Raw genomic sequence first — 57671 nt, 5'->3', positions numbered from 1 at the left:
ACGCTCTTCCTTTTTCTGAGGATGACTATTTAATGCTAAGTTGTATGCTGCAAGTGTCTTGTAATATAATGCCTCTTCTTTATATATAGTTCCTGGATTATCTAAAATAAAGTTTTCTAATGCCTTGATAGCTGAAATAGAGTACTCTAAATCGTAAAATTCACCTAATTTAGTGAACTGCTTTGCGATCTCTAAAGATTTCTTTTCTTTTTTCTGAGTTAAATTAGCTGCAATTACATTTGCATCAGGTAAATATTCTGAATCAGGATATGCATTAATAAAATTCTGTAATTTTAACAAAGCCTTATCTGTATCTGTCTGATCTAAAGAAAATTTGCGAGATAAGTGATAGTAACTTTTAGCACTCATAAACGATGCCTGTTGTACTTTTTCACTTTTAGGATACGCCTTTACAAAACGCTCAAACTGATATCCTGCATCATTATATTGCCCTATCTCATAATAAGTATTAGCATAGAAAAACATAACACGCTCTCCTTGGGCTTTTCCTATATACTTAGGAGCTATTTGATCAAATAAACGGTTCGCTCTTTTAAAATCGCCTTCTTCGTAAAACTTTTCAGCCATTTCATATTTAGGCTTTATCTCTTGGTTTTTTAGCACCTTCTGGTATTCACTACAAGACGCTAACACCAATACTAACGATAAAAGGGGTAATAATTTCCTCATTCTTAAAAACATTTTGCAAAATTAGTCATTCTATACGGATATAAAAAACATTTTTTATACTGCTAAAGTAGGAATGTGAAAATTCTTTAGCGTAGTTTTTGGCTAAGTTTTAACTTTAATTACTAATAATAAACAAATTGTTAGACTAGTTCTTTCTTAAAATCACGCATAAAATCATTAATTATTGCTTTTAATTCAGGAGTAGCCTCTATTAATGGTAGCCTAACCTTAGCTGTAGAAAGGCCTAAATTTTCAAAGATAGTTTTAATCCCTGCTGGGTTACCCTCTCTAAATATATAGTCTATACTATTATGCAACCCGTTGTATAACAAGTGCGCTTCTACCGCATTATTATTTAAACCTAAAGAAATTATTTTAGAGAACTCGGCGGGCAAACCCTGACCAATAACAGATATTACTCCAGATCCGCCTGCTAAAACAGTAGACAAAGCTGTAAAATCGTCCCCAGAGATGACCATAAAGTCTTCTGGCTTGTCTTTTATAATAGATAAGATTTGCACCATATCTCCACAAGCTTCTTTTATTGCAACAATGTTAGCAAAGTCTTTTGCCAACCTAACTGTTGTAGACGCTAGCATATTACTACCCGTTCTACCAGGTACATTATATACTATTATAGGTTTTGGAGATGCTAATGATATCGCTTTAAAATGCTGGTATATTCCTTCTTGAGTTGGCTTATTGTAGTATGGCGAAACTGATAGTACAGCTACAAAATGACTTAAATCTCTTTCTTTTAATTCTGCAACAACAGCCATTGTATTATTACCGCCTACACCTAACACTAAAGGCAACCTACCGGCATTTACCGCAACAACTGTATCTATAACCAATTGTTTTTCTTCTGCCGTTAGCGTAGCCGGTTCTCCTGTAGTTCCTAAAACCACTAGATAAGTAACACCGTTAGCTATATTATACTCAACAATATTCTGTAATGCTGTAATATCTACAGACAAATCTTCTTTAAAGGGTGTAACTAGCGCAACACCAGTACCAACTAATTCTTTCACACGTATAAATTTTAATAATCAAAATTTAAGAACGCGCTTTCTGGTACGTTCTTATTTTATTTCATTTAAAACCGAGAGATATTTACCCAGTTCCTTTTTAAAAATGCTAAAATCCTTAATAGGTACATTAAGAATTAAATCATTTAATTTTTCATCTACTTCACCAAAACCAACTTTTAACCTCGCCTTAGCTTGTACTGTCATTAGTTGTAGCAATAAATTATCTTCCGCATAATAGTTTATAAGCAAATCGTACTCATTATCTAAAAACTCCAATGCATAACTATTCTCTATTTTTGCTCCCCAACCTAAATCTTCTTCAGAAAAAACTGGAGTAGAATAAGGTGAGTTTTTATCTTGCTCTTTCTTGTACCCTATAATCTTTAACGCGTTTGGCTGCAAAGAAAACTCTTTAATAAACTCATTAAAAACAGTACCATCTGCAAAGCTGTCTAAATCTACAATGCACCCTATTTTACTTATTCCTTTAGTAACTCTAGAACAAGCAACAACCTTGTTTTTGTTTACGTTTAAAAACTTTAGAGCTGCCTTACGTTTTAATTTATTTTTTATGCCTTTTAACATGCAATTTTACATTTACACAAATGTAATTATTATCTAGCACAATTTAAGGCAAAGATACAAAGCTAGTTTATTTTTTAAATAAAACATTTTGTTACAAATGTAACAATCTGAATTCAAAAAACCCTAAACAACTTTCATATAGCTATTTAGGGAATATTTATTTTATAACACTTTACTTAAAAATTCTTCTTCTGTTATAATAGGCACATCTAAACTCTCTGCTTTTGTACGCTTACTTGGGCCCATTTTATCTCCTGCAACTAAAAAAGTTGTTTTAGAAGAGATAGAAGAACCTACTTTACCTCCATTATCTTCGATAAGTTTTTTAAGGTCATTTCTACTCATTTCAAAAACGCCAGAAACAACATATGTTTCTCCTTTTAATTTTTCTGTCTGATTTAGCAATTTATCGGCAGAAAGTTCAAACTGAAGTCCATAACTTTTTAACCTATTTATATTATCTAAATTAATTTCGTTCTCAAAAAATGCAACAACACTAGATGCTATACGTTCACCAATTTCATCTACTGTAGCCAATTCTAATGCAGAAGCATACATTAATGCGTCTATATTTTTATAAGCCTTAGCTAATTTTTTAGCTACAGTTTCACCTACAAAACGTATTCCTAATGCAAATAAAACACGCTCAAAAGGAATCACAACAGAAGCTGCTACACCCATAACTAGATTCTCTGCAGATTTCTTTGCCATACGTTCTAACGGCAATAATTGATCTACAGTCAACGTATATAAATCTGCATAGTCTTTAATTAATCCCTCTTTAAAAAGTAGCTCAACCGTCTCACTACCCAAACCATCTATATCCATTGCTTTTCTAGATATAAAATGCTGAATTCTGCCTGTTATCTGTGGTGGACAACCATATTCATTAGGACAAAAATGTTTAGCATCACCCTCAGTTCTTACCAGCCTGGTACTACACTCCGGACATTCTTCTATATAATGAGTAGGCAAAGAATCTCCTGGTCTTACAGTTAAATCTACTCCAACAATTTTAGGGATTATCTCTCCTCCTTTTTCTACAAAAACAGTATCTCCTACTCTAACATCTAATTTCTCTATCTGATCTGCATTATGCAAAGAAGCTCTTTTAACCGTTGTACCAGCTAATAAAACCGGAGTTAAATTAGCAACTGGAGTAATTGCTCCTGTGCGTCCTACCTGATACGTTATTTCATTTAAAACAGTAGAAACTTGCTCCGCCTTAAACTTATAAGCCATAGCCCAGCGTGGCGACTTAGACGTATAACCTAACTCTTCTTGATGACGTAACATATTAACCTTAACTACTACTCCATCTGTCTCATAAGGCAACTCGTGTCTATGCACATCCCAATGTTCCACAAACGCCATTACTTCGTCCACACTTTTACAAAGTTTAGCAACTGTTGGGACTTTAAAACCCCAAGAACGTGTTTTCTCTAAAGCTCCAAACTGAGTTTCCAAACCTAAATTAGTACCCACAACACTATACAACAAACACTCTAAAGGGCGTTGGGCCACTAAAGAACTGTCTTGCAGCTTTAAACTACCAGAAGCTGTGTTTCTTGGATTCATATAAGGATCCTCACCATTAGCAACGCGTTCCTCGTTCATTTTATAAAACCCTTCAAAAGGCAATACAATTTCTCCTCTTATATCAAATTTAGCAGGATAATCTCCTTTTAGCTGCAAGGGTACAGACTTTATTGTTTTTATATTGGTTGTAACTTCATCCCCTTGAAAACCGTCTCCACGAGTAACCGCACGTACCAGTTTACCATCTTCGTAAGTTAAACTAATAGAAGCCCCATCATACTTTAGCTCGCACGTAAATTCTATATTTGAATCTCCTAATATTTTCTCTACACGCTTTTCCCAATCTAATAAATCTTCTTTTGAGTACGAGTTATCTAAAGAATACATTCTGTGCTCATGCACAACAGTATTAAAGTTTTTAGTAATCTCACCCCCCACTCTTAATGTTGGTGAATTAGCATCATAAAACTCAGGGTGCTTACTCTCTAATACGTGTAGTTCTTTCAACTTTATATCAAAATCATAATCTGATATCGTTGGTGTGTCTAAAACGTAATAATTATAATTGTGCTCGCGCAACTCTTGGCGTAATGCTTCTATTTGTTCTTTTACTAACATTCTTATTCTTTATTTTTCATCGCACTAAAAAATTATTTTTCTTTAGTTTGATGTCATTTTATCTATTACTACTTTGTTAATTGCCCTTTTAACATTCTATCGTTACCATACATATCTTTACGCAATTCAATCGCCACAAAATCTTGTTGTTCTAAAAGATCTTGGGTTTCAGCTCCTAAATATTGGTTAATTTCAAAATACAACTTACCAGTATCTTTTAAGTGCTTAGCTGAAAAATTGGTAATTGCATTGTAAAAAGTTAAGGGTTCTTTGTCTGACACAAAAAGGGCTAAACTAGGCTCGTGCTCTAAAACATTCGCGGTCATTTCTTTTTTCTCTAACTCTCTAACATAAGGCGGATTAGAAACTATAATATCAAATTTTTGCTGAAGACTTGGTTCTTGTAATATATTATTCTCTAAAAAAGTAATAAGCACACTGTTGTTTTCTGCATTTTTATTTGCAACTACCAGAGCTTCTTTAGAAACATCTAATGCAAAAACATTAGCGCTGGGTAAGTTTTTAGCCAATGAAATAGCAATACAACCACTACCAGTACCAATATCTAGTATATTTACTTCCCTATCTAGTGGTGTTTCACTTAAAATCCAACTTACCAACTCCTCTGTTTCTGGCCTAGGAATTAACACATTAGGACTTACATTAAAATCCAACCCCATAAAATGCGCTGTACCTAAAATATACTGTATGGGAATGTGCTTTTTTAACAGGTTTATAGTCAAAAACAAAGAAGTTTCTTCTTCTTTAGCTACTACATAATCTGGCTGTAATGCCAATATAAATCGCTCTAAATCAAGATAATGCTCAATTGTCATATAAAAAAAACTATTTACCTCCTCTACAGGGTAAATAGCATCTAATTCTGTATGGTAAATTTTCTTTATTTCTCTTAACAACATACTAAAAACCAGTATTTTAAATTAGTTTATTAAAAACAGTACATGAAACATACTTACAAATCTAACAGCATATAAACCGGACAAGAATAGTGGCCCGTATCTCCCATTGGAGCATCTATATATTTAAACCCTGTTTTTTTATATAATTTCTGAGCACCATCCATATACGGCATAGTCTCTAAGTAGCATTTATCAAAGCCATATTCGCGTGCTTTAGCAATACAAACATCTATCATTTTACTACCCAAACCTTTACCTCTAGCCTCTTCTAAAAAGTACATTTTTTGTAGCTCGCAGACATTACCTTCATAATTATCTAATTGCGCAACTCCTGCGCAACCAATAATTTTACCTTCTTTTTCTGCTACAAAATAAGTTGCTTTAGGGATATTATAGTTTTCATACATACTATATAATGCCTTATCTGCATAAGCAGTACCCACTTTAGGCGCTCCAAGATCCATTAAAACACTTCTAATAACCTCTGCAACAGCAACATTATCCTTTTCTAAAATAGGTCTAATAACTACATTCTCCATGAAACAAATACTATATCTTTTTATTATTCTATTTTTGCGAAGTGAAGATACATGAAAAATACATTTTACGCTGTATACAAATAGCCAAAAACGGATTAGGATCTACTTTCCCAAACCCTATGGTTGGCGCCATAATTGTACACAACAGCACTATTATTGGCGAAGGTTTTACTTCCCCCTATGGAGGTTCTCATGCAGAAGTAAACGCAATTAATAGTGTAAAAGACAAAACACTGCTAAACAAAGCTTCCTTGTACGTTACCCTAGAGCCATGCTCTCATTACGGAAAAACACCACCTTGTGCAGACTTAATTGTAAAACATAAAATACCAAATGTAATTATTGGCCTTACGGATCCGCATGAAAAAGTTGCTGGTGCCGGAATTAAAAAGTTAAAAAATGCAGGCTGTAACGTTATTACTGGTATTCTAGAAAAAGAATGTCGCGAACACCACAAACGCTTTTTGTGTTTTTACGAAAAAAAGAGACCCTATATTATTTTAAAATGGGCAGAAACAAATGATGGCTTCATTGCTCCTCTAAAAAACAAAAGAAGCACAAATCCAGAGCCTTTTTGGATAACAACAAAGGCATCTAGACAACTTGTTCATCAATGGAGAAGTCAAGAACAAGCTATTTTAGTTGGCACAAATACAGTTTTAGAAGACAACCCAAAGTTAGATGTTAGAAATTGGTACGGAAAAGCACCTACAAGAATTCTTATAGATCGCAACTTAAAAATTGACACTACTAAAAACACCTTAGATTTATCCGTAAAAACCATTGTTATTACAAGTAAACTAGACAAAGAAAAACAAGTAGATGGAGTTTTTTACCAACTAATTGATTTTGATAAACCCATAGCAAAAGAAATAAGTAACATACTTTACAAACACAACATACTTAGTGTTATAATTGAAGGTGGCTCCAAAACACTGCAAACCTTTATAGACGAAAATCTTTGGGATGAAGCTCGTGTATTTACAGGAACAAACACCTTTACAGAAGGTACAAAGGCACCTGCTTTTAAAGGTAATCTTAAAACTACTACAACAATTAAAGTCGACATTTTAAAGCTTTATTATAATGATTAAGAATATAATTTTTGATTTTGGTGATATTTTTATAAACCTAGACAAAACTGCAACAGCTTTAGAATTAAGTAAGTTTGGTTTTAAAGAAATTACAGACGAGTTAGACAAACTAATGAAAGATTATGAAAAAGGATTAATTTCTTCTACTGATTTTATTAGCACAACAAATCTAATTTTACCAAAAGCTACTCCAAAAGAACTACGCGCTGCATGGAACAAAATTATTTTAGATTTTCCTGAAGAACGTTTATTATTTATAGAATCACTTGCTAACGAAAACAACTATCGCTTGTTTTTATTAAGTAATACCAATGAATTACACATAGAGCAGGTTATAAAAAACATGGGGATTAAAAGATACACTAGATTCCAGAACTGTTTTGAAAAATTCTATTTATCGCACGAGATAAACCTAAGAAAACCAGACGCATCTATTTATCAGTTTGTTCTAAAAGAAAATAACTTAAAAGCAGAAGAAAGCTTTTTTATAGACGACACAAAAGAAAATACAGATGCTGCTGAGCTGCTAGGCATCAAAAACTGGAATTTACAGGTAGGCAAAGAAGACATCATCAACCTAAAAAGTAAATTATAAATATGATTAATTTAGTGTTAAGCATCTTATTCTCTAGTTTAATCTTTATCGTCTTTAAGCTTTTTCATACTTACAAAATACAGACACTTTATGCTATTATTAGCAATTACTTTGTGGCGTGCTTGGTTGGTTTGTTTTTTTACAAAAGTCCCGTAACAATTAGCGAGATACCGGGAAAGCCTTGGTTTATTGGCGCTATTTTTCTTGGTTTTCTTTTTATAGTTGTCTTTTATGTAATGGCAAAAACCTCTCAGCAATTAGGTGTTTCTGTGGCCTCTGTAGCAACCAAAATGTCATTAGTAGTCCCTGTAGTTGGTGGAATTTACTTATACAACGAGCACTTAACTCCTTTAAAGGCACTAGGCATACTACTAGCATTATGCGCGGTATACTTTGCTTCTGTAAAAAATAGAAAAGAAAATTTTCAACCAAAAACTCTAGTTCTACCGTTTCTTGTATTTACAGGTTCTGGAACTATAGACATAAGTCTTAAATACTTAAAAGAAGCCTATGTTAGCGAGGTAGAAATTCCCCTATTCTCTTCATTTACATTTTTAATTGCTGGTATATTGGGTATACTATTTATTCTAATCAAGACAAAGAAACAACCGATAAAAGTAGATTTAAAAAATGTAGTTGCAGGAATATTCCTTGGCATACCTAACTTTTTTTCAATTTACTACCTAATAAAGGCATTAGGAGAGTCTAATTTTACAAATGCATCTATTTTTACAATAAACAATGTTGCCATAGTTCTATTAACTACAGTAATTGGTATACTATTTTTTAAAGAAAAACTAAGTTCTAAAAATTGGATTGGTATTGGACTTGCAATATGCAGCATAATTTTAATGGCAATGTAGTATGAGTAAAGAGAAAGACACTTATTTAACTGTAGACGCACCTGGACCTGAGATTTTATATAAAGATAGAAAAAGTAAATTTTTTGGTTACGTATTCCCTATTACAAGTGAAGATGATGTAAAACCAATAATTGAAGATCTAAAAAAGAAACACCACACAGCAAACCACGTTTGCTATGCATGGCAATTAGGTACAGATACCGTACGGTACCGAGCAAACGACGATGGGGAACCAAATAACTCCGCCGGACTCCCTATTTACGGGCAAATACAAGCTTTTGATGTCACCAATGTACTAATTGCTGTTGCACGTATCTTTGGAGGTACAAAACTTGGTGTTGGAGGTTTAATTAGCGCATACAAAACAGCTGCGCAAATTGCACTAGAAGAAGCTACAATTAAAAAGAAAATTATAACACAACATTATAAAATTACTTTTGAGTATAAGGATATGAACAGTGTAATGCGTGTAATAAAACAAAAAAACTTAGATATTTTATCTCAAAAATTGGAAGCAAGTTGTAGCTATATTATCTCCGTAAGAAAAACAAAAGCAGATGAAATTTTTAACATCTTTAATACCATGCAGTATATTAAAATTGAATCTTAAAAATCATAATAATCTTTTATCTTTTCTAAAACATAATCTGGACACTTAATTGGTCTTTTTGTCTCCTTATTTAAAAAAGCCAATACGGTATTTGCAGTTACTAAAAGTTCTTTCTTTTCATTATAAATTTCGTAATCAAATTCTATCTTAACAGAAGGTGTTTTTTTTAGTTTTGTAACCACCGTAAGAAGGTCGTCATACAAAGCAGATTTCTTAAAATTAATTTGTAAAGAAATTACTGGCAAAATAATACCACTCTCTTCCATTTTTTTGTAAGAAACATCTAAATCCCTTAACCAGCTTAACCTCCCAAGCTCTAGGTATTGTGCATAATTACCGTGATATACAACTCCCATCTGGTCTGTTTCACTATATCTTACTGTAAAAGAAATTTCATTTTTATGCATAATATTGAATCAAAAATTATATATTTAAAGGATGTAAATATTGAGTATGCAACATGCGAAAAAAAAACTTCAAATTCAATAGTAATTGATTTTTTTTTTAGGAATTTTGTTCACATATTTGCCTCCCCTGATAAGAGAGTCAATATTTCCCATTTTCTTACAGCGAGAACAAAAATACTAACCAAAAAAAAGATTATCAAATAATGAGTGTTACTGCAGAATCAGTATGGAATAATTGTTTGTCTTTCATCAAAGACAACATTCAACCCCAAGCATTCAAAACATGGTTTGAACCTATAAAACCCGTTAAATTATCCGATAATTCTTTAAGCGTTCAAGTGCCTAGTAAATTCTTTTACGAATGGCTTGAAGAGCACTATGTTAAACTACTAAAAGTATCTCTTACAAAAGAATTAGGAGAAAATGCTAAGTTGGTTTACATTATTAGAATGGAAAACACATACGGTAATAGAGAACCATTTACTGAAAAAATACCTAGTTCTAACAGAAGCACCGTTTCTGCACAAGAATTAGATGTTCCTATAAAATCTAAAAATCCAGAATTAAGAAATCCGTTTGTTATTCCTGGTATTAGAAATATAAAAATTGAATCTCAACTAAACCCTAACTATAATTTTGATAACTTTTTAGAAGGTGACTCTAATAGATTAGCTAGATCTGCTGGTATGGCAGTAGCTAATAAACCTGGAGGAACTTCTTTTAATCCACTATTAATATTTGGTGGTGTAGGTTTAGGTAAAACGCATTTAGCACATGCTATTGGCGTAGAAATAAAAGACAAATACCCAGAAAGAACTGTTTTATATATTTCTGCTGAAAAATTTACACAACAATATATAGAATCTGTTAAAAAGAATACAAGAAATGATTTTATTCATTTCTATCAATTAATAGATATCTTAATTATTGATGATGTACAATTCCTTTCTGGTAAGTCTGGTACACAGGATGTTTTCTTTCATATTTTTAACCATTTACACCAAAATGGAAAACAGGTAATCTTAACATCTGATAAGGCTCCTGTAGATATGCAGGATATAGAACAACGTTTGTTATCAAGATTTAAATGGGGGTTATCTGCTGAGTTACAAACACCAGATTACGAAACTAGAGTTTCTATTTTAAAGAATAAGCTTTACAGAGATGGTGTAGAAATGCCTGAAGAAATTATAGATTATGTTGCTAAAAACATCAAATCTAACATCAGGGAATTAGAAGGCGCTGTTATTTCTTTAATAGCTCAATCTTCTTTTAATAAAAAAGAAATTACAATTGAACTTGCACAACAGATTGTAGAAAAATTTGTAAAAAACACAAAAAGAGAAGTATCTATAGACTACATACAAAAAGTAGTTTCAGATTATTTTGAAATGGATGTTTCTACATTACAATCTAAAACAAGGAAAAGACATATTGTACAAGCTAGACAATTAGCAATGTTCTTTGCAAAGAGGTTTACAAAAGCATCTTTAGCTAGTATTGGTTCTCAAATAGGAAAAAGAGACCACGCTACGGTATTACACGCTTGTAAAACTGTAGATAATTTAGCAGAAACAGATAAACAGTTTCGTAAATATATAGAAGATCTTACTAAAAAATTCTCTTAACTTTTTAAGATGAAAACAAAAATACTAATGGTTTGCCTTGGAAATATCTGTAGGTCACCATTGGCTGAAGGGATCCTTAAAAATAAGGTTAACCCCAATGCAACTTTTGTAGATTCTGCCGGTACTGCTGGCTACCACATAGGTAACGCCCCTGATCCTAGATCTATTGCTGTGGCTAAAAAATACAACATAGACATAAGCAGACAAGTTTGTAGAAAATTTACAAATGCAGATTTTGAAGAGTTTACCACTATCTATGTTATGGACAAAAGTAATTACGACAATGTAATTGCCCAAGCCCACAACAAAGAACAAATAGCCAAAGTAAAACTTTTACTTAACCACATAGACACAAAAATTACTGAAGTTCCAGATCCTTATTATGGAGGAGACAGTGGTTTTGAAGATGTTTACAAACTAATAGACCAAGCCTGTAGCAATATAGCTAAAACGATTAAAGAACAGCAAACTAATGGATAATACAACCAAAATAGGAAAAGTATACTTAATACCTACAACCTTAGGTGACAACGAACCATTAGAAGTATTGCCAATTTCTATTAAACGAGCTATAGAAAACATAGACTACTATATAGTAGAGAATGAGAAAACAGCCAGAAGATTTATAAAAAAGATAAGCTCCGGAAAATCTCAACCAAGTTTACACATAGAATTAATAAACAAGTTTACAGATCCATTAAGTATTCCTAGTTTTTTAAACCCTTGCTTAGAAGGCTATAATATTGGAATAATATCAGAAGCGGGCTGCCCTGGTATTGCAGATCCAGGAGCAGAAGTTGTTAAAATTGCACATCAGAAAAAAATACAAGTAGTCCCTTTAGTAGGACCTTCTTCTATCTTTCTTGCTTTAATGGCTAGCGGATTAAATGGCCAAAGTTTTGCCTTTAATGGCTACTTACCAATAGATGATGGCGAAAGAAAGTCTACCATAAAAAAAATGGAGCGTATTTCTAAAGAATTAAATCAATCACAGATTTTTATAGAGACACCTTACAGAAATGATAAGCTACTCGCCGAGTTCTTAAAAACACTAAGCAGCCAAACGCTTTTATGTATTGCAACAGACATAACACTCCCTACAGAGCAAATAGCAACAAATACGGTAGCAGAGTGGAAAAAAATAAACATCGATCTAAATAAAAGACCAACAATTTTTATTTTTCATTCATAAAAAAAAGCCTAACAAATAAAATTGTTAGGCTTTTTAAATTATGTAGTACTTTTAAATTCTTGGGTTTCTTACTGGTTTTACAACAGATACATCGTAACCTGCAAAAATTTTCATGTAATAACTAATACTAGAACCGTATGCATCTTGCACTGTACGTGTACCTCTAGAACGTAAAAATTTCTTTACGTTTCCTGGACCCGCCAAATGGGCTGCTGCCAAAATTCCAGATTCGGTAATATCTAATCCAGCTATTTTACGACCTGCAAATCGCTTAATATCTCTACGCAAAATCCATTTATTTCTAGACAAGTTGGTATAAAATACCTTCTCTTGCAAGATTGGATTTCTTAAAAAGGACGTCACATTTGTAACTCCTAGTAACTGCAGTGTCTCTGCTCCAAACTGATACTTTCCTAAGTACCCTAACGTGTTTATTACAAAATAATCTCCCTGAGACTCTTTAAATGCAAGAGCTTCTTTAAATGCCGTGTAAGAATCTCCTAAAAAAGGTGGATTAACACTCAGCATTTCATCATCATCTATAGTAGTTTTGTATTTGGGGTACAAAACCTCAGTAGGTTCATTTATCTTAAGTGTCTTAGGTAACGTTACTTTAGCCGTACTAGGAACCATTATATTGTAACTAAAACTCGTTAAAATAAAAATCATGATTAGGGGGATTAATTTACTAATCCACTTTCTCATATAGTTTTATTTCTTAAGACTAACGGTTTAATATTAAATTAATATTAAGGCTGCTTAAATTTCTCGGGTGCAAATTTACTCCTCATATTGTTCTAAGAATGTTAAAAAAGCATAAAAGATGAGATTTTTAAGATATTCGACACCAATTAACGGATAAAGTGACTATCTGTTAATTTTTTGCTTGTTTATCCATCGGATATACTGCTCTTTATTTCGGTTATGTTGCGATAAATTCTTCGCAAACTTGTGATACCCAAAGTTTTCTACGTTAGCAACAAAATAATAATAGTCGTGTTTTTCCGAATTTAGCACCGCATCTATAGCAGAAATATCTGGCATTGCAATTGGTCCTGGTGGCAAACCCGTAAACATATATGTATTGTATGGCGACTTTAATTCCAAGTCTTTATATAGTACTCGTTTTATAATTTGCTGAAAGTTATTCTGATGTAATTTTAATGCATAAATAACAGTAGGATCTGCCTGCAATAACATTCCTTTTCTTAATCTATTTAAATACACACCAGCAACTCTAGGCCTTTCATCTACTTTTACAGTCTCTTTATGTACAATGGCAGCAAGAGTTACAACTTCATCCTCAGTTAACCCTAAAGCCTTTGCTTTTGCTTTACGATTGGCATTCCAAAATGTTTGGTATTCTTTTAACATTTTATCTCTAAACCCTTCTGCAGATGTATTCCAATAAAACTCATAACTATTAGGTATATACATAGCCAGTCTGCTATCTTTAGTAAAGTTATTTGCTTTTAAAAATTCAGCATCATTAAATGCATTTAACAAAGACAAGCTATCTGCCTCTATCTGTACAGAAATTCTACCCGCCAAATCCTCTATTCTTTCTTGGTTGTTAAAAGAAACCTTTACTGGAATATTACCTCTACGCAAAGCACCAATAATCTGGTTATTGTTCATTCCCTTTTTAATACCGTATTTTCCAGACTTAATATTAGAAGTATAGCCCTTACGTTGCGCTGCAGATTCAAAATCTTTGATATTCTTAAGTAAAGGAGTTAATTGCTCCTTTACATCTGCATATTTATCTGTAGACTTAATATAAACATAAGCCTCATTATTATTAAAATTGGTGTTGGGTGTAAAAAACACACCATAAACCATATAAGCAAATACACTGCAACCAACTAAGCCTATTAGTAAAACTGCTATTAAAATCTTTTTTATATACATTAGTTATTTATCTTTTGATACAATATTTCATTCTTAAAATTTCCGTTGGTAAAAATCCAATCTTTTTTTATTCCAACAGCATCAAAACCTAATTTTTTAAATAAATGTTTACTTGCTTCATTATCATCTAAAACATTAGCATAAATTTGATGCACATGCAAAGCACTAAAAGCATAAGAGCAAACCAAGTCTAAAGCCTCTGCACCAATACCTTTATTTCTTTTCTTTTTTTCAGATACAATTATACCTAAACCTACTTTTCTGTTTGCCGGATCAAAATCAAATAAATCTACAAGACCTATTACATTATCTTCTATGTCACAAATACACAAACGCAATTGCTTGGCTTCGTAAATATCTTTATATGCGTTTTCTAAATATAACTCTAGTATATGTTTAGCATACGGCGCTATTGTACCACTAATTTCCCAAATTCCGGTATCATTCTCTAGTTGATATAAGAAATCTAAATCGTTAGGTTCTATTGCTCGTAAATAAATACGCTCTCCTTTTAAGTTTAGCATTCAATTTCACCTTTAAAAACCAGCGTTGCCAGCCCTGTTAAAAAGATACTTTTATAACCTTCGTTAGTGGGCTCAAAACTTATTTCTAGATCGCCACCCATAGCTTTAATTGGTATAACAGTATCTGTTGTACTTCCTGTTTTATGCATTGCCAAAGCAACAGCAGTAACACCAGTACCACAAGATAGAGTTTCGTCTTCTACTCCCCTTTCGTATGTACGCACCGTAAAACCTTTATCATTTTTAGCAACAAAATTTATATTGCTACCTGCTGCACCATACAATCCATATCTTAATTTTTTCCCTTCAGCAAAAACATTAAAGTCGGCCACATTAGAAACCAATTGCACATGATGTGGAGAGCCTGTATCTAAAAAAGAATAACTATCTTTTTGCTTTATCTCTGCAACATCTATCATCTGTAGACTTACAATACCGTCCTTTATAGTCGCATTATGCAAACCATCTACAGCATTAAACGTAGCTTTATCTTTTACAACACCTAAGAAATTAGCAAAAGCCACAAGACATCTTCCGCCATTACCACACATAGTACTCTCGTTACCATCTGCATTGTAATAGACCATTTTAAAATCTAAGTTTTCATCATTCTCTAATAAAATTAAGCCATCTGCACCTATACCAAATCTACGGTCGCATAATTTATTTATTAGCTCTATATTTTGTTTAGGAAAGGTCAATAATCTGTTATCAATCATTACAAAATCGTTTCCTGTACCCTGATATTTATAAAATGTAATTTGCATAGTCACAAATATATAATTTGTTAAGGTTTTTTTAGCAGTTAAAAAGACGTTAAATTCAATCTTTTAAAATATAAAATTGATAATTTTACTTTCGAAAATGTTAATATATTGAATGATTATGAAAAAGATAACAGGTTTACTAGTCGTTTCTATACTTGCAGGAGCAATTACATTAGGAGCATATAAATTATTTTTAGAAAAGCAGAATTATCATATTATAGCACAAGATTCTAGCGCGTCTACTTTTACAACTAGTAATATGCCAGTTTCTTATAAAGGTGCAGGTATAAACGAAGTAGATTTTACAACCGCAGCAGAGAATACTGTAAACGCCGTTGTACACGTTAAAAATGTATCTATAAACGAAGAACAGAATCGCGTTCTTAAATTCTTTTACGGACAAAATGTGACCGCAAAACCAGAAGTTGGTACGGGTTCTGGTGTTATAATTTCTGAAGATGGCTACATAGTAACTAATAACCACGTCATAGATAACGCTACACAATTACAAGTTACCTTAAATAATAACAAAACTTACGTTGCAGAATTAATAGGTACAGACCCTAATACAGATATTGCTCTTATAAAGATTGATGCAAAAAAGAAATTACCTTATTTGGCTTTTGGCGATAGTAACAATGCTAAAGTTGGCGAGTGGGTTTTAGCCGTAGGTAATCCTTTTAATTTGACTTCTACAGTCACAGCTGGTATTGTAAGTGCAAAAGCTCGTAATTTGGATATGAATAATAAGTCGCAATCTTTTATACAGACTGATGCTGCTGTTAACCCAGGTAATAGTGGTGGCGCACTAGTAAACACAAACGGAGATCTTATAGGTATAAACACTGCTATTACATCTAGAACAGGTTCTTATGTAGGCTATTCTTTTGCTGTACCTAGTAATATAGCTAAGAAAGTTGTAGACGATATTATTGAATACGGTAATGTCTTAGACGGTATTTTAGGCATAACCACACCTAAAGTAAACTCTAGATACGCATTAGACAACGGTTTAAATGAAGTAGATGGTGTTTATATTGAAGATGTAACCGAAGATTCTGGTGCATTTGAAGGCGGCTTACAAAGTGGTGATATTATTAAAAAAACTGATGAAGTTGAAATTCACAAACTAGCAGACTTAAACGGATATTTATCATCCAAAAGACCTGGAGACACGATACAAATAGCAATTAAAAGAGATGATGAAGAAATCATAAAACCTGTTATACTAAAAGAAAGACAAACTATTATTATAGAAGGACTTGGCTTAGAGGTAAAAAACCTTAATGATAAAGATCGCAAAAAATTTAAAACCAAAAATGGGGTGAAAATTATAGGAGTACCTGAACTATACCGTATGTACAACCTAGAAGGCAAAGTATTAATTGCTGTAGGAAAAAAAGAAATTAAAAATGTTTATGATGCTAAAAATCTTTTTAGTGCTATTGGCAAATATGGATACACAAGTATAACTATGGTCAATGAAAAAGGAGAAAGGGAACGTCTTATCTTTCAATAAGCAACAAACACAATCCTTTTAAACGATTAAAAATGCAGACTTAACGAAGTCTGCATTTTTTTTTACCAAAACACTTTACGAAAACGTTTGAAATATAGTACTTTTGCGCAAAATTAAATTCATTTTAAATCATATTTAATGAGTGCCAGTAAATCGTACGAGAAAGAATTAGCTTTTCAAGCAGACCGTAGAAAAGCAACTACAGAGTTCATACAAATTGTGAGCAACCTGTGGTATGACAAGTCTATTGAGGTAGTTCTTTTCAAAAATCAGATTATTGATAGAAATGTTAGTGACATTATTAACCTACACGAATACGCAGGTGAATTTGTACAAAAACCGATTTCAATTTTTGATTCTGTTGAGATCTTAAGAGCCATTAACGACATTAAATTACCTCCTGCTAAATTAGACATAGGTAAATTAACTTACGAGTATCATGCAGATGATAACAACTACAACAACGTAAAAGCATTTGTTTTAGACAAATTAAAAGATGCTAATGGCACTAAAACTATTAAACCAAAAGACGTTGTTCTTTATGGTTTTGGTAGAATTGGTAGATTAGTTGCTAGAGAGCTTATGGCTAAAACTGGTAAAGGAAACCAATTACGCCTAAGAGCAATAGTAACTAGAGGTGCTGTTACAAAAGATATTTTAGAAAAAAGAGCTAGTCTTTTGCGTACAGATTCTGTTCACGGTCACTTTACCGGAACTATAGATATAGACGTAGAGAACAGTGCTTTAATAATAAACGGCACAACAGTACATATTATTTCTGCACAAAAGCCAGAAGATATAGACTATACTAAATACGGTATTATAAGTGCCTTAGTTATAGATAACACAGGTGCATTTAGAGACAAAGAAGCTTTAAGCAGACATTTAGAGTCTAAAGGAGCCTCTAGAGTTTTACTAACAGCTCCAGGAAAAGGTATTCCTAATGTTGTACATGGTGTTAACCATTTAGAACATAATCCAGATACTACCAAAATATTCTCTGCAGCATCTTGTACTACAAATGCTATTACTCCAATCTTAAAAATTGTAGAAGATTCTTTAGGCGTTAAAAAAGGACACTTAGAAACAATACACGCCTATACTAATGATCAGAATTTAGTAGACAATATGCACAGTAAATACCGTCGTGGTAGAGCTGCTGCGTTAAATATGGTTATTACAGAAACGGGTGCAGGCAAGGCAGTATGCTTAGCTTTACCTAGCTTAGAAGGTAAACTAAGTTCTAACGCCATTAGAGTTCCTGTACCAAACGGATCTTTAGCTATATTAAACCTCGATGTTAACAATAAGACATCTAAAGAAAGTTTAAATACAATTCTTAAAAAATATGCTTTAGAAGGTGACCTTGTAGAACAAATTAAATATTCTTTAAGCAACGAGTTGGTATCTTCTGATATTGTTGGTACATCTGCACCATCAATTTATGATAGTCCTGCAACAATTGTTTCTAAAGACGGAAAAAACATTATTCTATACATTTGGTATGATAATGAATATGGATACTCTCATCAAGTAATAAGATTAGCTAAGTACATCTCTAAAGTAAGGAGATTTACCTACTATTAATCGATTATGTGTTGGAAAACTTCGTTGTAACTCATAAATTGAAGAAATTTATAGGTATAATCCTATAATTATCTTCAAGTTTCAGCGGAGTTTTTTTCTTATCTAAAAATATTAAATTACTTTAGCCGTCTTATTAGAATTATTTAAAATAAAAACACGATATGAAAGGCTTAAAGCTATTACCAATACTTATTGCTCTACTTGTATGGAACGTACAATATGCTCAAGAAGATACAGAATCTGAAGAAGAAGAAACTACTTTTTCTTTAGAGAATGGAACTATTGAAACACAATTTGAATACGTTGCTAAAAAATCTGGTAATTATAGAGCTGCTGGTATTAAATACGAAGTAGTACAAGTTACTAATTTAGCGAAACTAAAAAGTAACGTACTAGACTCTTTAACTGCCTATGGAAAAACAGAAGCATCATTAAAAAGCACTATTAAAGAACATGAAACTACCATTGGTGATTTAAACCAAAAGTTAGACGCTACTACTAAAAATCTTTCTGCAATAACAGCAGAGAAAGACAGTATGTCTTTTTTAGGAATGCAAGTTTCTAAAGTAAGCTACAACCTTACTTTATGGTCTATAATTGGTGGTTTATTAACCTTATTGCTCTTATTTATATATAGGTTTAGAAAAAGTAATGTTTTAACACAAGAAGCTAAAACAAACTTATCTGAATTAGAAACCGAATTTGAGGATCATAGAAGAAGAGCTTTGGAGCGAGAACAAAAAATAAGCAGACAGCTTATGGATGAGCTTAACAAGCAGAAAAAATCGTAATACAAAAAGCTCCTATTTTAGGAGCTTTTTTATTTTTATAGCTATGGGCAATAATACAAAAAGAAACAATTACGGCCGTTTCTATAATAGCAACTCTATTTAATAGTTATAGAATTTTTAACAGAGAGGCTAAACCAAAATCAATCTAATATCTTTATTGCTAATTACAGCTAATAAAACAATCGATTTTACGCAACTATTCACTTCTTGTTCAAATGTTTCTTTACAGCTGTTTTGTTTTAAACGTTTTATATACTGATAAAAAATCCAGATCACAAAAAATGGGTGCCGCACTACTTCTACAAGCAAAAGAATTCTGCAAAGAAAAAGGATACAAGGTCATTGCACTAGAGACAGCTATAGACAACCCTACTCAAAAATTATAAGAAAATTTAAACTAAAAAAAACACTCTGACTGTTTTCATTATTTCTGGACTGCTAATTAGCCAAATGTAAATTGTATATTTGCTGCCTATAATTTAATATGAGAATAGATATTATTACGGTTTTACCCGAGTTATTAAAAAGTCCGTTCGAGGCTTCAATTTTAAAAAGATCTATAGAAAAAGGTCTTGTAGAAGTTCATTTTCATAACTTAAGAGACTACACAGATAAAAGTTACAACCAAATAGACGATTATCAATTTGGTGGTGGCGCTGGTATGGTTATGATGATAGAACCTATAGATAAATGTATTACCGAGCTAAAATCTCAAAGAAACTACGACGAGGTTATTTATATGACACCAGATGGTAGCACATTAAATCAAAGAATGGCCAACAGCCTATCTTTAGTAGAAAATATAATTATTCTATGTGGTCACTACAAGGGTGTAGACCAAAGAGTAAGAGATACGCTAATTACAAAAGAAATATCTATAGGAGATTACGTTTTATCAGGCGGCGAATTAGGCGCAGCAGTTTTATGCGACGCAATAATAAGGTTAATTCCTGGTGTTTTAAATAATGAAACATCTGCATTAACAGATACATTCCAAGACGACTTATTAGCACCACCAGTATACACTAGACCAGCAGAATACAAAGGTTTAAAAGTACCAGAAGTATTATTGAATGGGAATTTTCCAAAAATTGAAAAATGGAGAGAAGACCAAGCCTACGAAAGAACCAAACAACTAAGACCTGATTTACTAGATAATGATTGATAACTTACAACTACTCTACGGAATAACATCGGTATTTTATGCATTAATAACCATTATAACAATTATTGGTTCAATAATTTATACGACTAAAAAAAAGGGAATAGCAGGTCTTCTAATGATTATTGGTAGCGTTGTTAATTTGTTTGCTATAATTGCCCATCCTATTTTAGCAGCACTAGCCAATACAACACATCTAGACCAAGAATTTTTTCTTTTAACCAATTATAGTATAACTTTAGTAAACTGTCTGTTTTCTATTATTTTTGCAATCGGTTTTATTTTAGCAATGATTAAATTAAAAAAAGATTCGTAAAACTATATTTTACTATAAAAACAGAAAACAAAATTTGCAGTATACAATTAATAATGTATTTTTACACTCGATTTAAAATTAACCTCTGGCGAAATCCGTGAACTGTTGATTTTAATAAACTTATATAAAAAACATAAGATGGAAGAATTAATTAAATTTGTTGAAAACGAATTTGTTCCAAAAAAAGATTTTCCAAAATTCTCTGCTGGAGACACAATTACTGTGTATTACGAAATTAAGGAAGGTGAAAAAACACGTACTCAGTTCTTTAGAGGTGTAGTTATCCAAAGAAGAGGTAGTGGTGCAACAGAAACTTTTACTATTCGTAAAATGTCTGGTACTATTGGTGTAGAGCGTATTTTCCCTGTTAATTTACCTGCACTTCAAAAAATTGAAATCAATAAGAAAGGTAAAGTACGTAGAGCTCGTATCTTCTACTTTAGAGGTCTTACTGGTAAAAAAGCAAAAATTAAAGAAATTCGTAACTAATATTACTTATTTTACAATATTAAAAAGTCTACCAAACGGTAGACTTTTTTTTTGTTAACACTAGTACCACTTACCCAAACCAAAAGACATTCTTAAATGAAATGTTAAAAAAATAGGTTTAAAAATATATAATACTTAATTTTAAGTGTAGTTTACTAAGAATATCATTTTTAATATTTAAGTATTTAGTAAATTTCTATAAAGTAGCGTTCTTTATATTATTATAGGACCTCAAATAAACTGATTAATGCATACGCTTAGTTCGTTTTATAAGTAGGCTTACAATAGGTTGATAAAACCTTATTGTAAACTTTTAATTTACCACTAAAGATACATATTCTTTATACGGTCTTAAAAGTATTAACAAGAAGAAACATAAAGCAGAGTTTAGTATAATAGAAAATTTGCAGTATGTTTTAAACGTAGAAACAAGATTGGCTGCAATCAATGGTTGCCGTTTTATAAAAAGTATAAAACAAAAAAAAGCTAACAGATTGTTTCTAAAAGCCATATCAATGTATATAATACAATGATATGGCTTTTGTTTTTTATTGATTTATTATATAATAGTTAGATATTTAAGCAGTTTTTTAAAAATATCTCATTCCTTAAGAAAGCTTAAAATTGTATATTTGCTACGCTTAAAATAAATCAATACAATATGCCAAAAATAATATACACAAAAACTGATGAAGCACCTGCTTTAGCAACTCAATCATTTTTACCTATAGTACAAGCATTTACAAAGATTACAGGTATTAAAATGGAAACAAAAGACATTTCTTTAGCAGCACGAATACTAGCTGTTTTTCCAGATTTCTTAACTAAAGAGCAGCAAATTGAAGATGCATTAGCAGAATTAGGAGAATTGGCAAAAAATCCTGACGCTAACATCATTAAACTTCCAAACATCAGTGCTTCTATTCCTCAGCTTAAAGAAGCTATAGAAGAATTACAATCTAAAGGCTATGCAATTCCTAGTTATCCAGACGATCCAAAGGATGCTAAAGAAAAAGAAATTAAAGGTCGTTATGACAAGATTAAAGGTAGTGCTGTAAATCCAGTATTAAGAGAAGGTAACTCTGACCGTAGAGCGCCTAAGGCTGTTAAAAACTACGCAAAAGCAAACCCACACTCTATGGGAGCTTGGAGTTCTGATTCTAAATCACATGTTGCTACAATGGCTTCTGGTGATTTTAAAGCTAACGAAAAATCTATCACTTTAGAAAAAGCAACAAATATTTCTGTTGTTTTAACAAAAGAAGATGGTTCTAAAGAAGTATTAAAAGAAAACTTAGCACTTTTACAAGGCGAAATTATTGACGCTACTGTAATGAGTAACAAAGCCCTTTTAGCTTTTTTACAAGAACAAATGAAAGAAGCTAAAGCAGCTGGAGTATTGTTTTCTCTGCACATGAAAGCAACTATGATGAAGGTATCTGACCCAATTATTTTTGGTCATGCAGTAGAAGTTTTCTTTGCGGACGTATTTAAGAAATACGGTAAAGTTTTTGAAGAAAACGGAATAAGCGCAAACAACGGGTTAGAAAGCTTATTAAATAAATTAGATAAAATTCCTGCTGGTGCAGAAATTAAAGCTGAAATTGAAAAGACTATAGAAAATGGTCCGGCTTTAGCAATGGTTAATTCTGACAAAGGAATTACAAACTTACACGTACCTAGTGACGTTATTATAGATGCATCTATGCCCGCTATGATTCGTAACTCTGGTAAAATGTGGAATAAAGAAGGTAAAGCTCAAGATACTTTAGCTGTTATTCCAGATAGTAGTTATGCAGAAATATACTCTGCAACTATAGATTTCTGTAAAAAACACGGTGCTTTTGACCCTACAACAATGGGTACAGTTCCTAATGTTGGCCTAATGGCACAAAAAGCAGAAGAGTACGGATCTCATGATAAAACTTTTGAAATTACGAGTAACGGAAAAGTACAAGTAATAAATGCAGATGGTGCTATTTTAATAGAGCATAATGTAGAAGCTGGTGATATCTGGAGAATGTGTCAGGTTAAAGATGCTCCTATTCAAGATTGGGTTAAATTAGCCGTTTCTAGAGCAAGAGCTACAGGTATACCTGCTGTTTTCTGGTTAGATGAAGAAAGAGCTCATGATATTGAATTAATTAAAAAAGTAAATAAATATTTACCAAACCACGATATTTCTGGTTTAGAGATTTTAATATTATCACCATTAAAAGCAACAGAATATACACTTGCTAGACTTAAAGATGGTAAAGACACAATTTCTGTATCTGGTAATGTACTTAGAGATTACCTAACAGATTTATTTCCTATTTTAGAAGTGGGTACTAGTGCAAAAATGCTATCTATTGTGCCTTTGATGAACGGTGGTGGTTTATTTGAAACTGGCGCGGGTGGATCTGCTCCAAAACACGTAGAACAGTTTATAAAAGAAGGTCACTTACGTTGGGATTCACTAGGTGAGTTTTTAGCATTAGAAGTTTCTTTAGAGCACGAAGCAGAAAAAACAGGAAATAAAGACACACTTGTTTTAGCAGAAGCTCTTGGTGATGCTACTGAAAAGTTTTTATTAAATGACAAGTCCCCTTCTAGAAAAGTAAACGAACTAGATAACAGAGGTAGTCATTTTTACCTAACATTATATTGGGCAGAAGCTTTAGCTAACCAAACTAAAAGTCCAATGTTACAGACTAAATTTAAAGAGGTTTACAAAGCTTTAAAAGAGAATACAGACACAATCTTAGAAGAGCTTATTAGTGCGCAAGGAACTAAAGTAGACATAGAGGGGTACTATTTACCAAACCCTACTATTTTAGCTGAGGCAATGAGACCTAGTAAAACATTCAACAGTATTATAAATAATATGTAATACGTTAATAGACAATTTAAAAGGCCTTTTCATTTAGTTGAAAAGGCTTTTTGTTTTAAATAAATGTTAACTATTATTTTATAGACTATAAAGTGGCTATTTTTACAAAAAACCATACCAATTATGCACAGACCTCTTGTCTGCTTTTTAATAGTTCTATTTAATTTTCACGCTATAACAGCTCAAGAAAAGGTTACACTATTTGGCACTATTACAGAAGCTTCTAGTAACGAAACCTTAATTGGTGTTTCTATAGCTGTACCAGAACTACAAACTGGCGTTATTACAAACGAATATGGCTTTTACTCTTTAACACTTCCTAAAGGCAAGTACACCGTTATTATAAGTTATATAGGCTTTAAAGAAGTAAAAAAAGAAATTGATTTAACTAAAGACACTACTTTAAATCTTCAACTTAATGAAGATATACAAGAGTTAAATGAGGTTATACTTACAGAGGATATAGAAAAAGTAAATATTAGGAAACCTCAAATGAGTGTAAACTCACTATCATCTAGTAGCATAAAAAAAGTACCTGCAATACTTGGCGAAGCCGATGTTCTAAAGGCTATTTTATTACTACCTGGTGTTACAAGTGCAGGTGAAGGCGCATCTGGCTTTAATGTTCGTGGCGGATCTGTAGATCAGAATTTAATTCTATTAGATGAAGCTACAATTTTTAACTCCTCTCACCTATTCGGATTCTTTTCAGTTTTTAATCCAGATGCAATAAAAGATTTAAAATTATATAAAGGTGGTATTCCTGCTAAATACGGTGGTAGAATTTCTTCAGTATTAGATATATATCAAAAAGAAGGAAACAGTAAAGAGTTTAAAGCCAACGGTGGTATTGGTATTGTTTCTAGTAGATTACTCCTAGAAGGCCCCCTAAAAAAAGACAAAGGAGCTTTTTTAATTGGTGGGCGTAGTTCTTATGCTCATCTATTTTTACCTCTTTTTGATAATGATAATAAAGCATATTTTTACGACCTTAATACCAAGTTAAACTACAAGATAAATAAAAACAATAACCTCTATGCATCTGGTTACTTTGGTAGAGATGTGTTTAGTATCTCTAACAGTTTTGTTAACACCTATGGCAACTCTGTAATAAACTTAAGATGGAATCATCTGTATTCAGAAAAACTTTTCAGTAATTTATCTTTAATTTATTCTGATTATTTCTACGGTTTAGAATTAGATTTTGTAGGTTTTAAATGGAATTCAGGAATACAAAACTTTAATTTAAAATACGATTTTAAACATTATTTATCTAACAATTTAAAATTAAACTACGGTATTAATAACACCTATTACAGATTTAATCCGGGAGAAATAAAACCCAATCGAAGTGACTCTGGTATTTTACCAAAAAAATTAATTGACAAATATGCCAACGAATTTGCAGCTTATATAGATGCAGAGCATAAAATAACAAATGATTTAACGCTTCAATATGGTTTACGTTGGAGCAACTTTACAAGATTAGGACAAGATGAGTTATTTATTTATGAAAATGACCAAGCTGTAAATTTTAATTCAGATTTTCAGATATACGAAAGTGCCGACCCTATAGGAAAAGAGCGGTTTAAAAAATCTGCCCAAATAAAAACTTTCAATAATTTAGAACCTAGGCTAGCACTGTCTTACGCACTAAACAATAACAATTCTATAAAGGCAAGTTACAACCATATGGCGCAGTATTTGCACTTACTCTCTAATACCAGCTCTCCTACTCCTTTAGATGTTTGGGCTCCAAGCGGAAAATATATTAAACCTCAAATTTTGGACCAATATGCTATAGGGTATTTTAAAAATTTTAAAAATGGAGATTATTCTATAGAAACTGAAGCCTACTATAAAGATGTACAAAATAGAGTCGATTATATAGATGGCGCAAACCTTATTGCTAATGATGCAATAGAGCAAGTAATTTTAAACGGAAAAATGAGGTCTTACGGATTAGAGTTTATGTTTAAAAAGAATAGCGGAAAACTCAATGGCTGGCTATCTTACACACTCGCTAAATCTGAACAAAAAACTCCTGGTAGAACAGCGACAGAATCAGGTATTAACAACGGAAATTGGTACGCAACTTCTTTTGATAAAACTCACGATTTATCCATTAATACAAGTTATGATTTAAATGAAAAGTGGAGTTTCAATAGCAATTTAATTTATCAAACAGGACAACCAACAAACTACCCTATAGGTCAGTTTGAATTTCAAGAATTAAATATTCCAATATATGGTGACCGTAATGACCAACGCCTACCTAGTTACCACAGGTTAGATATTTCTGCTACATTAACGCCAAGAAAAAATAAAAATAGAAAGTTGCAAGCACAATGGATTTTTGGAATTTATAATGTTTATAATCGTAAAAACGCTGCATCTATTAGTTTCTCTAGAAATGAAGATTCTGGCAATAACGAAGCTTTAAGAACTTCTATTTTTGGTCTAGTACCATCTGTAACCTATAATTTTAAATTTTAATAGTGATGAAAAAAATCTTGTATTACATACCTCTATTATTGTTTATTTGTAGTTGTGAAGATGTAATAGATCTTGAACTAGAATCGTCTGAACCTCGATTAGTTATAGACGCACAATTTAACGTATACACAACAGAAACACCTGTGCGTACAAACGGATTAATAAAATTATCTTTAACTACAGATTTTTTTAGCACAGAAAAAAGCCCTGTGACTAATGCAATTGTTTCTATAACAGATCTAAGTTCTGGTACAGTATACCCTTTTACATCTAATGGTACTGCTGGTTATTACCAATCTTTAACTACAACATTTACGCCTGAGTTTAATACAAGATACAAGTTAGATATTAATTATGATAACCAAGATTATACATCAGAAACAACTTTAATACCAAGTGTCCCAATAGATAATGTTGAACAGGGTGATGGTATTCTATTTGATGAAGACGATACAGAACTAATTGTATCCTTTACCGATAATGCAAATAGAGATGATTTTTATGTATTCAATTTAGATTTTGGTGAATTCTTAACCACTGAGGATGAGTTTTACCAAGGCGAAACATTTAAATTCTCTTATTTTTATGATGACTTATCACCTGGAAAAGAAGTACTTATAAAATTAAACGGTGTAGATGAACAGTTTTACAATTATATGAACCTTGTTTTAGACCAAAGCGGTGAAGGTGCTGGAGGTCCTTTTCAGCCTACACCGGCTACAATTAGAGGTAATATAATTAATAGTACCGATGCGGATAATTATGCTTTAGGATACTTTAGTATTTCTGAAACTTACGAATACACTATTACAATAAATTAAAATAAGAAAACTCTATGCCCACTACACAGTCAGATTCTTTTTACAAAAGTATAAAGTTTTTTGGTATAACTGTATTACTTATGTTTACAGGTCCAGGAGCTATTTATGAAGCTTTTAAGAACGAAAATCATCCGTTATACTTACCTGTACTTATTCTTGGTTTTATACTCTCTTTGGCTGCTATGGGATTATTTTATTATAGTCTGCGTTTAATGATGACTGCTATCTTTGGCAAACGACAAAAAAAGTAAGTTTAAAAATACCAATAAAACGATACTAGCGTTTATTTTTATAAAGTAGCCTACCCATGTCCAAAAAGAAAGTCAAAACTAGAAAAAAACCAATTTCAAAAATAATTTTTGTATTTGCTGCACTACTATCTATATGGGCACCAATACTTGTGTTCCAAAGATTGTTTTTAGATGATATGGAGTATTTTAACCCGTACAACAATGAGCTTGTTTTACCATTAATATTTTGTCTTTTATATATTTTGCTTTGTATATGGTTGGTTCCTAAAATGAAAAACATAGTTTTTCAAAGTCTCTTTTTTCTGCTAGCTCCACTGTTAGTAATCTCATATGTCTTTTTTGATATTGCAGATACTAATAAAATTGAATTTGGCAACAGTTGGAGAGCTTCAGAAGTCTTTATTGAACTGGTATGCAGTAAATCCTATTTTCTTCCTTTACTTATAATAGGAGTACTTTTAAATTACATTAGTAATTTATGGTATTTTAAAAGTAAGAATAGATTAATGTCATAATAAGATCCTTGTAATACTATCGCTTTTGAAAAATAAGATGGATTAAGATGTATATTCTGCTATAAAAAGCGACTACGTATATAGCGATACCATTAAAATGCCTAAAAAAATTGAAAACATAATTTTTTCTCAGTTTGTAAATCAGACTATTCCTTTTGAGTTAATTACAATTGAAGAACTTTATACCAGATGCAGACTAAGTAATTACAACCTATCTGACCCTCATAGAATTGAGTTTCATGCAATTATAGTTATTACTGAAGGAGAAAGCACACATACTTCAGATTTTAAAGAAGAGAAGTTATTTCCTGGCGTTATTTTACCATTAACAAAAGGACAAGTACACTCATTTAATAAACAATTAACGGTTAAAGGTTATGTTATTTCTTTTGATGAAACATTTATAATGCAAAACATTAGTGAAAAAAACCTATTTCATTTTCTTCATTTATCCAATACGCCAAATATTTACATTGGTCAAGAGAATTTATCTGTACTACAACCCTATATTAAAATTTTAGAAACCGAGGTTAAAAATGAAAGACCAAACTTAAAATCAGAATTTCTACAATCTGCCTTAATGCTTTTTCTACTTCAAATAAAAAGGTTATCAATACTTAAACATACTACTTTTGAGAGCAAGCGTTTTAAAGACTTTATAGCCTTTAAACACCTTATTTGCTCTAACCATAAAGAATCTCATAATGCAAAAGATTATGCCAGTAAAATGGGCATATCCTATAAATACTTAAATGATATTTGTAAAGAAATAACAAGTAAAACAGCTAAATCTTTTATTGACAATTGGCTTATTCTTGAAACAAAAAGAAATCTTTCTGAAAAGAAATATACTTCTCAGCAAATTGCTTTTAAAATGGGGTTTAAAGAACACTCTAATTTTATTAGATTCTTTAAAAAAGCAACAGGAAAAACGCCAAGTAAATTTCAAAATCAGTTATAGGCTATTAAAAAACGGGTTACAGATTGACTATTTTAATGTTTAGATAGATAATTGCAAAAGAAAGCTGTGTCGCTAATTTTGTGCTTATAAATTATAACAATGACATTAAAAGAGCAAACAGAAGAGTTACGACAAAACGTACTAGAAAGAATGCCTAAATCTATAGTGCAAACTTTTAAAAAAGATATTAGTGACTTAGTTGCAAGTAAATTAAAAGAAAACGCATTACAAGTAGGCGCTACACTACCAGACTCGGTTTTTAAGGATATTACTGGTAAAAATGTGTATTTAAGTGAAATACATACAGACGACTACTTAATACTAAATTTTTATAGAGGCGGATGGTGTCCTTATTGCAATATGGAACTTAGGGAGTACAATAGACTAGAAAATGAGTTTAAAAAATATAACGCACATATTGTTGCTATAAGTGCGGAAATGCCTGAATTTTTAGAAGAAACTAATTCTAAGAACAACATAAACTACCCTATTTTATCGGATATAAATGCTGAGTTTATGAAAAAACTAGGAATTGTTTTTAGCATAAGTGAAAAAGCAAAAATAGATTTTACTGGTTTTGGAGTAGATTTTAAAGAAATTCACGGTAATACTAAGCATGAATTACCTGTGCCTGCTATATATGTTATTGATAAAAACTTTAAAGTTGTTTTTACACATTTTGAAGAAGATTACATGACAAGGTTAGAGCCTACAGAATTACTAGAAAAATTTACAAATAATAAAATTTAAGCTAAAGATGAAAACAAACAAAACAATTTATTGGTTAGCTACTGCCCTACTATGTGCTTTATTTATAATGGGTGCAATGATGTATATTTTTAATTACCCAAGAGCAGAAGGCTTTTTTATAAGCCTTGGTTTCCCTACGTGGATAATTTACCCCCTTGCTACTTTAAAAATTATTGCCCCAATTGTTATTCTTACGAGAAAATCTATCTTTTTAAAAGAACTAGCCTATGCTGGGTTTATTTTTGATGCTCTTTTAGCTCTAATTGCACATTTAATGGTTTCTGATGGCGAATATATGTTTGCCATTCTAGCATTAACTTTCACAACTATTTCTTGGGTCTATGACCGTAAAGTATTTGGTAAATTACTGCAGCACAAGCCAGGTATTAAAATTGTACAATAGTGTACAAAAAAAAGCCACCTAATAGGTGGCTTTTTTTTAAAATTATAATTTTAACTCTTTAACTTTTGTTACCGGAGGAAAACATTTTCTTATATCACAAGTTTGGTAATATAAACCTGTAATAACTTTATCTAAAGTAGCGTCTTTTGCAACTGCGCAATACTGCACAAAAACTAATTCTTCTTTATAAACATATATACCATCACTGTATGCCTCACTATACGGCTCTTCCCAATCCTTAATTTTAGTAATACCCTTAGGTAACTCTAACTCAATTTTTGTTTCTATATAAGGTTGTGTTTCTGGCACATAAGCATAGGTATGCCAACCTTCTAAAAGTTCTGCCTTTAGTAGTACTGCCAATTGCGTTTTATCTTTAGACCATACAACTGTTGCATTTAAACTAAGTGGATCCATATGATTTGGAGAACCTGCTACTAATGTAGTTGCGGCTTCTTTTACTGCTCCAACCAAACTAGCCTGTACTTCCGTTTGTTGTGACCAACCCAAAGTAACAGAAACTAAAATGAAGAGTAAACTACTATATATTTTCATATTTACTTATTATAGTTTTGCTTTTAACACCTCTTCTTCACTTCTTGGTAAAACATTTGGATTTGCATCTGCATCATTAATCATCCAAACAAAACCACCTGTTTCTGTAAAAAACAAATCCTTTTTATTCTCTTTAAACCAATTTCTCCATTCTTTAGCTGTAGAAAAATCTTCTAAAGTATATCTCAATAAAATTCTATGTGCTTTAGCAACATCATTTCCTTTTTCTAAAAGTGTAATAGCTTTATCTAACATAGTAATATCTGTATTTGCTACAGCTAAACTTTTAATATCTTCATCTAATTTTAAATCATAAAAACCATCTGGCTCAGAAAAAAAATAATCTCTGTTTTCTTTAAGGTAAGTTCGTATAGCTATAGTATCTAATCCGGTAACAGAAGACCACGAATTTCTACCTATATTCTTCTTTAAATAACCCTCTCTAGATAATATTACCTGTGGTTTACTATTAAGCATCATTTTATCCATTCTACTTAATTCCTCACCGTTTGTTTGCTTCATTTTAATTTTCTCTACTCTTTCTGCTGTCTGTACATTAATTTCTTTGTACGTTTTTACATAAGAATCAAAAGACTTTTTAGTGGTATAAAAAAGCATCTCATCAATATACTCTTTAGTTGCTATCCTTTCATTTCTTTTTTTAGCAATAATCTTATCCTTTGCATGCTTATTTGTGTATACTATTGCATTTGCAAAAACTACTTTTGCTTCACTTGTCATATAATCTGGAGAACCAGCAAATCCCCACAAAAAGAAATTACCGTGTCTACCTAAAGCAACAGCTGTTTTTTGTTTAGAACTAACTCCTCCTGATATAACTTCTGCTTCTGGAGAGTCTTCAAAACCCCAACCACGGGCAACCATACCAACTCTAAAGCCTTTACCTTCTAAATAACCTTCAGTATCTACTTCCCACATAGGAATTTCATTTGGCAAGTCTAAACCATCATAAGCTTTACTAACTCCCTCTGGAGTTTTTCTATTTTTTAAAGTTAAGCTAGTCTTAAATGGTTTATTAAATATTTCATGTTCTGTTTTTATATGATGAGCATGCCTATCTAAACATAGACAATACCAATCTAATTTAGATCCCAAACTTGCGCCTATTACCGATGACGTATGACCAATAAATATAGACGGACTACTATACGCGTCACTAACATATTTTGGTTGTTCCATACTTACAAACTCTCCTGTTTTAGGGTTGTTATGAATTACACGTTCTTTTATTGGCGTAGGTGCCTCATCAAAAATAGTAACATCATGATTTTTAGACATAGACTCATTATAATCTCTTGGATCTACTGTGGTTACGTTTGTAAAATACGTACTTAATAATTTTTTAAAAGCAGGCATTCTTTTACCATATTCTTGCTTAAAACGCTCTGCCGTCATACCTCCTGAAATAGATATAGATTCTAATTTAGTAGGCATTGGTTTATCTGGACTATAACCAACGTATAATATCTTTAAATTTTGTTTTTGCTGTCCAAAACTTATTGATGGCAATGTAATTGCAACCAAAAAAATAATTAGATAAAGTTTATTTTTCATTTTATTTTTTTTTTAAATTAGTACCCCATTAATTCTTTTAACTTAGCATCTAACTCCTCTTTAGAAGGGTTCCTAAGTATTATTTTATTGTTTTCATCTATTAAAAAAGTAGTTGGTAAAAACGGTACTCCATAGGTAACCGAAACTTTACCATAAGCTCCTTTACCTTTACCAGTTGGAGCATCGACAGCATCAAAAACGTGTATCCAAGGTGTTTGGTCTTCTTCTATTGCTGTACGCCATTTACCTTCTTGATCTGCAGTACCTATACCAATAATTTCAAAACCATTTTTGTTGTACTTTTTTCTTAACTCTTTTAAGTGCGGAAAAGAGGCTCTACAAGGAACACACCAACTAGCCCAAAAGTCTACCAATTTATACTTTGCATTTACTTTTGATAGTGTAACTGGCTTGTCTTCTAAATTATTTAAAGTAAAATCTGGAGCCATTGCACCTGGTGCTAAAGATTTTAAAACCTCGTTGTAAGTCTTTTCAAAATAGGCATACATAGCCGTTTTTTGGGCCTCGCCTTTAAACACTTTATAATACGTTTCTAACTCTTCATTACTCATTTTGCCTTCTCCATAAGAGAATCCTAGAATATAGGTAGCAACAGGAGAAGAAGGATTATTTTTTGCATAATTATATTTAAACTCCGTAACTTCTTTTCCTTGCTCTGTAATTAAATCCATAAGGCCAGAAACTTTTTCTCTGTAAGCAATAATTTCTTTTTCATCTTTAGAGTCATATGCAGCATCCATTTCTGCCCTAAGATTTAGTACTGGACCAAATTTTGGCTGATTTCTAACACTATCTTCTTTAACTCTCTGGTTTTCATAGATATTTTGATGTTGAGAACCTTTAACAACTGCTTCTATTACTCCACCTCTTTCTGCCTTAATTGTATCTAACGCAATGTTTATATTACTGTTTTCTAAAAAAAAACTAGACCTAAATTTATTATTTATAACAAGGTTTACATTGTCTATAAAAGCTACGTTTCCTTTAAACTGAAACTTTCCGTTTTTAATTTCTGCGCTATCTATTACCGTAACTTTTCTATCCGGGCTTCTATTTCCAAAATCGCTTAAAGTAATTAATGCCTTACCAGTTTCAACGCCATTTATTGTACCCGTAATTACATACCCATCAAAGCTTTTTTCTTCTTTAAATTTATTTTTACACGACGTTATACCAAGTATTAGTATAACCGCTGCAATTAAATTTTTTATTATATTTCTCATTTTCTTAGTGATCAAAAAGTTCTTTTAATTTATTGTCTAACACTTCTTTGGATGGATCCCTTAAAATTATTTTTAAATTACTATCCATTAAAACTGTAGTTGGCAAGTGTGGTATATTGTATTGTGTAGCAACCACGCCATACTCTCTCTTTTTTACAACATCAAAAGCATGTATCCAAGGTGTATCATCTTCTTGAACTGCCTTTATTAAGTTTTCTTTAAAGTCTGCAGTACCAACTCCTACAATATCAAAACCATCTTTATGGTATTTTTTATAAAGATCTTTAAGGTGAGGAAAAGAAGCTCTACAAGGTACACACCAACCCGCCCAAAAATCTACTAAAATATATTTTGAATCCATTTTTGATAAAGTAAGTTCTCCTTGATTTTGAGTCATTAATGTAAAATCTGGAGCTTTATTACCTACTATTAAACTTTCAAAAGCACTTTTGTAAACTCTAGTCATATGCTGTTTATAAAAGGTAGTTTTTAGAGCTTCTCCAGTAAATAGGTGGTAATACTCTTTTAACTCTTCTCTAGTCATACTACCTTCCATAAATTGAAAGCTCAGAACATATACAGAAACAGGGGAACTAGGGTTCTCTTTAACATAGTTAAACTTCATCTCTTTTACTTCCTGCATTTGCTCATTATACAAAGGCATTATTTTATCAAAATTAGATGAAGCCTTAGCTATTCTTTCTTTATCTCGAGATGCTCTAGCGTTTTGAAGTTCTTCTCTGGCATTTTTTAAAACTAAATATTTTTCTTTAGTGCGTATTTTATCTTCTTTTAAACTTAGACCCTGTAATATGTCTTCTCCTTTAGATCCAGAAACTATGGGTCTAATAGATTCATATTCTACATCAATAGTAATAGCACTATTTTCTAAAAAAAATTGACCGTTATACTTTGATTCAATTATTAGATTTACCATATCAGGTGTTTCTACCTTTCCTTTAAATTTAAATTTTCCATTGATTATTTGTGCACTATCAAGTACTTTTAAATTAGTAGGGCCTTGCACACCATAGCCAATTTTTACAGAACCGTTTTCTATACCATTAACCGTTCCTGTAATGGTGTAGCCATCAAATGGAATTTCTTTTTTACACGACCAAAGTACAAGCAGTACTAAAATTGCAATTATATGTTTTTTCATATTTCTAATTTTAATAGCCAAAAAGTTCTTTTAATTTTTCATCAAGTTCCTCCTCTTTAAGGTTCCTTCCTATAATTTTTCTGTTATTATCCAATAAAAAAGTGGTTGGTAAAAATGGTACCCCAAATGCTTTTGCTACTTCTCCTTGGGCACCCGGATTATTATCAATAACATGGTTCCAAACAGTTTGGTCATCCTTTATTGCTTTTCTCCATCTATCTTCTTTATCAGACGTTGCTACTGCTACAACAGTAAATCCATCTTTTTTGTATTTACTATACAAGTCTTTAAGATGAGGAAAGGATGCTCTACAAGGGATACACCAAGAAGCCCAAAAATCTACAAAAATATATTCTCCTTCTACTTTAGAAAGTGTTAAGTCACTACCATCCAATGTTTTTAGAGTGAAATCTGAGACAATAGCTCCTAGAGCAAACCTCTCTACATAGTCTACATATGTTTTTTTGATAAAACTGAACTTACGAGCTTTTCTTGCATCTTCTTTGAATAAATTATAGACAGCTGTCATTTCCTCTCTAGTCATCATTACTTCACTAAATGATATTCCTAAAAGATATATAGGCACAGTTGAGTTTGGATAATCTTTAATAAACTGAACTCTAAGTGCTTTAAGTTCTTGTTCTTGTTCATTTTCTAAAGTTTGTAACGCTAACATTCTTGCTTTAACTTGTTCTTGTAACTCAAGATTATCCTTATTTTGCTTCGCTTTTAGAACTTGCGATCTAAACCCTTTAAAAGCATCATACTTTTTTAAATTCTTTATACTATCTAATCTAGCATTTAGTCTTTCGTATAGGTCTTGTCCCTTAGATCCAGAAATTTTTGGTTTTATATATCCGTTAGCTTTTTCTGCATCTGCTACGTCTAGATCAATATTTATAGCACTATTCTCTAAAAACAAACGACTAGATAGTTTTTCATCAGTAAAATTTAGAATAACAAAATCATCATAATTCACCTTACCGTTAAAGCTAAACCTGCCATTTACTATTTTGGTACTGTCTAAAACTATTTTTTCTTCATCAAATAAATAAATAAATAAATAGGCCTACTTAATTTTACCCATCCGGTTTCTAAACCTTTTATTTTTCCTGAGATAGTATAACCATCCAAAGCAACTTCTTTCTCTTTTTCCTTGCAACTAGATGTTAACAACAATACAGCTGAAAAACAAATAGATAATAGTGAGTTTAGTTTCATATCTAACTTTATTAGTTATTACTTTTCTAACAATTCTTCTAACATTTTAAAGGCTTCTTCTCCTCCACCCACAAATCTTTTAATAATAGTTCCTCTCCTATCTATTATAAACTTGGTAGGAAAACCTTGCACATTAAACCTAGTTACAAAATTGTCTGCTGTATTTGCTTTATCACTTAATAATTGTTGCCAACCGTAACCGTTTTTTGTAACAAATTCCTGAATTTTAGCTTTTGTATCACCAGAATTAATTCCTAATACTACTAAATTATCTTTGTGTTTTTCTTGAAACTCTTTTACCTGTGGCATCTCTGCTACACAAGGGCCACACCATATACCCCAAAAATCGATAAGTACATATTTTCCTTGTAAAGAAGTAATATCAAATTCTTTACCATCTAAGGTCGCTGCTGTTTTTATAGTTGGTACTGGAGAACCATCTGCTGTTGCTTTTATTCCGTTTATACGCGATGCAACCGCTTTATAATCTGGATATGCTGCTAAATCTGTAGACAAAGAATTAAACAACTCTTCTGCTTGCTCGTTAGTTACTTGGGTACGTAAAATAATATCATTTAAATACCAAGCAGAAGCTATAGAATTAGGATTTGCTTTTATATGAGCAATTAAACTATCCATAGATTTTTTAAAAATCTCATCAGATTTATTTTCAATTGCTTTAAGTTTTACTGAATCTTTTTCATACGTACTTTCTACCGCTAAATTCCCCATTTCATTATACATTGGGTACATTAACTTGTTAACAGCAGCCAAACTGTTATTAAACTTATCTCCGCTAGGATATACATTTACATAATCCGTTAGCTCACCTTCTATTGTAACTTTTGCTCCTGGAAAAGCATAAAATGTTAGGTAAGCACATTTTACAGGGAAATATCCTCTACCTCCTTTTGGAGTTTTATATACTTTTTTATCAGAATTAGAAAAAGATGGGTATACCCTTATCATATCCATTTTAGAAATTGAACTAGAGAACTCAAACTTACCATTAACTACAATAATAGAATCTGTGGGGTTCTCTCTTGTATATTCTTTATCTGGGTGTTGGTAATATAAATTACCTTCTATACCTTTTATCTCGCCTTTTACGGTAAAAGTATTTTCTGCTTCTTGTGCATTAATACTGGTAAACATTGTTAATGTTGCTATTAGTGAGAATGCTATATTTTGTATCAATTTCATATTCTAAGTATATCTTGTTGTTATCTATTAATTTACCGTCTTTACTTTTTTACTATTCAAAAAGTTCTTTTAGCTTATCATCTAACTCCTGCTTAGTTGGATTTCTTAACACAATTTTTCTATCACTATCCAATAATAATGTTGTTGGTAAATGTGGCACACCATAAGCTTCTGCTACTGGTCCATACATATTTTTACCTTCTTCATTTTTATCAAAAACGTGATTCCAAGGTGTATTATCTTCTTTTATGGCTTTCTCCCATTTATCCTGTTTATCAGCAGTACCAACACCAACAATTGTAAAGCCTTTATCTTTATATTGTTTTCTTAATTCTTTTAAATGAGGAAAAGATGCTCTACAAGGCACACACCAACTAGCCCAAAAGTCTACCAGAATATATTTACCCTCTACCTTAGACAATGTTAATTGCTCTCCTTTTACTGTTTCTAATGTAAAGTCTGGAGCAGTGCTACCAACACCTATATTCTCAAAATTATCTTTATATATTTTTGTTATAAATGTTTTAAAAAAGGTTGCTTCTCTTGCATCTCCAGTAAAAAGCTCATAATACTCTTTTAATTCTTCTCTAGACATTCTGCCCTCTGTATACTGCACTCCAAGTACATAAGGCGCTATTGAAGAGCTTGGATTTGCCTTTACAAAATCATATTTAATATTTTTATATTCCGCATCTCTTTCTGTATACAAACTTTGCAACTCTTCTTGTCTTACTAAAGCTTCATTTAATAATTCTTCACTATCCTCTTCTTTGGCCTTAGCAAACATTTGCCTCAACTCTTTAAAAACTTCGTATTTTTTATCTTTAAAAATTGCTGATGTTTTTTCATCTATCTCTTTAAACATATCTTGACCCTTAGAGCCTTTAACATCCAAAGCAAATCTATTATTTCTGTCTTTCATCTTCTCTATATCCGCAGTAATCTCAATAGCACTATTCTCTAAATAAAAATTTGACGGATATTCTCCTAATACCAATGTAACCATATCAGGAGTGGCTATTTTACCTTTAAATTTAAATGTACCGTCTACAATAGCTACACTATCTATAACATTAATTTTATTGGGATTAAAGATTTGATAATCTGTGATTTTCGCATAAGAATTATCTAACCCTTTTACAGTTCCTGTAATTGTATAACCTTCTTCATTTGGTTGCTCTGCCGCTTTATCTTTACATGATGTAAAAGCTAGACTTACAATAGCTATTGCTGTGTATATATATTTTGTTATTTTCATTTTTTTGATTGTTTAAGTTTTGGATTCAAATTACAGAACTCAGTTACTAATTTTTATATTTTTAAGGGGACTTAAGTCCATAGTAGTTGCTTTGAAGTTTTAATAACTTCAAAAAAAATATGTTTCCAATACATGAAATAAGAAATTAACAGTGTGCCAATAAAAAGAATTACTAAGAGTTTTTTACTCTTAGTAATTCTATGCTTTTATAAGATAACTATTAGTATTCGTTTTGCTTTAGAGTACCACCAGAAGCAATAATATCTGTTTCCGGAATAGGACGAGCAAACCTTCTAGAGTTTTTATCTAAAGTGTAATTAATAGGAGATTCTGCCCCTAAAATTGATCCACCAGTGTATGGATAAAAAGTTCTACTCATAATAACATCATCGGTAGTTACCTCGTTATTATTGTATCTTCTAATATCATACCATCTATGTACAAAAGGCATTTCTCTTCTACGTTCTTCTAAAACTTTAGTTAAAGCATCTGCTTCTGATGTTGCAGATAAATCTCTAATATTAGCTGGTGCACTAGCATCTATTCTATATCCTCTTAGTATATTTGCTGTTTGAATCCCGTCTGCCCAAGACCCCTGTCTTACTTGACATTCTGCTTTAATTAATAACATTTCCGGAACAGAAGGACCACTTAATATATCTGACTTAAAGAAAAAGATATAACCTGGGTAGCTATAGGCTGGATCTACAGCTCCTCTATCATACGTATAATCTTCTACTATATGATATTTGTAACGCAAATCATAATCCTGATTATAGCTATTTAAAAGCTCCGTTGATGGAAAATAGTTCCAAGCACCATTGCTTAAAAATCTATAGTAATAAGATTCTCCCCATTCTAACTTATCTGTTGGTATAGATTGTAAATCATGTGTATATGGATACTCTATATTGACCGTCTCTGCATCTGGATTAAAAATAGTTACAGGGTTTGGTCTTGTAGAAAAACTCATTTCTGTATTGTAATCTCTTAAATAACTATGTAAATCTAACGCATCTTCTGCATAAGATTGAGCCATAGCGTAATCATTTAAAGACAAATAATATCTAGCGGCAAAACCAAGAACAGCTACAGTACTTGCTCTCCAAGTTCTATTTTGCCCATTAACTACCTCTAAATCTCTATTTAATTCTAAGGCCTTTTGTAAGTCTGCCTCTATGTATGCATAGGTATCTTCTAAAGTTGCTCTTTCTATGTTTTCTTCAAAACTAGTAGTTTGCTTTAAAGGTAAACCTAACTCTGCTTTATTACCATTAGTATATGGTAAACAATAAATATTTGCCATTTGAAAATAACTATAAGCTCTAATAAAATGAGCTTCTGCCTTTACCATTTGTTTTTGACTATCTTCTCCGCTTACACTTGATAAATTTTGTATAATCAAATTAGCTGTAAATATTTTTTCCCATTCCTCAGGCCAATATGGTCTCCCGGTTGTTGGCAAATAATCTATATCCCAGGTACCATGTTGTACAGTTTCTAAAGAATATACAGTTGAAATACCCTCATATAAATCTGTTTGTATGGCAAAATCATCTGTTCCATAAATTAATTCTGATGCTCCTTCACTACCAAAACTGTTATAATCATTTAATAACTGTTCTAAATGCTCTAATGTTTCTGGTACAACTGATGTTGTTTTTGATGGATTTTCCTCTAAAAAATCATTACAACTAACACCTGAACACAATAAAGCTAGTAATAATATATGTTTGTATGTTTTCATAGTTCTTTATTTTAAAAATTTAAATTCATTCCAAAAGTTAATGAGCTTTGTAAGCTTAAACCTCCTTTAGGATACTCTGGGTCTTCTCCAAAATCGTTAAATAAAATAGTACCAACGTTGTTTGCCTGTGCGTAAAAACGTAAAGCGTTTATACCTAAATCACTAACAACTTTAGACGGTAAAGAATATGATAAACTAATTTCTTGAAATCTTATATGTGATGCATCTTCAGTTAAATAATCCATATATGGATGAAAACGATCATAGAAATAATAACGTCCCTCTTGCGTAGGAATTGGCAGTATTTGGTTTGGGTCTCCATTTGCTACTTCATCATACTTTTCATTGACTTGGGTATTACCAGAAATTACTGGGTTGTAATTAAACCCTTGTCTTCTAAATACGTGACCAAATTTACCTGTTACAATAAAAGAAAAATCAAAATCATAAATTTTAAATGAGTTTCTCATACCTACGGTTGTAGGTGCAACTAAAGTACCTTGAGACTCCATATATTCTGCAGCATTACCTTGTGGCCAGCCTATTACTGTTATAGGGTCTCCTCCTTCACCAGTAACAGATGGTTTTAATACCGGATTAGCATCTGAACCTACATTTGTTAAGCCTGCATATTGGTAAGACCATAAAGTATTAGCGTTATACCCCTCTACATAAGATGTTGTTGGTCCACTATATAAATCGTAAGATTGGTAATTTGTATTAAAGAAATTTGTAACCTTATTGTTGTTATAAGCATAATTAACAGAGCCGGTCCAAACTATATCATTGCCGTTAATAGGTAAAACTGTACCAAGTGTAATCTCTACACCTCTATTATACATTTTTCCATTATTAAATTTTTGGTTTGTTGTACCATTAACAGAAGCTATAGATTGAGAAACAATTAAATCAAAACTTTCTTTATTATAAACATCTATAGAACCGTTTAGTCTACTTTTAAATAATGAAAAGTCTACACCAAAATTAAGTGTTTTTGTTTTCTCCCATCTAAGAGTTGGGTTTCCAAAACTAGATATGGTTGCTGTGTTTTCTTGTGTATAAGTATTTAAAGAAGAACCTAAAGCAATTAATGGTTTAAAAGATGTTGATCTATCTACATTACCGTTAAAGCCATATGTAGCTCTTAAGTTTAACCTATTTAACCATTCTACATCATTTAAAAAGCTTTCTTTATGTGCTTTCCAACTACCACCAACAGACCAAAAAGGATTATATCTAAACGACGGATCATCTGTAATTAGATTAGATGCATCTGTTCTGTAGCTACCTGTTACTGTATACTTGTTGTTAAATGTATAGCCTAAATTACCAAACATAGAAAAGAACCTGTTAGTACTCTCTTGGTAAGTACTTGTTGGTGTAATATTAAACGGATAGAAAAAATTTGCATACTGTAAAGGGTAACCATTCCACATAGTAGATGATTGCACAGGGTTCAACAACTCTGATGACGCTAAAGTCTCATCATTATAACCAAAAGAATTTGGATATTCGGTGCTAGAAACCACTCTATTGGATAATTCTGTACCTGCTATAAAGTTTACGGTATGTTTTTTAGCAAATGTTCTATTAAAGTTTAACTGATTTCTAAAATTATAAGAATTTATAGTTGCTTCAGAGTTTTGTAAAACACCACCTGATGGTAGATTTTGAGTTGGCACGGTGTTGTAATCATAATTCCAAGCAGATGTTTCATTTACAAACTGACGTACATCAAAAGTATTTTCGTTATAATAGTTTTCTGTATTAGTCTTAAATATCTCATACTGTATTTTAGATGATATTGAAAGACCATCCACAATTCTAAAATTTAAACCAGCTTGTATACGGCTATTTAAACTTTTTGTTGAAAAATCTCTGTTTTCCATTTCTGTTATTGGATTATAAGACCAATCTGAATATGGGAATGCTTGCGTTGGAATAAACTCATTTAAATTAGGTGTATAATATTTTAGATATGACATATCTGTTCTACTACCGTCTGCATTCACCAACATATCCCAAGGTGCTAAAGATCTAATTGTGCTAAGCATATCTCCCTCTCCGAATATATCTTGCTCTCCAGAGTTTTTTTGAATATCACGAAATTGCATCATTCCAGAAAAATCAAAATCTAACCTATCATTAACTTTAATTTTACTAGTATAATTTATTAAATATTTATTTTGACTATCTCCTTTAAAAAATGTTTTATTGTCCTCGAACAAAAGAGATAAATTATTTTTCATTGTTTCACTACCTCCAGAAACACTTACATTATATTGCTTAGTTATTGGAGATTGCAATAAATATTTTTCTATCTGCTTCTTATTATCTAAGCCAGATAATCTAGTTAAAGTAGCATCTCTTTCTTCATCTGTAATTCTACCTAAACGAGCTTCATTCATAGCTGTTAATCCTAAAGAATAAACACTCAAATTAAACGGACTAGCTCCTTGGGGACCTCCAAAAAGACTTCCAAAAAAATTAGAATCAAAAGCTCTTTGTTCATATTCTAAAACCTATTTAGAAGATGCAGATGCTATGGAGTAGTCTAAATCTAGCTTATCTGAAAATTTAACAAAGGATGAAACAGAGATAGTAGTTTTCCCTTTTTGTGCTTTTTTTGTTGTAACAACAATTACTCCGTTTGCTGATTTTGCTCCCCAAATAGATGCAGCTGCCGCATCTTTTAAAACAGTTATACTTTCTACATCGTTAGGATTAATAGTTTCAAAACCACCTTCTATAGGAAAACCATCTAATACAATTAAAGGTTGTTGATCTGCAAATAAACTAGACTGGCCTCTAATTTGAAAATCTATACTACCATCTGTATTTATAGTACTTTGCAAACCTGCTACCATACCAACAAGTCTTTCTGAAATACTAGATGCTGGCTTATCTAACTGACTCTTTTTAATTGTTTCAAAAGCACCAGTAGACCTTTCTTCTGATATTTGTTGGTATCCTGTAGAAATTACTGTAACCTCATCTAAAACATTAACGTTTTCCTTTAAAACTACATTAACTTTATTTGTATTCTCCTCAACTTTTATCTTTTGAGTAAGATAACCTACATATGAAAAACTTAAAACATCTCCCGGTTTAGCTTTTATTGTATAATTACCATCAAAATCCGTTGTAACACCATTTATTGAACCTTCTACTAGTATGGTTACGCCTAACAATGGTACTTGGCTCTCATCTACAACCTTACCTGTTATTTGTTGTTGAACAAAATTCTCTTTTACAGATTTTTTTACAATGGCAATCGTATTATTTTGTAAAAATTTATAAGACACATCACTATTTTTTAGCGTCCTATTTAGTAGATCGTTAGCTTTAATTACACCTTTATGTAATGCCACTTTTGGGTAGGTATCAAAAAAACCTTCGCTATAAATAAATTTATAGTCAGTTTGGTCCATAATAATATCAAACACCATATCTACACTAACAACAGCATCTGCTTTAATATTAATTTTAGCATTCTGCGAAAGCACATCTGTAGTTGTGAAACTAAAAATAGTGGTACACCATAAAAGGATAAAAGCTTTCATAATTTTCAATAGTAGTTTCCTTCCGGAATGGAAGAAAACATTTTTTAATTTAATTTTCATAAATTTGAGTGTTTTTTGGTTAGTTAATTAATTAATCAGGATTCAAATAAAAACGGGGATAAAGTATTATTCTTTCGACGGCATAAACTTTGTTCCCTTTATTTTATATAAACTTTTCTATTTTTTACTTCATAGGCATTTATATTACTTGTGTTTTTAATTATTTGCAAAATTGTTTCTATGTCTTGATTTTTACCAAGTACTCCTTTAAAGTTAATACTCTCTAGCTCTTTATTTTCAAAAACTACATCAACGTCATACCACCTAGATAATACTTTCATTATTTCTTTTAAAGACTTGTTTTTAAAATTAAAGTTTCCTTTTCTCCAAGCTATTTCTGTATCTACATTAACATTATAAACTTCTACTTTTTGAGCAATACCATTAGCTATTACAGCTTGTTGTCCTGGCAGCATGTCTGCATTATAAGCTCCGTTTTCTAAAACAATATGTCCTTCTACCAGAGTAGAATAGATAAAAGATTCATCTTTATAAGCTTTAATATTAAATTCAGTTCCTAAAACAGCTATGTTTTGTTGGTTTGTTACTACATTAAAACCATCTCCATTATTATCCTTGCTAGAAGATACATCAAAATAAGCTTCTCCATATACCAACTCTACAGTTCTTACTTGTCCCTTTTTAAAATGAACAGGATATTTTAGTTTAGATTCAGAATTTAACCAAACCTTAGTACCATCTGCCAATTGCAAAGCAAATTCACCTCCTCTTGGTATTGTTAAAGAATTGTAAAGTACTTTTTTGCTTTCTTTTTTATTTGGCACATATGTTAACTCCTCACCATTACTGGTTGCATTGCCAACATTAATTTGTGTTTCGTTTTCTAAAACAACTATAGAACCGTCTTCTAAAGAGAGTGTTGCTTTATTAGTGCCTGCATTAATTACTGTTGTTAATTCTGGCGTATTAACACTAGTAGTATTAAACAAGGTTTGTTTAAAAAAGAAACCTGTTATTAATACACCTGCAAAAATAGCTGCAGCAGCATACTTTACAAGTTTAAAAACTTTGGCGTTTCTTACCTTCTTTTTATCTTCTGCTATTGTATTTAAAACAGCAGCTCTAGTTTTTTCGATATTAAATTTTTGCAGCACAAAGTCCGAAACAACATTTATTTTTATATAGTCCTCTAAAGACTCTTTGTTGTTTTCATCTTCATTAAGTACTTCCTCTAACTTATCTAACTCTTTTTTAGAGGACTCCCTAGTAAGGTACTTAACTATTAACTTATCCACTTTTGAAACTTTTTCCTTCATTATATTTTATAACATATATTCCTTAATACGTAAGCATTTTACATAACCCTAACTTTTTATTAATCTTTTTTATATATTGGCAATATATTTAACCAATGTTTGTCATTTTATATGAGTCCCCAACTAAATAACAACATTAATTTTATTAACGCGCTAAAGTCTGGCGATGCTAACGCATACAATAAATTGGTTACAGACTACCATCAAAAACTTTGTGTATATGCACACAATTTAACGCATGACCGTGATGAAGCAGAAGACATAGTACAAAATGTTTTTATGAGGGTTTGGCGTAAAAGAGATAAATTAAAAGCAGATTTTTCTTTGCAGAGCTTTCTATATAAATCTGTATATAATGAGTTTATTGATCATTATAGAAAGCAGAAAAATGTATTTCCTCTAGAAAAAAAATATTTAGATGCCTTACATAGTTTCGTAGAAGAAACCGATGTAACGTCTTTTGATAATTTGATAAAAAAAGTAAAGCAAGAAATACAACATTTACCACCAAAGTGTAAAAAAGTTTTTCTTTTAAGTAAGCAAGAAGGTTTAACTAATATAGAAATTTCAGAATACTTAGAAATATCTATAAAAACGGTTGAAGCACAAATAACCAAAGCTTTTTACATACTAAGAACTAAGATTAATAAAAAAACAGACAGTAATCTATTCTTATACCTTTCTGTCCTAAAACTAAAAAAAGTGCTGCTTTTTTAAAATTAAAAAGACGCAACAAAAAAATGCTACGCCTAATTAACTAAAAAACGAATTATTAAAAAAACTATTTTTCTATTTCTAAAATTTTTAAAATTTTAGAAAAAACTTCTGTATTTTCATAAACACCAGAAAAATGATATGATTGTGGACCGTATGCAAATATTGGTACCATAACACCTGTATGATCATGCGTTACAAAACCACCTTCTATTTTATGATCTGCTACACTACCACTAGAAACACTTAATCCTCCTGTTTCATGATCTGCTGTTACAATAACTAATGTTTCCCCATCTTTATCTGCAAACTTAATAGCTTCTGTAATGGCTCTGTCAAAATCTATTGTTTCTGCAACAACACCCTCTGTGTCGTTATAATGTCCAAAAGAGTCTATTTGTGCTGCCTCTACCATTAAAAAGAAGGGCTTGTTTTTTCCTTTTAAAAAACGAATAGCTTCTTTAGTTGTTTCTGCTAGTAAATTACCTCTACCGCTTTTTATAGATGGCACTCCTCCATCAGCTAAAAAAACACCTAATTTATCGGCTTTATTTTTATTGATTTCGGAAATGTTATTTACCAATGTAAACTTTTTATGTACTGGTAATTCTCTATATAAGTTTGCTCCACCTGCCGCAAAAAAGTGCAAATTAGTTTTAAGTAAATCTTCTGCTATTTTTTGAGTTTCTCCCCTATCTTTTTGTTTGGCGTAAAAAGAAGATGGCGTAGCACCTGTTATTTGGTCCGTAGTTATAATCCCTGTAGAAAAATTAGACGTAGCCAGTATGTCTACTAAGGTTGGTAATGGCTTGCCATTTACGTCTGTACCTATAGCCCTATTATTTGTTTTTTGCCCTGTTGCTAATGCTGTACCGGCAGCAGCAGAATCTGTAATTAAATCGTCTGCAGATTGTGTTTTAATTAGTCCAACAGATTTAAGCTGAGTTAAAGTTAAACTACCGTTATTAGCCAAAACAGCTGAAGAAATTTGCGACAACCCCATACCATCACCAATCATTAAAATTACATTTTTAATAGGTTTTTTAGTGTTATCTACAACATAGGTAGGCATATATACTTTAGAAGCTATTATAGCTGTTGTTGTACGCTCTTCTAATGTTTTTACATAACTAACACACTTATATGGCTCATCTGTATTAATTACAGCTACACCAAGTTCTACAAAGGTTTTCCAGGCCGTTTTAGAATCTGGTGTAGCCCAAAAACGAAACGGTTTATTAAGCTCTTTTGCCTTTTTAATAGCAGCTGTAACCTTATCATAATCTGTATGTGTTAACCTGCCTTTACCATTCCAATCAGAGTATTTTTTAAAACTAGTACTTACCATTGCTACTTTATCCCAATCTTCAGGGCTTAGTGTATTGGTTAACTCTTGATGATCAAAAGAAATATAATTAGGATATGTATGGTATGTATTAGGTTGTGGCCTATTACCAGATATTAAAAACTCTATATTATTGTGAGCTATAAGTTCTGGATACTTTTTTATAACAGAAATTACTCTTTTTAAGGTTTTTTCTGCATTAGACTTTACATCTATCATTAGTATTAATCTAGATGCACTAAGCTGTTTGTTTTGTACCGCTTGTTGTAAAGGTTTTAAATATAAATTTTGAAGTGTATTATTCTCTAAAATTTCATTTTCTGTATGCGCTATGTATAATGCATTGTTTTTTAACCAAACATCTGCTTCTACAATAGTGGCTCCACTAGAAAAAGCATTCCAAAAAGGCACATTCTGTAGATAATCATTATGAGAATGAATAAGAATTTGATTTTCTTTTTGAGCAAAAGAAATCAAAGAAAAAAAACTAATAGCAAGTATGATACATTTTTTCTTAAATGCGAACATATGAGTATATTATAAAAAAGGTGCTGCGCAATTACAGCACCCTTTTATTGTTAAAAAAACTAATTGAAACTTTATTATTTTACCACCCTTTGTTTTGTGGTATTCCTGAAGATTCTATAACTGTATTAGGTATTGGCCATACATTCATAAAAGAAGCATCAAAATTTCTGGCAGGCCATACAATTTCTGAAGAGTAAGGAGAGTCTGGATTAGATCTATCTGTATAAATTCTACCATAAATTGGCTCTCCGTAGGTTGCTGCTGCATCTCCCCAGCGAACCAAATCAAAATGTCTGTTAGCAAATTCACCTGCTAACTCTACTCTGCGCTCGTGCTTAATATCACTCATAGTTGCATTAGTTATTGCCGCTAAACCAGCTCTATCTCTAACCATATTTAATGGCACATCTCCGTTTTTACCATCTGCAATTAAAGCTTCTGCTTTCATTAACAACACTTCTGCGTAGCGCATTAAAGGTACATTGTAAACTGTAGTTGGGTTATCGCCATTAGTGTTTACATATTCTCCAACCGGATTTTCAAACTGAAACTCGTACATATACTTGTTAAACTGAAACCCAGAGATTGAATTTTCAGACTGATACCTTCTGTCTTCGCCAAAGTATTTAAAGTCGTCACCAAAATTTAAAATAGTAACACCTCTACGTACATCTCCTACTTCATATTCATTATATAAACCTTCAGACGGAGTGTAATATCCCCAACCGTTGTATTTACCCCAGCCTTTGTTCTCTAACATAACGCCAGATAAAATACTACCACGATCTACACCAGAATTAACAGACCAAATATATTCGCTTGTCCAGTTGTTTAAATGACTGTGCAATTCCCTGTAATCTACCTCTGGGTTATTTGTATCTATTAAGGCTCTACCAGAACCAGATGTTGCAATTGCATCTGCATACTTTACAACCTCTGCATATCTAGAGGCATCATACGCTGCCCAATACAAATTAGTTTTTGCTAAATATCCTAATACAGCATCTTTATGAGGACGACCAAAATCTTCTGCTCCATAATCTGTGAACAATGGCAACAAATCCAAAGCTTTTTTAAGGTCTTCTTCAATTTGCTTATAGTTTTCTACTACAGATGCAGGTCTAGAGTAGCTACCACCTTCATTAAACATATTATCTACTGTAATAATTGGAAGACCTCCGTTTACATCATCACCATACGTGTGTGCTACCCAAAAGTAACTAAAGGCACGCATAAAATAAGCTTCACCCAACACGCGGTTTTTTGTGGTTTCTGATATTTCCATTTCTGGAACGTTTAATAAAATATCGTTAGCTCGTCTAATAGTTTGGTAACTTTTACTGTAACAAGTAGATGTATAACTACCCTCACTACCATCAATATTAAAATCTTTAATAACATCGGCAGTAGCTTTTATACGGCCAGTTATCATATCATCTGAAGCATTAATGTACCAGAAAAAACCTCTACCAAACATTTCTTGATCTGACATTAACTGGTACAAACCATTTGCAGCCTGTATTGCATCAGAATCTGTTTTCCAAAAGCTCTCGTTAGATACTTTTCCTAGCGGTTCTAAGTTTGTAAAATCGTCCGAGCATGATGTTAGGTTTAACCCCAAAACACCCAATGCTATTAATCCTATTTTTTTATATGTATTTTTCATTTTATCTTTTTTTTAGCGTGATTATAATGACAACAATAATCCTAATGTAAATGTTTTTGCTATTGGGTATTTAGCTATATCCAAACCTTTACCTCCAACCTCAGGGTCTAAACCAGAGTAGTTGGTAAACGTTACTAAATTTTCTCCTGAAACATACATTCTTAATGATGATCCTTTAGATAAATTATCCATTACTTTAGAGCTAAAAGTATATCCTAAGGTTATGTTTTTAATACGTAAATAAGATGCATCTTCTAGGTACCAGCTAGATGCTGTACCAAAGTTTTTATTATCATCCTTTGTAGAAATAATAGGAATATCTGCATCTGTATTTGTTGGAGACCAAGCATCTAATACTCTATTGTCTAAATTATATCCAGATAATGCTGCGTTGTAGGTTGTAAATTTGTAGCCGTTAAAAGCTTTAACATCTGCTACTCCTTGTAAAATAACATTAAAATCGAACCCTCTATAGTCTAAGTTAGCACCTAAATTATAGGTTACTTTTGGTTGATATGCTTTATAATACTTACGATCTTCGGAACCTATTTTACCATCGTTATTGGTATCCTGAAACTTAAAATCTCCTGGTCTAGCATTAGGCTGTATTAAATTGCCATCTTTACTATGTGCATCTATTTCTGCTTGTGAATTAAATATCCCTAATTGCGGAATTAAATATGGTGTGTATAATGCGCCACCAACTTCTGTTTGATAAGGTGTTAATACACTTCTAACGTTATCTCCGTGGAAAAAAACATCTTGCCCTATTGATGCATAACCATCTAAGTTTTCTAGCTCATTTTTAATCGTTGTTGCATTCGCGTTTATGCTATAGTTTAAAGCTCCGCTTGTATTTGTGTAGGTTGCAGAAACTTCTAAACCCGTATTTTTAACTTGACCACCATTTACATCTGCAGGAGATATACCTTGGTTAATATCTGCAAGACCAGGAATAATCATCCCTTTTGTAGTTTTCTCAAAATAATCTACGGTTAAACTTATGCTGTTATTAAATAATGATGCATCCAAACCAAAATCTAAAGATTCTGCTGTTTCCCATTTTAAGTTTCTGTTTGCGTTTCTTTGAACATAACTGCCAACATTATCAAAATAAGACCCATTTTCTCCCATTATTACGTTACCACTTGCCACAGGAACATCAAAAGGATAATAACCACTAATAGACTGTATATTTCCTATTTCTCCCCAAGATGCTCTAAATTTTAAATCGTTTATAGCATCTATATTAAAGAAAGATTCGTTAGATATTCTCCAACCTGCAGATAGAGATGTAAAAGTATCCGATTGGTTTTCTACGGCTAATCTAGATGACTCGTCTTTACGTATACTTCCAGAGATGTAATATTTATTATTGTAGTTATACATAACCCTACCAATTGCCGAAGTTAAAGCTTCTTCAAAAGGATTATTACTTGGTTTATTTAACAGCTCTGCATTTTGTAAATATTGATTAAATGGTTCTTCTGATGAAAACCCTGTTCCACGTAAAGAAATATAATCTCCTTTTGTGTTTTGAGCTGAGTAAATTGCGGTTACATTTAAATTATGATTACCAAAAGACTTGTTATAAGATAATTGGTTATCCCAGATCCATTTGTTCTGAGTACTATTTGTTTGCAACAATGTATTTTGACTATTGGTACGTCCTAATTCTGGCACACGAGGATAAAACTCTTTTGTTCTATTGTCTCTGTATGAATATGAATAGCTAGACTTAAATGCTAAACCATCTAAAATATCATACTTAAAATAAACGTTTGCATTTACAAACGTATTTGGCGACTCTTTAGTTGGTCTTAATAATAAAGATAAAGGATTGTAAACATCGCCGTAAGCACCTGCAAACTGAGATAAGTTTTCTGGAACAACACCTGCAAAACTACCATCCTCATAACGAGTTGGTGATGCAGAAGGCATATAAATTGCATTTATAATTGTACCAGAGTAAGGATTATCTGTGTTTGTACCATAAGCCTCATCTCTAGAAAAATAAATATTTTCCCCTACTGTAATTTTATCTGTAATGTTATAGTCCGACTTTAATCTTAAGCTATAGTTTTGAGAACTTGTACCTTCTAAAACGCCCTCTCTATCTCTAAAAGCAAAAGAAGTATAGTAGTTAAATTTTTCGCCTGCACCACTTAAATCTACATTTAAATTATTTACAGTTGCATCTCTAAAAATAGCATCAATCCAATTTGTACGGTTTACTTGTCCATAAGGATTTTGTGTTGCATCATGTGCAGATTGCCTCGGTGTACCAGCATTATCTGCTGCTAAATTATACACCTCAGACTGTTGTTGTGCTGTTAAAGGTGTTGGCAAATTAGATGCTGTTTTAATACCTGTATAATAGTTAATATTTAATCTTGGCTTACCTTTTTTACCTTTTTTGGTTTCTATTACAATTACACCAGATGCAGCTTGTGCCCCATAAATTGCAGCAGATGCAGCATCTTTTAATACAGATATAGAAGCTATATCATTTGGGTTAATCTCTGGCCCACTATATGGTAAACCATCTACAACAACCAATGGTGCTTCTGAGTTTAAAGTACCAATACCTCTAATTTTAATACTTGCCGTACTTGTTGGGTCACCTCCAGAACTTAATACGGTAACACCTGCTATGTTACCTTGTAAAAACTCTTTATAATTACCAACTGGTCTGCTTGTAATTGTACCTACATTTGCCGCTGTACCAATTGCCGAAGTTAAATCTCCTTTTTTAGTAGAACCATAACCAATAAGTACAACCTCGTCTAAAGAATTTGTAGCCTCATCTAAACCTACAGATACTGTTTGGCTGCCTTTATAAACAACTTCTTTAGCTGCAAAACCTAATGACGATATTACCAATACTCCATTTTCTTCTTTTAACTCTAAAGTAAAGTTACCATCAAAATCGGTGGCTGTTCCTGTAGTTGTTTTGCCTTTAATAGTTACTGCGGCACCAGAAATTGGCAATCCGTCACTGTTAGACACTACAGTGCCTTTTACTGTTACCTGCGCTAACATGGTAGATAAACACCCTAAACTGAGTGTTAGAAAAAAGTATAATTTTTTCATTTTAATATATAGTTTTTGTTTTTCTCAAATGTATTGTGTGGTTACTTTTAGGAGGGGTAAAATTGTTTCATTGAGGTGGACTTTTAGTACAAAAAAGCCCTTATAAGCATCAAAAAAGAGGATTTTTATTACAGTAACATTTAGCTAACGCACAGGTAATCCTAAGTAAACAATGACTCTTACCTTTTTTGTTCTTTATATGCTTTAGGACTTACTCCAAAATGCTTTTTAAATGTGCGACCAAAGTATTTACTATCACTATAACCACACTCAAAACCAATTTCTGAAATATTAAACTTCTTATTTTTAAGCAAATATTCTGCTTTTTGCAAACGCAAAGATGTTATTACATCAGATGGTGATTGCCCTAAATATTCTTTAAATAATCTGTAGCATTTAATTCTAGATATTTCTAGAATAGAGATTAGCATTTCTATATTAAAAGATGGGTTTGATAATTGTTCTTTAATTATCTCTAAACTGCGCTTTAATAATTTCTCGTTACCAGATTGCAAATCGTTTTCCTCTGTTAATATTTTAAATATCTCTTGCTGAAACTTATTATGACCGCGCTCTGAGCTTCTATTTATTAAAGAGGTTATTTTATTTGTAATAAAACTTTGACTAGCTGGTAATTGTATAACTACGTCTATGCCAAATTCTAATGAAGTTTCTTGTAATGCATAGTTTATTTCCTCTGATATGTAAACCAAAGGAACCCTATCCTTTTTAGGAATCTCTTTGTATTTCTGTAAAAAATAAGCTGTTTCTTTTGTAAACCCTATCTGATAAAAGACCAAAACATCTATACGTATTTGTTTTAAGGCTGATGATAAATTGGTTACTAAATCATCAAATAAAAGGTAACTATCATCATTCCTTAATAATTGATTCGCAACTTCAAAATTTGAAGTATCAGTAAATACTAAAATATTATTTTTATTAGGCGGAAGCTTCTCCTTTAAATTTAAATGTTTCCAAGAAATAGTTTCTACAGCCCTTACATTTTGTTGCAATACTGCTACTGGTAAACTAAACTTAAAATTAAAAAATTGAGAGTTTTCTATGTTACAAGAACCATTTACATCTTTAATTAAAACCATAAATGCCTTGTAATATGGACTGTAGTTTAAAATGTTTTTTACATTACTTTGTAAAACAGAACTAGTGGAGCTTACAAAATATTCTAGTCGATTTTGCACTAATTTTACAGCTACGTCTAATGTGCTTTTGGCTTCAGAATACTTAATAATATCATTAAAAATATATTTAAGCAATAATTTAAAACGCAATAAATCTACTTCTACCCAAGCAATACTAGAATCTAATTCAGCATTAAAATTTGCATTATTTTCTTTTAATTTTTCTTGTACGTTTGTGCAAATTCCTTTTAAAATAGGAAGTAAGTTAACAGATGTTAGTTTTATTTCTCCAAGCTCTTTAATGTGGTCTAGATAGTTCCATTCTGATACTAAATCTATTATTTTCCCAGACTGTTCTACCAACTCCTTTTTTATAGAATCGTTATTTTTTATATCGTGAGACGATTTTAAAATAATAGACAATGGTTGCTGAAATTGGGATAAAACAAAGGTTTTAAACTTATCTACTTCAAAATCCTGATTTTTTAAGTTATTATGTAGACCTAGTAGTTTTTCTTTCTGAAGTAGAATTTCTTGGTTTTTATCGTCTAACTCCGTATTTATCTTCTGTAAATCTTCTTTTTGTTTTTCTATAAGTTTTGTTCTATTTATAATCTGTTCTTCTAACTTTTTATGCTGTGCTTTAGATGCCTTATTTTTTAAATAGAAAAAAGCAAAGGCAGCACTTATAAACGCAAATAAAACTAATGCAAAAAAGCTTATAGTTTGATAAAATGCTTTTTCAATATATAAAGTAAAAACCTCTTGAGCCGCTTCATTTTCATCATTCTTAACCAAAAAAGAATATGAACCAGAAGCTAAATTTTTAAATTGAAGACGTTGTTTGCCTTTCGCTAAAATCCAATCTTCATTTTGCCCATGCAGCTTGTAATAATAGTTCGTATTTTTATCAACCGGAAAAACTACTGGTGTAATAGTTACTGTAATATCATTTTTGCCATGTGTTCTTGTTCGTTTTTTTTCTGTTATTTTTTGCTGATTAAATTCTACCTTAAGCTTGGGTTTATTTGTTGTAAAACTCATAGCATTAGGGTTAAAATAATTTAAGCCATTAACGCCACCAAAAAACAATAATCCTTTGTTGTCCTTATAATATGCCCCTTCTGAAAATTCTGATGCCTGCCAACCTTCTTTAGGGTTAAAAGCTGTAATAGCGTATGTTTGCTTATCTATTACAGCAATACCTTTTGTGGTGCTAATCCACACTTTATCTTCATTATCTAACAAACCATATACCATATGGCTAGGCAAGCCCTCTTTGTCTGTACTGTTATTTATTATTCCCGTTTTTTTATTGTATACGCTTATGCCTCCTAAAGAACCAATCCAATAATTATCTGTTGTTGCGTCTATATATAGGGAATAAATACTATTACCTAAGATTCCGTTTTTCTTTCTAAGGTGTTCTATTTTTTTTGTTTTTAAATTAAAAAACAGAACACCATCGTCCTCTGTACCAAGAACAAGCTCATTTTTATATTTTTTTATGCTTCTAACGTGGTAATTTTTAAGCAACTCTTGCCCTTTAAAAGACTCAAACTTATTAGTGTTTAGATTAAATTTTGCAACTCCTCCCCAACAAGCAATCCATAGTATTTTATTTTTATCTTCATAAAAAGAATAACTTCTATTACTAGGTAATTCGGGTATCTCTAATGCATTAAAAGCTTTATATGTATTATTTTTTACCCGAAGCAAACCTGCATAAGTACCCGCCCAAATACTACCGTCACTAGCAGTGTAAAGACTTCTAATACGCTCCCACTCATAATTATTTTTAGACTCTTTTACTTTAAACTTTAAATAACATTTTGTGTCTTCACTATAATGATATAAGCCACCATTGTAATAACCTATCCAAATATTACCATTGGTATCTTTTGTAATTGCCCTTGTAGTTTCTACCGGCAAGTGCGGAAACTTAATAGGATGTGGTGTTACAGAAGAAATTTCTTCAGACCCTGTATATGCCATGCTTATACCACCATCTTTTTGACCTAACCATACATTACCAAATACATCTTGACTAAGTGCTGTTACCTCATTACTATAAAAGCTATACGGAGTGTACAAATCATAAGTATAATGGTAAACCACGTTTGTATTTAAATTTGTTGTGTGGTTTGGTATTATATAAATACCATTTTTAAACGTAGCAAACCATAAATTACCTTTTTTGTCTTTTAAAACATCATTTATAATTAAATCTGGGTATTTATTATGTATAAGTTTTATATATGCCTTATTAGGATTTATATATTCTGCGTTATCTTTTTCTTTTATAAAACCATCTTTTGTAAATACATAGGTAGAAGCTTCTGTTTTTACATTTATTTTACCGTTAGAAGCTAAGAACAATTTATCTGCCTTAGTTTTAAAACTAAAATGCTTAAACTTATTATTACCTAAATATTTACTTATGTGCCCTTCTCTACTATAAATCCAGATGTTACCCTCTGCATCTTTTTCTATATTAGTTAAATAGTTATTAGGTAAGGATTCTGGGTCATTAACATCGTGCTTAAAAGTTTTAAAGGTGTACCCATCAAAATAATTTAAACCGTCTAACGCAGCTATCCATAGGCCACCATCATTATCGTTCTCTATATCTAAAATAGAGTTATTAGATAATCCTTGATCTGTAGTATAACTTATAAACTTTAGTTGTTGTGCTTTACCAAAAAAACAAACCGAAAGAACAAGTAGTGTATATAATTTAATTTTCATCGCTATTTTTACAAACAGCTAAAATACCTTGTTAAGGTCAAGTTAATATTAGGTTTAGATTAACAAAACCTTTTTTTAATAGTAGGATATGCTCTTTCAAAGAAATGTTTCTTAGAAATTAAAATAGCGTGAAATTCTAATTATAAAAAAGAAAACGCTGATAACAAATTGCTACCAACGTTTTACAGAAATAAAAACTAAATTAAGTTCTTGCTGAAGATTTACAAACTAAACCATTTGCATACTTCTTGTTTTATTACTTGATCCCCTCTTTGCAAACAATCCCATTCGTTTGTTGCCTGGTTGTACTGGTAATCTGACTTCCAAAGAGTAATCTTTTTTTGTATTTCTTTAATGGCATCACAAATAAATAACAGCTCTTTATTTGTCATTAATGGATGTAAAGACAAACGTACCCAACCTGGCTTATTTGTAAGGTCTTTACGTATAATGTTGCGTGTTATTTTCTTGGATTCTTTTTTATCTATATCTAATAAATAGTGCCCATAAGTACTAGCGCAAGACCAACCACCTCTTACTTGTATACCAAACCTATCGTTTAATAAGCGTACCATAAGGTTGTAGTGAATGTTTTCTACAGTAAAAGAAATACAACCAATTCTAGGAGCATCTAAATCCCCTAAAATATGTAACCCATTAACCTCTAAAAGTTTTTCATAACTTAGTTTAATAAGTTCTTCTTCTCTATCATGCATTTTAGAGACATCCATTTTCTCTTTTAATCGAATAGCCAAAGCAGCTCTCATTGTCTGTAAAAAACCTGGTGTACCACCATCTTCTTTAACTTCTATATCATCAAAATAACTATAGCTACCCCAAGGGTTTGTCCATTTTACATTACCACCACCTGGTGTATCTGGACATTTAGCATTGTACATTTTTTTATTAAAAACTAACACACCGCAACTACCTGGACCACCTAAGAATTTATGTGGAGAAAAAGCAATAGCATCTAAATATGCTTCCGGATCTGTAGGGTGCATATCCATTTTTACGTAGGGTGCAGATGCTGCAAAATCTACGACACAATACCCATTGTGTTTGTGCATAATTTTAGCTAACTCTTGGTATGGTGTAATAATCCCAGTAACATTAGAACAAGC

General features: G+C 31.6%; 50 protein-coding genes (2 of these 50 only partly in view). 22 read left to right on the top strand and 28 right to left on the bottom strand.

Features of this window, described 5'->3' with window-relative positions:
• The 6 genes from M4I21_RS10190 to M4I21_RS10165 all read right to left on the bottom strand — a co-directional run.
• Positions 1-690: the 5' portion of an outer membrane protein assembly factor BamD gene (locus M4I21_RS10190; RefSeq protein WP_249559041.1), read on the bottom strand. Its footprint begins 123 nt before the window's first position; 690 of the gene's 813 nt are visible here — the first part of the coding sequence; its start codon is at positions 688-690; its stop codon lies off the left edge, out of view.
• A gap of 140 nt (positions 691-830) precedes the next feature.
• Positions 831-1721, bottom strand: coding sequence for a 4-hydroxy-tetrahydrodipicolinate synthase (gene dapA, locus M4I21_RS10185; RefSeq protein ID WP_249559040.1), 891 nt, complete (start codon positions 1719-1721; stop codon positions 831-833).
• 51 nt (positions 1722-1772) lie between these two features.
• Positions 1773-2306 (bottom strand): DUF6913 domain-containing protein, encoded by a 534-nt coding sequence (locus M4I21_RS10180; RefSeq protein ID WP_249559039.1) that lies wholly within the window; start codon positions 2304-2306, stop codon positions 1773-1775.
• A 162-nt stretch (positions 2307-2468) separates the two neighbouring features.
• On the bottom strand, positions 2469-4463 hold the full coding sequence (gene ligA, locus M4I21_RS10175) for an NAD-dependent DNA ligase LigA (protein ID WP_249559038.1): 1995 nt from the start codon (positions 4461-4463) through the stop codon (positions 2469-2471).
• A gap of 68 nt (positions 4464-4531) precedes the next feature.
• Complete coding sequence (gene prmC, locus M4I21_RS10170) at positions 4532-5383, bottom strand: peptide chain release factor N(5)-glutamine methyltransferase (protein WP_249559037.1); 852 nt, start codon at positions 5381-5383, stop codon at positions 4532-4534.
• Between the two features lie 53 nt (positions 5384-5436).
• Positions 5437-5922, bottom strand: a complete 486-nt coding sequence (locus M4I21_RS10165) for a GNAT family N-acetyltransferase (protein ID WP_249559036.1) — start codon at positions 5920-5922, stop codon at positions 5437-5439.
• Between the two features lie 41 nt (positions 5923-5963).
• Here M4I21_RS10165 and ribD point away from each other — a divergent pair, with 41 nt between their 5' ends.
• Genes ribD through M4I21_RS10145 form a run of 4 tightly spaced genes read left to right on the top strand, consistent with a single transcriptional unit; the run spans position 5964 to position 9084 of the window.
• Entirely contained in the window at positions 5964-7016 is a 1053-nt protein-coding gene (gene ribD / locus M4I21_RS10160; protein ID WP_249559035.1) for a bifunctional diaminohydroxyphosphoribosylaminopyrimidine deaminase/5-amino-6-(5-phosphoribosylamino)uracil reductase RibD, read from the top strand.
• Complete coding sequence (locus M4I21_RS10155; RefSeq protein WP_249559033.1) at positions 7009-7611, top strand: HAD family hydrolase; 603 nt, start codon at positions 7009-7011, stop codon at positions 7609-7611. Before ribD ends, M4I21_RS10155 begins: the two co-directional genes overlap by 8 nt.
• Positions 7612-7613: 2 nt before the next feature.
• Positions 7614-8474, top strand: coding sequence for an EamA family transporter (locus M4I21_RS10150; protein WP_249559031.1), 861 nt, complete (start codon positions 7614-7616; stop codon positions 8472-8474).
• Between the two features lies 1 nt (position 8475).
• A complete protein-coding gene (locus M4I21_RS10145) occupies positions 8476-9084 on the top strand; it encodes an IMPACT family protein (protein WP_249559030.1) in 609 nt (202 codons plus the stop codon).
• Here M4I21_RS10145 and M4I21_RS10140 read toward each other — a convergent pair.
• Positions 9081-9491, bottom strand: coding sequence for an acyl-CoA thioesterase (locus M4I21_RS10140; protein WP_249559029.1), 411 nt, complete (start codon positions 9489-9491; stop codon positions 9081-9083). The two genes, M4I21_RS10145 and M4I21_RS10140, sit on opposite strands and share 4 nt — an antisense overlap.
• Positions 9492-9694: 203 nt before the next feature.
• On the opposite strand from M4I21_RS10140, the gene dnaA reads away from it, so the two are divergent.
• Genes dnaA through M4I21_RS10125 form a run of 3 tightly spaced genes read left to right on the top strand, consistent with a single transcriptional unit; the run spans position 9695 to position 12311 of the window.
• The gene (gene dnaA / locus M4I21_RS10135) at positions 9695-11119 is read left to right on the top strand and encodes a chromosomal replication initiator protein DnaA (protein WP_072302607.1); all 1425 of its coding nucleotides are present in this window, start codon (positions 9695-9697) and stop codon (positions 11117-11119) included.
• A 9-nt stretch (positions 11120-11128) separates the two neighbouring features.
• Positions 11129-11599, top strand: a complete 471-nt coding sequence (locus M4I21_RS10130; protein ID WP_249559028.1) for a low molecular weight protein-tyrosine-phosphatase — start codon at positions 11129-11131, stop codon at positions 11597-11599.
• Entirely contained in the window at positions 11592-12311 is a 720-nt protein-coding gene (locus M4I21_RS10125) for an SAM-dependent methyltransferase (protein WP_249559027.1), read from the top strand. The genes M4I21_RS10130 and M4I21_RS10125 overlap by 8 nt, the downstream gene beginning before the upstream one ends.
• Positions 12312-12362: 51 nt before the next feature.
• Here the strand turns inward: M4I21_RS10125 and M4I21_RS10120 are convergent, their stop codons facing one another.
• The 4 genes from M4I21_RS10120 to dapF all read right to left on the bottom strand — a co-directional run bounded on the left by M4I21_RS10120 (position 12363) and on the right by dapF (position 15513).
• A complete protein-coding gene (locus M4I21_RS10120) occupies positions 12363-13016 on the bottom strand; it encodes a hypothetical protein (RefSeq protein ID WP_249559026.1) in 654 nt (217 codons plus the stop codon).
• A gap of 162 nt (positions 13017-13178) precedes the next feature.
• Positions 13179-14222, bottom strand: coding sequence for an endolytic transglycosylase MltG (gene mltG, locus M4I21_RS10115; RefSeq protein ID WP_249559025.1), 1044 nt, complete (start codon positions 14220-14222; stop codon positions 13179-13181).
• Positions 14222-14746, bottom strand: coding sequence for a GNAT family N-acetyltransferase (locus M4I21_RS10110; protein ID WP_249559023.1), 525 nt, complete (start codon positions 14744-14746; stop codon positions 14222-14224). The genes mltG and M4I21_RS10110 overlap by 1 nt, the downstream gene beginning before the upstream one ends.
• Positions 14740-15513 carry a diaminopimelate epimerase gene (gene dapF / locus M4I21_RS10105; protein WP_249559022.1) on the bottom strand — a complete coding sequence of 258 codons (774 nt, stop codon included), beginning with the start codon at positions 15511-15513 and terminating at the stop codon, positions 14740-14742. Before dapF ends, M4I21_RS10110 begins: the two co-directional genes overlap by 7 nt.
• A gap of 118 nt (positions 15514-15631) precedes the next feature.
• On the opposite strand from dapF, the gene M4I21_RS10100 reads away from it, so the two are divergent.
• From M4I21_RS10100 to M4I21_RS10035, 14 genes are all read left to right on the top strand, one after another.
• Positions 15632-17032, top strand: coding sequence for a S1C family serine protease (locus M4I21_RS10100; protein WP_249559021.1), 1401 nt, complete (start codon positions 15632-15634; stop codon positions 17030-17032).
• Positions 17033-17170: 138 nt separating this feature from the next.
• Entirely contained in the window at positions 17171-18619 is a 1449-nt protein-coding gene (locus M4I21_RS10095; protein ID WP_249559020.1) for a glyceraldehyde-3-phosphate dehydrogenase, read from the top strand.
• 161 nt (positions 18620-18780) lie between these two features.
• Complete coding sequence (locus M4I21_RS10090) at positions 18781-19410, top strand: tRNA (guanine-N1)-methyltransferase (protein WP_249559019.1); 630 nt, start codon at positions 18781-18783, stop codon at positions 19408-19410.
• A 215-nt stretch (positions 19411-19625) separates the two neighbouring features.
• On the top strand, positions 19626-19796 hold the full coding sequence (locus M4I21_RS18570; RefSeq protein ID WP_283771772.1) for a GNAT family N-acetyltransferase: 171 nt from the start codon (positions 19626-19628) through the stop codon (positions 19794-19796).
• A gap of 98 nt (positions 19797-19894) precedes the next feature.
• A complete protein-coding gene (gene trmD, locus M4I21_RS10080) occupies positions 19895-20575 on the top strand; it encodes a tRNA (guanosine(37)-N1)-methyltransferase TrmD (protein ID WP_249559016.1) in 681 nt (226 codons plus the stop codon).
• Entirely contained in the window at positions 20568-20888 is a 321-nt protein-coding gene (locus M4I21_RS10075) for a hypothetical protein (protein ID WP_249559015.1), read from the top strand. Before trmD ends, M4I21_RS10075 begins: the two co-directional genes overlap by 8 nt.
• A 138-nt stretch (positions 20889-21026) precedes the next feature.
• Positions 21027-21377, top strand: a complete 351-nt coding sequence (gene rplS, locus M4I21_RS10070; RefSeq protein WP_249559014.1) for a 50S ribosomal protein L19 — start codon at positions 21027-21029, stop codon at positions 21375-21377.
• A gap of 661 nt (positions 21378-22038) precedes the next feature.
• Positions 22039-24249, top strand: a complete 2211-nt coding sequence (locus M4I21_RS10065) for an NADP-dependent isocitrate dehydrogenase (RefSeq protein ID WP_249559013.1) — start codon at positions 22039-22041, stop codon at positions 24247-24249.
• Between the two features lie 123 nt (positions 24250-24372).
• Entirely contained in the window at positions 24373-26745 is a 2373-nt protein-coding gene (locus M4I21_RS10060) for a TonB-dependent receptor (protein ID WP_249559012.1), read from the top strand.
• A gap of 5 nt (positions 26746-26750) precedes the next feature.
• A complete protein-coding gene (locus tag M4I21_RS10055; RefSeq protein ID WP_249559011.1) occupies positions 26751-27566 on the top strand; it encodes a DUF4249 domain-containing protein in 816 nt (271 codons plus the stop codon).
• Between the two features lie 14 nt (positions 27567-27580).
• A complete protein-coding gene (locus M4I21_RS10050; protein ID WP_249559010.1) occupies positions 27581-27817 on the top strand; it encodes a DUF6095 family protein in 237 nt (78 codons plus the stop codon).
• Positions 27818-28429: 612 nt separating this feature from the next.
• The gene (locus tag M4I21_RS10045; protein ID WP_249559009.1) at positions 28430-29293 is read left to right on the top strand and encodes an AraC family transcriptional regulator; all 864 of its coding nucleotides are present in this window, start codon (positions 28430-28432) and stop codon (positions 29291-29293) included.
• Between the two features lie 99 nt (positions 29294-29392).
• Positions 29393-30043 carry a peroxiredoxin-like family protein gene (locus tag M4I21_RS10040; RefSeq protein ID WP_249559008.1) on the top strand — a complete coding sequence of 217 codons (651 nt, stop codon included), beginning with the start codon at positions 29393-29395 and terminating at the stop codon, positions 30041-30043.
• A gap of 7 nt (positions 30044-30050) precedes the next feature.
• Entirely contained in the window at positions 30051-30446 is a 396-nt protein-coding gene (locus M4I21_RS10035) for a DoxX family protein (RefSeq protein WP_249559007.1), read from the top strand.
• Positions 30447-30488: 42 nt separating this feature from the next.
• Here the strand turns inward: M4I21_RS10035 and M4I21_RS10030 are convergent, their stop codons facing one another.
• The 12 genes from M4I21_RS10030 to M4I21_RS09975 form a co-directional block, all read right to left on the bottom strand.
• A complete protein-coding gene (locus tag M4I21_RS10030; protein ID WP_249559006.1) occupies positions 30489-31001 on the bottom strand; it encodes a protein-disulfide reductase DsbD domain-containing protein in 513 nt (170 codons plus the stop codon).
• Between the two features lie 9 nt (positions 31002-31010).
• Complete coding sequence (locus M4I21_RS10025) at positions 31011-32576, bottom strand: hypothetical protein (RefSeq protein ID WP_249559005.1); 1566 nt, start codon at positions 32574-32576, stop codon at positions 31011-31013.
• 17 nt (positions 32577-32593) lie between these two features.
• Positions 32594-33820 carry a TlpA disulfide reductase family protein gene (locus M4I21_RS10020; protein ID WP_249559004.1) on the bottom strand — a complete coding sequence of 409 codons (1227 nt, stop codon included), beginning with the start codon at positions 33818-33820 and terminating at the stop codon, positions 32594-32596.
• 4 nt (positions 33821-33824) lie between these two features.
• Entirely contained in the window at positions 33825-34982 is a 1158-nt protein-coding gene (locus M4I21_RS10015; protein ID WP_249559003.1) for a TlpA disulfide reductase family protein, read from the bottom strand.
• Positions 34983-34992: 10 nt separating this feature from the next.
• Positions 34993-35994, bottom strand: a complete 1002-nt coding sequence (locus M4I21_RS18655) for a redoxin domain-containing protein (RefSeq protein WP_249559161.1) — start codon at positions 35992-35994, stop codon at positions 34993-34995.
• 17 nt (positions 35995-36011) lie between these two features.
• Positions 36012-36203: a hypothetical protein gene (locus M4I21_RS10005; protein WP_249559002.1), complete on the bottom strand. Its 192-nt coding sequence runs from the start codon at positions 36201-36203 to the stop codon at positions 36012-36014.
• Positions 36204-36221: 18 nt separating this feature from the next.
• Positions 36222-37406, bottom strand: coding sequence for a TlpA disulfide reductase family protein (locus M4I21_RS10000; RefSeq protein ID WP_249559001.1), 1185 nt, complete (start codon positions 37404-37406; stop codon positions 36222-36224).
• Between the two features lie 52 nt (positions 37407-37458).
• Positions 37459-38664 carry a TlpA disulfide reductase family protein gene (locus M4I21_RS09995; RefSeq protein WP_249559000.1) on the bottom strand — a complete coding sequence of 402 codons (1206 nt, stop codon included), beginning with the start codon at positions 38662-38664 and terminating at the stop codon, positions 37459-37461.
• A gap of 220 nt (positions 38665-38884) precedes the next feature.
• Positions 38885-40411 (bottom strand): RagB/SusD family nutrient uptake outer membrane protein, encoded by a 1527-nt coding sequence (locus M4I21_RS09990; RefSeq protein ID WP_249558998.1) that lies wholly within the window; start codon positions 40409-40411, stop codon positions 38885-38887.
• Positions 40412-40422: 11 nt separating this feature from the next.
• A complete protein-coding gene (locus tag M4I21_RS09985; protein ID WP_249558997.1) occupies positions 40423-42849 on the bottom strand; it encodes a SusC/RagA family TonB-linked outer membrane protein in 2427 nt (808 codons plus the stop codon).
• Positions 42850-42933: 84 nt separating this feature from the next.
• Complete coding sequence (locus M4I21_RS09980; RefSeq protein WP_249558996.1) at positions 42934-44034, bottom strand: carboxypeptidase-like regulatory domain-containing protein; 1101 nt, start codon at positions 44032-44034, stop codon at positions 42934-42936.
• 98 nt (positions 44035-44132) lie between these two features.
• Positions 44133-45311, bottom strand: a complete 1179-nt coding sequence (locus tag M4I21_RS09975; protein ID WP_249558995.1) for a FecR family protein — start codon at positions 45309-45311, stop codon at positions 44133-44135.
• 111 nt (positions 45312-45422) lie between these two features.
• Here M4I21_RS09975 and M4I21_RS09970 point away from each other — a divergent pair, with 111 nt between their 5' ends.
• On the top strand, positions 45423-46028 hold the full coding sequence (locus M4I21_RS09970) for an RNA polymerase sigma factor (protein WP_249558994.1): 606 nt from the start codon (positions 45423-45425) through the stop codon (positions 46026-46028).
• Between the two features lie 64 nt (positions 46029-46092).
• On the opposite strand, the gene M4I21_RS09965 is transcribed toward M4I21_RS09970, so the two are convergent.
• From M4I21_RS09965 to M4I21_RS09945, 5 genes are all read right to left on the bottom strand, one after another.
• Positions 46093-47898, bottom strand: coding sequence for an alkaline phosphatase (locus tag M4I21_RS09965; protein WP_249558993.1), 1806 nt, complete (start codon positions 47896-47898; stop codon positions 46093-46095).
• Between the two features lie 79 nt (positions 47899-47977).
• Complete coding sequence (locus M4I21_RS09960; protein ID WP_249558992.1) at positions 47978-49564, bottom strand: RagB/SusD family nutrient uptake outer membrane protein; 1587 nt, start codon at positions 49562-49564, stop codon at positions 47978-47980.
• A gap of 21 nt (positions 49565-49585) precedes the next feature.
• Positions 49586-52657: a SusC/RagA family TonB-linked outer membrane protein gene (locus tag M4I21_RS09955; protein ID WP_249558990.1), complete on the bottom strand. Its 3072-nt coding sequence runs from the start codon at positions 52655-52657 to the stop codon at positions 49586-49588.
• A gap of 179 nt (positions 52658-52836) precedes the next feature.
• Positions 52837-56547 carry a two-component regulator propeller domain-containing protein gene (locus M4I21_RS09950; RefSeq protein ID WP_249558989.1) on the bottom strand — a complete coding sequence of 1237 codons (3711 nt, stop codon included), beginning with the start codon at positions 56545-56547 and terminating at the stop codon, positions 52837-52839.
• 221 nt (positions 56548-56768) lie between these two features.
• Positions 56769-57671, bottom strand: the 3' portion of a protein-coding gene (locus M4I21_RS09945) for an aminotransferase class V-fold PLP-dependent enzyme (RefSeq protein ID WP_249558987.1). The gene runs 585 nt beyond the window's last position; the window shows 903 of its 1488 coding nt (coding positions 586-1488); its start codon lies beyond the right edge, outside the window — the gene reads right to left on this strand; the stop codon is at positions 56769-56771.

It is taken from the genome of Cellulophaga sp. 20_2_10, from assembly GCF_023476645.1.
GTDB lineage: Bacteria > Bacteroidota > Bacteroidia > Flavobacteriales > Flavobacteriaceae > Cellulophaga.
This window is presented reverse-complemented; position numbering and strand designations above follow the sequence as displayed.

Coding starts and splice junctions, on each gene's coding strand:
- M4I21_RS09960 (WP_249558992.1), bottom strand. CDS start 49,564: ATGAAAAATACATATAAAAAAATAGGATTAATAGCATTGGGTGTTTTG.
- rplS (WP_249559014.1), top strand. CDS start 21,027: ATGGAAGAATTAATTAAATTTGTTGAAAACGAATTTGTTCCAAAAAAA.
- M4I21_RS10035 (WP_249559007.1), top strand. CDS start 30,051: ATGAAAACAAACAAAACAATTTATTGGTTAGCTACTGCCCTACTATGT.
- M4I21_RS09965 (WP_249558993.1), bottom strand. CDS start 47,898: ATGTTCGCATTTAAGAAAAAATGTATCATACTTGCTATTAGTTTTTTT.
- M4I21_RS10005 (WP_249559002.1), bottom strand. CDS start 36,203: ATGAAACTAAACTCACTATTATCTATTTGTTTTTCAGCTGTATTGTTG.
- M4I21_RS10095 (WP_249559020.1), top strand. CDS start 17,171: ATGAGTGCCAGTAAATCGTACGAGAAAGAATTAGCTTTTCAAGCAGAC.
- M4I21_RS10180 (WP_249559039.1), bottom strand. CDS start 2,306: ATGTTAAAAGGCATAAAAAATAAATTAAAACGTAAGGCAGCTCTAAAG.
- M4I21_RS10140 (WP_249559029.1), bottom strand. CDS start 9,491: ATGCATAAAAATGAAATTTCTTTTACAGTAAGATATAGTGAAACAGAC.
- M4I21_RS10055 (WP_249559011.1), top strand. CDS start 26,751: ATGAAAAAAATCTTGTATTACATACCTCTATTATTGTTTATTTGTAGT.
- M4I21_RS09990 (WP_249558998.1), bottom strand. CDS start 40,411: ATGAAAACATACAAACATATATTATTACTAGCTTTATTGTGTTCAGGT.
- M4I21_RS10150 (WP_249559031.1), top strand. CDS start 7,614: ATGATTAATTTAGTGTTAAGCATCTTATTCTCTAGTTTAATCTTTATC.
- M4I21_RS10045 (WP_249559009.1), top strand. CDS start 28,430: ATGCCTAAAAAAATTGAAAACATAATTTTTTCTCAGTTTGTAAATCAG.
- M4I21_RS10155 (WP_249559033.1), top strand. CDS start 7,009: ATGATTAAGAATATAATTTTTGATTTTGGTGATATTTTTATAAACCTA.
- mltG (WP_249559025.1), bottom strand. CDS start 14,222: ATGTATATAAAAAAGATTTTAATAGCAGTTTTACTAATAGGCTTAGTT.
- dapF (WP_249559022.1), bottom strand. CDS start 15,513: ATGCAAATTACATTTTATAAATATCAGGGTACAGGAAACGATTTTGTA.
- M4I21_RS10060 (WP_249559012.1), top strand. CDS start 24,373: ATGCACAGACCTCTTGTCTGCTTTTTAATAGTTCTATTTAATTTTCAC.
- prmC (WP_249559037.1), bottom strand. CDS start 5,383: ATGTTGTTAAGAGAAATAAAGAAAATTTACCATACAGAATTAGATGCT.
- M4I21_RS09970 (WP_249558994.1), top strand. CDS start 45,423: ATGAGTCCCCAACTAAATAACAACATTAATTTTATTAACGCGCTAAAG.
- M4I21_RS10030 (WP_249559006.1), bottom strand. CDS start 31,001: ATGAAAATATATAGTAGTTTACTCTTCATTTTAGTTTCTGTTACTTTG.
- trmD (WP_249559016.1), top strand. CDS start 19,895: ATGAGAATAGATATTATTACGGTTTTACCCGAGTTATTAAAAAGTCCG.
- ligA (WP_249559038.1), bottom strand. CDS start 4,463: ATGTTAGTAAAAGAACAAATAGAAGCATTACGCCAAGAGTTGCGCGAG.
- M4I21_RS10100 (WP_249559021.1), top strand. CDS start 15,632: ATGAAAAAGATAACAGGTTTACTAGTCGTTTCTATACTTGCAGGAGCA.
- dnaA (WP_072302607.1), top strand. CDS start 9,695: ATGAGTGTTACTGCAGAATCAGTATGGAATAATTGTTTGTCTTTCATC.
- M4I21_RS09955 (WP_249558990.1), bottom strand. CDS start 52,657: ATGAAAAAATTATACTTTTTTCTAACACTCAGTTTAGGGTGTTTATCT.
- M4I21_RS10040 (WP_249559008.1), top strand. CDS start 29,393: ATGACATTAAAAGAGCAAACAGAAGAGTTACGACAAAACGTACTAGAA.
- M4I21_RS10000 (WP_249559001.1), bottom strand. CDS start 37,406: ATGAAATTGATACAAAATATAGCATTCTCACTAATAGCAACATTAACA.
- M4I21_RS10020 (WP_249559004.1), bottom strand. CDS start 33,820: ATGAGAAATATAATAAAAAATTTAATTGCAGCGGTTATACTAATACTT.
- M4I21_RS10125 (WP_249559027.1), top strand. CDS start 11,592: ATGGATAATACAACCAAAATAGGAAAAGTATACTTAATACCTACAACC.
- M4I21_RS10120 (WP_249559026.1), bottom strand. CDS start 13,016: ATGAGAAAGTGGATTAGTAAATTAATCCCCCTAATCATGATTTTTATT.
- M4I21_RS10145 (WP_249559030.1), top strand. CDS start 8,476: ATGAGTAAAGAGAAAGACACTTATTTAACTGTAGACGCACCTGGACCT.
- M4I21_RS09975 (WP_249558995.1), bottom strand. CDS start 45,311: ATGAAGGAAAAAGTTTCAAAAGTGGATAAGTTAATAGTTAAGTACCTT.
- M4I21_RS10075 (WP_249559015.1), top strand. CDS start 20,568: ATGATTGATAACTTACAACTACTCTACGGAATAACATCGGTATTTTAT.
- M4I21_RS10065 (WP_249559013.1), top strand. CDS start 22,039: ATGCCAAAAATAATATACACAAAAACTGATGAAGCACCTGCTTTAGCA.
- M4I21_RS10050 (WP_249559010.1), top strand. CDS start 27,581: ATGCCCACTACACAGTCAGATTCTTTTTACAAAAGTATAAAGTTTTTT.
- M4I21_RS10025 (WP_249559005.1), bottom strand. CDS start 32,576: ATGAAAAATAAACTTTATCTAATTATTTTTTTGGTTGCAATTACATTG.
- M4I21_RS10090 (WP_249559019.1), top strand. CDS start 18,781: ATGAAAGGCTTAAAGCTATTACCAATACTTATTGCTCTACTTGTATGG.
- M4I21_RS09995 (WP_249559000.1), bottom strand. CDS start 38,664: ATGAAAATAACAAAATATATATACACAGCAATAGCTATTGTAAGTCTA.
- M4I21_RS09950 (WP_249558989.1), bottom strand. CDS start 56,547: ATGAAAATTAAATTATATACACTACTTGTTCTTTCGGTTTGTTTTTTT.
- M4I21_RS10110 (WP_249559023.1), bottom strand. CDS start 14,746: ATGCTAAACTTAAAAGGAGAGCGTATTTATTTACGAGCAATAGAACCT.
- M4I21_RS18570 (WP_283771772.1), top strand. CDS start 19,626: ATGTTTCTTTACAGCTGTTTTGTTTTAAACGTTTTATATACTGATAAA.
- M4I21_RS10015 (WP_249559003.1), bottom strand. CDS start 34,982: ATGAAAAAACATATAATTGCAATTTTAGTACTGCTTGTACTTTGGTCG.
- M4I21_RS10165 (WP_249559036.1), bottom strand. CDS start 5,922: ATGGAGAATGTAGTTATTAGACCTATTTTAGAAAAGGATAATGTTGCT.
- M4I21_RS09980 (WP_249558996.1), bottom strand. CDS start 44,034: ATGAAAATTAAATTAAAAAATGTTTTCTTCCATTCCGGAAGGAAACTA.
- M4I21_RS10130 (WP_249559028.1), top strand. CDS start 11,129: ATGAAAACAAAAATACTAATGGTTTGCCTTGGAAATATCTGTAGGTCA.